Origin of the sequence: Variovorax sp. J22G73, from assembly GCF_030317035.1 — a bacterium.
GTDB lineage: Bacteria > Pseudomonadota > Gammaproteobacteria > Burkholderiales > Burkholderiaceae_C > Variovorax.
Window position 1 is genome coordinate 1 of record NZ_JASZYK010000009.1, and the last position, 55081, is coordinate 55081.

The window sequence follows — 55081 nt, forward strand, 5'->3', positions numbered from 1 at the left end:
CAACCGCTTTTCGCAATCAGCCGCCGAAGTCATTTCAGCGAAGCCTTCGATTATGCACTGCTTTTTCAAACCGCGTCAACTTCGAAGGAAGTTTTTTTACCCGACTCACTCGCAGTCAATTCCGAAGAACTCACCGCGACTCACTTTGCAGTGGCTGTCAGTCGAGCCCTCGATTATGCACAGTTTTCGAGGGAATGGTCAACGAAGGCGAAGATTTTCACCAAAGAGTCACTTGCAGCCCGCCAGGCTGGCCACTGGGTCCGGCAGCTCACGACTCACACTACTAATAGAGACGGAGACCCCCCAGGCAAGCGGACAACAAAAAAGCCGCCCGAAGGCGGCTCTTGCATCCAGCGGTTCGCTGCTTAGTAATAGCGCGAGCTGTTCATGCGGCGCATCGCTTCATACAGCGTAGGCATGCGCGCTTCTTGCGAACGCACCGTCATGCGGGCGACAGCGTCGATCTTGGCGACGTCGGCTGCAGCCACCGTGCCTTGCGACTGTTGGCGCCACATGGCGGCTTGCAGTTCCTGCATCACGCGCGGATCGCTCTTGGCGGTTTCCAGGAAGCGGGCATCGGCACGGGCCGCGGCGCGGCGTTGTGCTGCGGCGCGCCAGGCGCCGGCGACGCTGCTCTGGCGAACCGAGCCGGCGAACAGTGCGAACAAGCCGATGGCTGCAAGGCAAAACACGGTCCAGACAGCCAACACGCTGCCTTCGTTCCAGTTCGACACGAGCGAGTCGGTCACCACCAGCACGGCCGCCGCGATGGCGACGATCAGCAGGGCGATGAGCGGGCGGGCGCCGTTGGCACCGGCGCGGGCGGCCTGGATCTGGCCGAACAGGACTTCGGCGCGACGCACGCCGGGGTGGACAGTAGGTTGGTCAACGTGGACGAAGCTGGTCATGATGCATCCCTCCTTGGGGACAGTGGAAATCAGTGGTGGCGAACAAGGCCGATGCAGTGATATTAGGGCTTACCCTAGTGCGTTTCCACTTTATCTTTCTGATGTTTATCATTCACATCACTGATGGACGTCAACTTTCGCACACTCGATCTCAACCTGCTCCGCGTCTTCGACGAGGTGATGGCAGAGCGCAACCTCACGCGCGCGGCCCGCAACCTCTCGATCACACAGCCTGCGGTGAGCAACGCGCTGCGACGCCTGCGCGAGGTGCTGGGCGACGAGTTGGTGCGCCGCTCGGGCGCGGGCGTGGAGCCCACGCCCCGTGCGCTGGCCCTGTGGCCGACGGTGCGCGACGCCTTGCGCCAGCTGCAGCACACGCTGGCGCCCGGCGAGTTCGATGCCGGCACCGCCGACACGACCTTCCTGTTGGCAATGGCCGACGCCACCGCGGCCGAACTCATTCCAGGCCTGGTGCAGATCGCTGAAAAAGAAGCGCCCGCCATCTCGCTGCGCGTGCTGCCGCTGACCACGCGCGACCCGCGCCGCATGCTGGAGCAGGAAGAGGTCGACATGGCCGTCGGCTATTTCCCGGCGGTGATCGCCAGCCTCGCGGCGCGCGGGCAGTCGGGCGTGGGGGTGGCGTTCGAGACCCAGCGGCTCTACCTGGGCCAATATGTGTGCGTGATGCGGCGCGGCCATCCGCTGGCGAATGCGCCGCTGACGCTGGACGACTATTGCGCCGCGCGCCACCTGCTGGTGAGCTTTTCGGGGCGGCCGTACGGCTTCATCGACCAGACGCTGGGCGCCATGGGGCGCGAACGGCGCATCGTGGTCACGGTCAACCAGTTCTTCACGGCGGGCCGGGTGGTCGCCAATTCAGACCTGCTGACGGTGCTGCCCCGTCACTTCGTGACCGTGACGGGCATCGACGACCAGCTGGTGCTGCGCGACCTGCCCTTCGACCAGCCGCCGGTGCATGTGGATGCCGTGTGGCACCGGCGCGCCCAGCACGGGCATGCGCACGAGTGGCTGCGCACCGCGCTGTTGCGCGCCGCAGCCGCGGCCTTCGCCGGATCGGTCCTCGGACAGAAGGTGCCCGGCTGACCGGTGTGGCTCAGCGGACGACGCTGAGCCAGGCGCTGGCGGCAGCGCGCAGTTCCTGCGCGTCGTGAGCGCCGCGGCCGGCTCGCATGTCGGCGCTTTCCATCAGGTTGGCGGCGTGGCTGGCCGGCGCGTTGACGGTGGAGGAACGGAAGAAACGTGCCACTTGGGCGATGAGGCTGAACATGGTGTTGCGCGGCTTCTGGCCGTGCTCTGAGTTGCTGATGCTCCAAGATTAAGGGTTATCCCTAGTAAAACAAGCTCGACCTTATGCACTTCACGCATGGGGCAATTCACCTAGACTGCCCCGACGATGAAGCTGCAACTGCTCTCCGACCTGCACCTGGAGTCCCATCCCCGCTTCCAGGCCGAGCCCGTGCCGGGCGCCGACTTGCTGATATTGGCGGGCGACATCGGCTCCTACCAGCAGGGTTCCCGCCTGACGGACACCGACTTCGGCCTGGGCCGCTTCTCGCCGCGCAACGGCTGGCCGACGCCCGTCGTCTATGTGCCGGGCAACCACGAGTACGACAACCTCGACTTCGACGACACCCACGCTAGGCTGCGCGCGCTCTGCGAAGAGCTCGACATCCTCTGGCTGGAGCGCGAGACCCGCGTGATCGGCGGCATCCGCTTCGTCGGCACCACGCTCTGGGCCGACTTCGACGCACTCGCCTTGCCCACCGACAGCCTGGGCGAGGCGCTGAAAAAGCGCGGCAAGGCAATGCGCGCCGCGGACTTCTACCTCGAAAAAGCGGCCACCATCCGCAACGGCGCGCTGTTCCTCGCCGAGCAGTTGCGGGAACAGGCGCTGGCCTGCCAGACCTGGCTGGCGCAAGCGCTGGACGAGCCGTTCGACGGCACCACCGTGGCCATCACCCACTTCGCGCCAAGTCTCGAGAGCGGCGATCCGCGCTACGGCCTCACGCCCGGCACGGCGGGTTTCTGCAACGGGCTGGACGAACTGCTTCCGCACGCCAGGCTGTGGCTGCACGGCCATCTGCACTGCCCCTCCGACTACGTGAAGAACGGCTGCCGCGTGGTGGCCAACCCGCTGGGCTATGCGCGCAACGGCGAACAGGAAGGCTTCAAGCCCCACCTGCTGATCGAGGTGCGCTGAAACCCGGCGCGGCGGCATGCACGCCCGGTAACGCACCTACAGCGCCCGCTGTGTAGACTGGCCCGAGACCATCTCACCGGTGGAGAGGAGAGCGCCATGACGCAGCAAGAACAAGGACGACGAGGCTTCCTGAAACAGGCCGCCGGCACCGCCGCGGTCCTCGGGCTGCCGGGCATAGGGCGCCAAGCCTTCGCCCAACGACCCGACAGCGTGGGCAGCGGCAGCAGCACCGCCAAGGCCATGGGCCAGCTGTCCATCGCCGAGCTGTCGCGGCGCCTGGCCGCCGGCACCCTCAGCAGCAGCCAGCTGGTGGAAGAAGCGCTCGCCGCCATCCAGAACCCTGCCGGTGAAGGCGCGCGCAGCTTCATCCGCGTGCACGCCGAGTCGGCCCGCGCCACCGCCGCGCGGCTGGACACCGAGCGCAAGGCCGGCCGGGCGGCCGCTTCGCCGCTTTCCGGCATCCCGATTTCGCTGAAAGACCTGTTCGACGAAGCCGGCGTCACCACGCTCGGCGGCTCGACCGTGCTTGCCGGGCAGCCGCCGGCCGCGCGCGACGCACTCGTGGTCGAGCGCTTGCGGCGCGCGGGCGCGATCATCGTCGGGCGCACCAACACGGTCGAGTTCGCCTACACGGGCCTGGGCATCAACCCGCACTACGGCACGCCGAAGAACGTCTACGACCGCGCGACCGGCCGCATCCCCGGCGGCTCCACCTCGGGCGGCGCCATCTCGGTGGCCGACGGCATGGCGGCGGGCGCCATCGGCACCGACACCGGCGGCTCGCTGCGCATTCCAGCCGCGCTCAACGGCCTGGTGGGCTTCAAGCCAACGCAGCGGCGCATTCCGCTGGACGGCGTGCTGCCGCTGTCGACCTCTTTCGACTCGGCCGGCCCGATGGGCTGGACGGTCGAAGACTGCGCCCTGCTCGACGCCGTGCTGGCCGCCGAGCTGTCGCGCCCCTTGCGCGTGCTGCCCCTGCGCGGACTGCGTTTCGCGGTGCCCAAGACCTTCTTCCAGGACGAGCTGTCGCCGCCCGTGGCGGCGGCGTTCGCGTCGGCGCTGGCCAAGCTGTCGGCGGCGGGTGCCACGGTCACCGAACTGCCGATGACCGAGTTCGCCAAGGCCCCGACCATCAACCCGCGCGGCATGATCACCGCCGCCGAGGCCTTCACCTGGCACCGCGAGTTCATCAAGACCGGCGCCGCCAGGTACGACCCGCGCGTGCTGGCGCGCATCAGGACCGGCGAGGCCATCACCGCGCCCGACTACCTGCAGCTGCAGGCGCTGCGCCGCCAGTTCATCCGTTCGGTGAACACCGCCGCCGCCGGCTACGACGCCATGCTGATGCCCACCACGCCCGACATCGCGCCGCCCATCGCCGAGGTGCTGAAGGACGACGAGACCTACTACCGCATCAACGCCCGCATGCTGCGCAACCCGTCGGTGGTGAACCTGTTCGACGGCTGCGCGCTCTCGGTGCCCTGCCACGACGCGGGCACCGCGCCGGTCGGCCTGATGGTGGCGGGCATCGGCAACACCGACCACCGGCTGCTGGCCGTGGGCGCAGCGGTGGAGGCCGTGGTCACGCCGCGGCGCGCGCTCAGCAGCTGAGGCGCCGACGGTGGTGGTGGCGGTGGCGCCGCCGGTTCAGCGCGCGGCGATGCCTTCGAAGCAGGTCGCGAGCACCAGCTCGACGATCTGCTCGTCGGTCTGCAACCCGCCCGCCTTCAGGAAGCCGAGCACCGGATCGCAGGCGCGCGCATACAAGGTGTACAGCACGGCAATCGCGGGCAGCTTCGGGTTGAGCGAGCCGTCGGCCTGCGCAGCCTGGATCCAGCCGCCGAGCGTGTCGCTCAGGGTCACCAGGCGGTTGAGGTAGCCGCGGTTGTTCATCAGCGCGGCGCGCAGCGTGGAGTTCTGGTGCGGCAGCGAGGGCATTTCGCCGGCCAGCTGCACCTGCATCGACCAGCGCACCACGGCGCGCAGCCTGTCGACGGGCTTGTCGCCGGCCGGCACCGCCGCCACGAAGTCGAGCGTGCGCTGCATGATGCGCACCATGGCCGCGGCGGCCAGGTCTTCCTTGCTGGGAAAGTGCTTGTACAGGCTGGCCTTGGCGATGCCGACGGTGGCGGCCACCTCGTCGACCGTCATCGACTCGAAGCCCTTTTCGGCCAGCAGGCGGTTGGCGGTCTGCACGATGGCCTCCTCGCGGGCCTGCAGCATCTGTTCCTTGAACGAGGTCTTGGCGGGGACGGTGGCACTCATGCCCGAAATTCTAGTCTTGCGCGTCGCCGACCAGACGACATGCCCGCCGAAATACCGTCCAGTCTTTTACAGACTGGGCAGTTGCACACGCCTTTTCAGCTGCTGCGGCCCTTGGACACCAGCCGAATGCCCGGCATCAGCTCGGCCGCCAGCTCGGGGCGTTCCAGCGCGTAGTCGAGGTTCATGCGCGCGATTTCGACGTGCTCCTCGCCCAGCGCCTGCGCCCGCGAGCCTTGGCCGCGCTCGATGGCCTGCACCATCGCGTGGTGCGTGCGGTGCGCCTGGCGCATCCACTGCTGGCCCTCTTCCATCGACGACTGCATCGGCAGCATCGCGCTCGGTGCGGCGAAGGGCTGGCCGCCCAGCATGTCCATCACGCGCTTGAGCGCGAGGTTGCCGCAGCCTTCGAGGATCAGCTTGTGGAAGCGGTCGTTCATCTCGACGTACGCCGCGTAGTCGTCGATTTCCATGCTCGGCTTGTTCACGGCGCGGTCGCCGTCGTCCAGGCATTCCTTCAGGTCGCGCAGCAGCTGCCGCGAGGCGCCGTCCTCGGCCAGCAGCCGAGCGGCAAAGCCTTCGATCACGCCGCGCACGCGAATGGCGTCGGCCACCTCCTGCGAGGTGAAGCGGCGCATCTGATAGCCGCCGCTGGGCGACTGCTCGATGAGACCTTCGTGCTCCAGGCTGGCCAGCGCCAGCCGCACGGGGGTGCGCGAGGCCTCGAGCTTCTCGGCGAGCGGGATCTCGGCCAGCCGCTCTCCGGGCACGAATTCGCCCTTGAGGATCAGGTCGCGCAGTTGCACGAGCACGCGGGATTGTTGGGAGTCCATCGGCGGATTCTAGGAGACGCCGCCGCCATTGCACGCAGCAGATTTACCCTGGCTCGGTTGTTGCATGCACTGTTAGATATCAAGTGTCAAAAACTAACGGAAGCCTGAGTATTTACCCTGATTTTGGGCGTTCAACGCCCCGATTCAGGGCAAAAACAGCCCCGCAAGTTTGACCGGAGCCGACGATCACCAAGACAATGCATACAGTTGCATGCAATGGCGATTCAAACTTCTTTTGACCGCACCCACGATGGAGCCCGCACGATGATCAGCGCAGAGCAGAACGATTTCATCACCCGCGTCGGACCCGGCGCCCCCGCCGGCAAGCTGCTGCGCCGCTACTGGCAGCCGGTCGCCCTGGCCGACGAGCTGGCCGGCCCGCGCCCGGTCAAGCCGGTGAAGCTCATGGGGCAGGACTTTGTCCTGTTCCGCGACGAGAGCGGCCAGCTCGGCATGCTCGACCGCGACTGCCCGCACCGCGGCGCCGACCTGGCCTTCGGCCGGCTGGAAAACGGCGGCATCCGCTGCGCCTTCCACGGCTGGCTGTTCGACGCCAAGGGCAACTGCCTCGAAACCCCGGCCGAACCCGCCACCAGCAAGCTGTGCAGCCGCATCAAGCAGTCGGCGTATCCGGTGGTCGAGAAGGCCGGCATGGTGTTCGCGTACATCGGCGAGGGCGAGCCCCCCGCCTTTCCTGATTTCGACTGCTTCGTTGCCCCCGACAGCCACACCTTCGCGTTCAAGGGCCTGTTCGAGTGCAACTGGCTGCAGGCGCTCGAAGTGGGCATCGACCCCGCGCACGCCTCGTACCTGCACCGCTTCTTCGAGGACGAGGACACGTCCGAAAGCTACGGCAAGCAGTTCCGCGGCGCCTCGGCCGACTCCGACATGCCCATCACCAAGGTGCTGCGCGAATACGACCGCCCCGACATCAGCGTGGAGCCCACCGACTACGGCTTTCGCCTGAAGGCGCTGCGCAAGCTCGGCGAAGACACCACCCACGTGCGCGTGACCAACGTGGTGTTCCCGCAAGCCTTCGTGATCCCCATGAGCGCGGAGATGACCATCTCGCAATGGCACGTGCCCGTGGACGACACGCACTGCTACTGGTACGCCGTGTTCACCAGCTTCACCGGCCCGGTGGACAAGCAGCAGATGCGCGACCAGCGCCTGAAGCTCTACGAGCTGCCCGACTACACCTCGCGCAAGAACAAGCGCAACAACTACGGCTACAGCATCGACGAGCAGCTGACCGAAACCTACACCGGCATGGGCGACGACATCAACGTGCACGACCAGTGGGCGGTGGAGTCGCAGGGCGCCATTCAGGACCGCACGCGCGAGCACCTGGGCAGCACCGACAAGGGCATCATTGCCTACCGCCGCGTGCTGGTGAAGGCCATCGAGGCCACGCTGGCCGGCGAGACCGCGCCGATGCTCATCGACGCCGCGCAGGCCAGCGCCATGACCGGGCCGCCCTCCATCGACGGCATCGGCCGCAACGTGAGCGACGAGGCGTCCACCGAGGCCTACTGGCAGGACGCCGACCGCGCGCGGCGCGAGAAGTCCGACTGGGCCTCTGCACGCCTTTCACGGCTTGTTGCCTGAAGCACCATGAGCAGCAAGAGCCACACATTCGTCGACCGCTTCGGTCTCTGGTCCGACGACCAGCATGCGCAGGCGCGCGAACTCGTGCGCCGCATCGACAGCGGCGAGGTCGACCTCGTGCGCTTCGCCTGGCCCGACCAGCACGGCATCCTGCGCGGCAAGACGCTGGTGGCCACCGAGGCCCGCTCGGCCCTGTGGGAGGGCGTGAACCTCACCTCCACCCTGCTGGCCAAGGACACCTCGCACAAGACCGTGTTCCCGGTGTTCAGTGCCAACGGCGGTTTCGCCATCGAGGGCCTGCAGGGCGGCGCCGACTTCACCGTGGTGGCCGACCCCGCCACCTTCAAGGTGCTGCCATGGTCGCCGCGCACCGGCTGGGTGCTGTGCGACGCCTACATGGCCGACGGCGCGCCCTGCCCCTTCGCCACGCGGCAAATACTGCAGCGCGCGGTGCGCCAGCTCGACGAACTGGGGCTGGACTTCATCGCCGGGCTGGAGGTGGAGTTCCACGTCTTCAAGCTCGACGACGCGCGCATGGGCCTGGGCGATTCGGGCCAGCCCGGCGAACCGCCGCGCGTGTCGCTGCTGTCGCACGGCCACCAGTACCTGACCGAGCTGCGCTACGACCGCGTCGACACGCTGATGGAGCTGCTGCGCTCGCAGCTCGTCGCGCTGGGCCTGCCGCTGCGCTCGCTCGAAATCGAGTTCGGCCCCAGCCAGTTCGAGCTGACCTTCGGCCCCACCGCCGGCGTGATGCCCGCGGACACCATGGTGCTGCTGCGCAGCGCCATCAAGCAGATCTGCCAGCGCGCCGGGCTGCACGCCACCTTCATGTGCCGCCCGAAGATCCCGAACGTGATGTCCAGCGGCTGGCACCTGCACCAGTCGCTGCGGCGCAAGAGCGACGGCGTGAACGCGTTCATGCCCGAGGCCGAGGGCCGGCACCTGAGCGACATCGGCATGCACTACCTCGGCGGGCTGAAGGCGCACGCCTGCGGCGCGGCCGCGCTGGCGAGCCCCACCATCAACGGCTACCGGCGCTACCGCCCGTTCTCGCTCGCGCCCGACCGCGCGATCTGGGCCAAGGACAACCGCGGCGCCATGCTGCGCGTGCTGGGAGGCGTGGGGCAGAACGCCTCGCGCATCGAGAACCGCGTGGGCGAGCCGACGGCCAACCCGTACCTGTACCTGGCCTCGCAGCTGTTCTCGGGCCTGGACGGCATCAGGAACCGCATCGACCCCGGCCCTTCGGCCGACGCGCCGTACGAAACGCCGGCCGAGCAACTGCCGCGCTCGCTGGGCGACGCCCTCGCCTGCCTGCGCAAGGACGAGATGCTCAACGCGCAGATGGGCAAGACCTTCGTCGACTACCTGTGCCACATCAAGGAAGCGGAAATCGCCCGCTTCAACCTCGAAGTCAGCGAGTGGGAACACCGCGAGTACTTCGACATGTTCTGAACGAGCCCCCACAAGAATGCCCACGATTCACTACATCCTCAAGGACGGCACCACGCGCGACGTCGACGCCAAGCTCGGCGCGAGCGTGATGGAGACCGCCATCCGCGGCAACGTGCGCGGCATCGACGCCGAGTGCGGCGGCTGCTGCTCCTGCGCCACCTGCCACGTCTACGTGGAAGACGCCTTCCTCGCGCTGCTGCCGCCGCCCGACGACATGGAAAGCGCCTTGCTCGACGCGGTGGCCTCCGAGCGCCGGCCCGGCTCGCGCCTGAGCTGCCAGCTCACCGTGACCGCGGCCTTCGAAGGCCTCACGGTGCGCGTGCCCGAAACGCAGATCTGACGCGTGGCTCGGGCATCATCGCCCGCTGCCCACATCCGGTTACACGACAGCGGCGCCCGAGCGGGCGCATTGATTCATTCCACCTGAAAGGCCTTTCCAAATGACGCCGATGAAGCCAATGAAGATGACCAAGAGAACCCTGCTCTCGACCTTGATGCTGGCCGGCTTCGGCCTGCTGGGCGCCACGGCGCACGCCGCCGACGAGCCGCTGCGCATCGGCCTCATCGCCACCTACTCGGGCCCCTACGCCGACTACGGCCGCCAGTTCGACGCCGGCATCGCCCTGTACCTGAAGGAGCACGGCGGCAAGGTGGGCGGGCGCGCCGTCGAGATCATCAAGAAGGACACCGCCGGCCCCGCGCCCGACGCCGCCAAGCGCATTGCGCAGGAACTCATCGTGCGCGACAAGGTGAGCATCCTCACCGGGCTGGACTTCAGCCCCAACGCCTACGCCGTGGGCGCCATCGCCACGCAGGCCAAGATCCCGACCATCGTGATGAACGCGGCCTCCTCGGCCATCACCACCAGCTCGCCGTACGTGGCGCGCCTGTCGTTCACCGTGCAGCAGGTCACCGACCCGATGGCGCGCTACATGCTCAAGGAAGGCGTGAAGGACGCGTACACCGTGGTGGCCGACTACGCCTCGGGCGTCGACGCCGAAACCGCCTTCAAGAAGACCTTCACCGCCGGCGGCGGCAAGGTGTCGGGCGAAGTGCGCACGCCCATGAACAACCCCGACTTCTCGGCCTACGTGCAACGCATCAAGGACGCCAAGCCCCAGGCCGTGTTCTTCTTCTTCCCCTCGGGCGTGATGCCGCCGGCCTTCCTGAAGGTGTGGAAGGAGCGCGGCATGGAGCAGGCCGGCATCAAGCTGTACGCCACCGGCGAAGCCACCGACGACAGCTACCTCGACGCCACCGGCGACGTGGCGCTGGGCCTGGTCACCAGCCACCACTATTCGTTCGCGCACCCCTCGCCCAAGAACCAGAAGTTCGTGAAAGACTTCGCCGCCGACAACGGCGCCAAGCTGCGCCCGAGCTACTTCGCCGTGACGGCGTACGACGCCATGGCCGCCATCGACCTGGCGCTGGCCAAGACCAAGGGCGACGCCGGCGGCGACAAGTTCATGGACGCGCTGAAGGGCCTGAGCTTCGAGAGCCCGCGCGGCCCCATCGAGATCGACCCGGTCACGCGCGACATCGTGCAGACCGTGTACATCCGCAAGACCGAGCGCGTGAACGGCCAGCTGGTGAACGTGGAGTTCGACAAGTTCGACCGCGTGAAGGACCCGGCCAAGGAAGGCGCAGCCGCAGCCAAGTAAAGGGACCGACGACCGGCAACCCCGGTCGTCCCCCCACCCGCCAGCCAGCACGCAGCAAGCAGGAAATTCATGGGCATCGTGATCTTCGATGGAGTGGCCTACGGCATGCTCCTGTTCCTCATCGGCGTGGGCCTGTCCATCACGATGGGGCTCATGAATTTCGTCAACCTCGCGCACGGCAGTTTCGCGATGGTGGGCGGCTACGCCGCAAGCGTGCTCATGAACCACTTCGGCCTGGGCTTCGGCCTGTCGCTCGCGGCGGCGTTCGTGGCTGCCGCCGTGGTGGGCGCGGCGCTGGAGCTGGTGTTCTACCGGCGGCTGTACCGCGCGCACCCGCTGGACCAGGTGCTGCTGTCGATCGGCGTGGTGTTCGTGTCGATTGCCGCGTTCACCTACTTCTTCGGCCCGACCATGCAGCCCTTCACGCTGCCGCCTGCGCTCGACGGCCAGGTGTCGCTGCTGGGGCTGGAGGTGGGCCGCTACCGGCTGTTCCTCATCGTGTGCGGCGTGGCGGTGCTGGTCGCGCTGCTGCTGGGCCTGGGCAAGACGCGCTACGGCGCGATGGTGCGCGCGGCGGTGGACAACCAGCGCGTGGCGGGCGGCACCGGCATCCATGTGCAGCGCCTGTTCTTCCTGACCTTCTCGCTGGGCTGCGGCCTGGCGGGCCTGGGCGGCGCGCTGAGCCTGGGCATGCTCGGGCTGGAGCCCTCGTTCCCGCTGAAGTACCTCGTGTACTTCCTGATGGTGGTGTGCGTGGGCGGCGCCGGCACCGTAACCGGGCCCTTCATCGCGGCGCTGCTGGTCGGCATCGTCGACGTGGCGGGCAAGTACTACTGGCCTGAAGCGGGCGCCTTTCTCATCTATGTCTTCATGATCGTCATGTTGCTCGCGCGGCCCCACGGCATCGTCGCCAAGAAGGGGGTCGCATGAAGGCCTTGAGCGTTTCCCCCGCGCAGCTGCGCATCGCCGAAATCGCCTTCTGGCTCGCGCTCGCATCCAGCTTCTTCCTGCTGCCCGACAAGCTCACGCTCATGAGCCAGATCATGATCTTCGGCCTGTTCGCCGTGTCGCTCGACATGGCGCTGGGCTACGCCGGCATCCTCACCGTGGGCCATGCCGCCTTCTTCGGCGCCGGTGCGTACGCCGCCGGCCTGCTCGCCAAGTACGGCTGGAGCGAGCCCTTCACCGGCCTGGTGTTCGCGCTGGTGGTGAGCGGGCTGCTGGGCTATGCGCTGAGCTACCTCGTGGTGCGCGGTGCCGACCTCACGCGGCTGATGATCACCATCGGCGTGTGCGTGCTGCTGTTCGAGGTGGCCAACCGGCTCTCGGGCATCACCGGCGGCACCGACGGCCTGCAGGGCGTGGTCATCGCGCCGGTGCTCGGCTTCTTCGACTTCGACCTCTACGGCAAGACCGCGTTCTGCTATGCCTTCGGCGTGGTGCTGGCCATGTTCCTGCTCGTGCGGCTGGTGCTGCGCTCGCCCTTCGGCCTGGCGCTGCGCGGCATCCACGACAGCCGCAAGCGCATGCTGGCCATCGGCTCGCCGGTGGAAGCCCGCCTGCGCATGGCCTATGCGTTCTCGGCCGCGGTGGCCGGCGTGGCCGGCGCGCTGCTGGCGCAAACCACGCAGTTCGTGGGCATCGAATCGATCGGCTTCAACCGCTCGGCCGAGGTGCTCATCATCCTCGTGCTCGGCGGCACCGGGCGGCTGTACGGCGGCATGATCGGCGCCATCGTCTACATGCTGATGCACGACATGTTCGCCGACATGAACCCGCAGTACTGGATGTTCTGGCTCGGCATCTTCCTGATCGCGGCCGTCATGCTCGGGCGCGGCGGCATCATGGGGGCGCTGTCGCGCTTCGTTCGCACGGGAAAGGCGCGATGAACAGTTCGACCACCCACACCCTGCGCACGCAGAACCTGGGCATCCGCTTCGGCGCCTTCCAGGCGGTGAGCGAAGTCAACCTCTCGCTGGAGCCCGGCGCGCGGCAAGCGCTCATCGGCCCGAACGGCGCGGGCAAGACCACGCTCATCAACCTGCTCACCGGCGTGTTCAAGCCCACGAGCGGAAGCATCCACATGGGCGATCGCGACATCACGCGCCTGCCCTGCGACAAGCGCGCCCGCATGGGCCTGGCGCGCACCTTCCAGATCAACACGCTGTTTCCCAGCCTCACGCCGCTGCTGTCGGTGGTGCTGGCCATCAGCGAGCGCGAAGGGCTGGGCGCCACCTGGTGGCGGCCGCTGAAAGGCTGCACGGCCGTGTTCGACGAGGCGCATGCGCTGCTCGGCACGCTCAAGCTCGACAGCCTGGCCGACGTGCCCGTGGCCGAGCTGCCCTACGGCAAGCAGCGCCTGCTCGAGATTGCGCTGGCGCTGGCCGCCAGGCCCCGCATCCTGCTGCTCGACGAGCCGGCCGCGGGCGTGCCGGAAGACGAGAGCGGCGAGCTGTTCGAAGCCATTGCGGCGCTGCCCGACGACATCAGCGTGCTGTTCATCGAGCACGACATGAAGCTGGTGTTCCGCTTCTCGCGCCGCATCTCGGTGCTGGTGGGCGGTCGCATCCTCACCGAAGGCACGCCGGGCGAAATCGGCGCCGACCCGCGCGTGCGCGAGGTCTACCTGGGAAGTTCTCATCACCATGCCTGAAGCACCCGCACCCGCACCCGCACTCTCGTTCGAGCGGCTCACGGCCGGCTACGGCAACGCCGTGGTCCTCGACCGCCTCGACTTCTCATTGCAGCAGGGCGAAAGCCTCGCCATCCTCGGGCGCAACGGCGTGGGCAAGACCACGCTGCTGGAAACGCTCATGGGCAACACCCGCGTGATGCAGGGCACCATCCGCTGGCAGGGCGAGGACATCACGCGCTGGCCCTCGCACCAGCGCGTGCGCGCGGGGCTGGGCTGGGTGCCGCAGGAGCGCGAGGTGTTCCCCTCGCTCACCGTGGAAGAAAACCTCACCGTCATCGCGCGCTTCGGCGCCTGGAACCTGAAGCGCGTGTACGACTTCTTCCCGCGCCTGCGCGAGCGCCGCGGCAACTACGGCAACCAGCTCTCGGGCGGCGAGCAGCAGATGCTGGCCATCGGCCGCGCGCTCATGACCAACCCGAAGCTGCTGCTGCTCGACGAGCCCATGGAAGGGCTGGCGCCGATCATCGTGGAGGAACTGGCCGCGGCGATCCGGCGGCTGTGCGAGTCGGAAGGGCTGGCGTCCATCGTGGTCGAGCAGCACCCGGTGCTGGCCCTGGAGATGACGCACAAGGCCATCGTGCTGGAGCGCGGCACCGTGGTGCACGCGGGAACCAGCGCGGCGCTGGCGGCGGACCGCGGCCTGCTCGAAGGCCTGCTCGGCGTGGGCATCGCCGAGGACGTGGCCGCCTGAGGTGCAAGCCGATGCGGCCGCTTGGAGCGCCGCCCCGGTTTCAGCCCACCGCCTGTTCGCGGCAGCGCCGGGCGCACACGCTGAAGCGCCACGCGGCGAGGCACGCGAGCGCGAAGGCCACGGCCCACGAGATCCACAGGCACGCGAACACGATGAAGGTCACGCCGATGTCCGCCAGGTGCGTCCAGAACGAGGGAGCGCCGTCGCGCAGGCCCGCAAGGCCCTGCAGGTAGGTGCCCACGCACCACCACACGGCCGGCGGCACCACGGCCACGCACAGCGCGTAGCCAAGGCCGGCCTCCAATGCGCCGATGCGCCCTTGCGCAACCGGCCGCCGCCATGCGAAGAAAGCGGCCAGCGCGAGCGCCGCGCAGGTCACGAAGCCGAGCAGCAAAAGGCCGTTCAGCAGCAGGAAGTCATCGTCCATGGGCGCCAGGCTCCGGCAGTGCAGGTGGCTTGCACTGTAGCGGCGCCATTTCCGAACCACGCGCTGGCGGAGTGGAAGTAGCCGCAGGCGCTACCCGCGGGAGCGCGGGTTCGGCTCAGCTCAACATCTGCCCGCGGCTGCCGATCACCGCCACGTCCACGAACTGGCCGCCTTCGCGGTTGGTGCGCCCGTAGTTGATCTTCACGCCGCCCATGTCGAAGTTCTCGATGCTGGCCAGCCCCGACATCACCGAGGCGCGCGTGAGCGAGCCGCCGGCGCGGCGCATGCCCTCGGCCAGCACGGCGGCGTTGATGTAGCCCTCCAGGCTCGTCAGCGAGAAGTCCTTCACGCCGCTGGCCACCATGTCGGCCTGGTAGCGGCGCACGATCTCGAAGCGGGTCGAGTACGGCGAAGGCACCACGATCACGAAGCCCAGGCCCTTGGCCAGGTCGCCCATGGCCGCGAGCGCGCTGGCCGTGATCGACAGGCCGTACGCCGAGCTGCTGTTGCCCGCCTCGCGCAGCGCCTTCAGGAACACCGGCGCCGTGCCGGCCAGGCCCACCACGATCACCTGCGGCTTGGCCTTGGCGATGGCGGCGGCCGCGGGGCCCACTTCCATGCTGGTGGTGTTGGGCGTGGTCGCGATGACCGCGGGTTCCAGCTTGGCCTTGGCCAGCGCGTTCTTGAAAGCCGCCAGCACCGACTGGCCCAGCGGGTCTTCGGAGTGCACGAGCCCGATGCGGCTCTGGCCCAGCACGGCGGCCGTGCTCACGAGCTTGTCGACTTCCTGGTCGTAGTTGGCGCGCACCCAGAAGGTGTTGGGCGAGGTCTTCTTGCGCAGCGAGATGGTGCCGGTGATGGGGCCGACCACGGCCATGCCGGGCACCGCGTCCATCACCTCGGCGGTCTGGCGCGTGCCCAGCGGGTGCAGCAGCGCGAGCACCGAGCTGTCTTTTTCGAAGGCCAGCGCGTTGGCCTTGGCCACGTCGGGCTTGAAGGTGTCGTCGGCCATCACCAGCTCGACCTTGGTGCCGTTGATGCCGCCGGCCTTGTTCAGCGCCGCGAAGAAGGCGCTCGACCCCTGGAACAGCCCCTGCCCGTTGGCCTTCTCGACGCTGCTGTTGTCGAAGGTGGTGCCGATGCGCACCGCGCGGCCCTGCGCGAACGCCGGGAACCCCAGGCCTGCGGCAGCGCTGGCCGCGGTGGCGGCCAGGCCCGTCAGCGCTCGGCGACGGCTGGTGGAAAGCGGCGCAATCGACTCGCGCGGCAAGGGATCGGTCATGGTCGAAGTCTCCGGAATGCGGTCACAAAAGTTCACATTTCTACTAGAAATGTAACGCAACCGACCGTTTTGGAGATGACAAATCGGCGCGCGCCGACCCGTACTTACAACAGTTCTTCGCCCACGATGGGCAGCAGGAGCCAGTTCTTGAAGCGCAACCACAGGAACTCGCCCGGCTCGTCCTCGTGCACGATGTCGCCGCCCGCATCGTCGTATTCGAGCCACTGCACGCGCCGCCCGTCGGGCCCCAGGCGCAGCCGGTAGCCGAGGTTGACGCGCTCGCCGCTGATGAGCTTGTCGTAGTCCTTCACCAGCTCGGGGCTGTCGATGAGCAGCCCCATCTCGGTGTTGACGGCGGCCGAGCGGTGGTCGAGGTTCATCGAGCCGACGAAGAAGCGGTCGTCGTCGATCACCGCGAGCTTGGCGTGCAGCCGGCTGATCGACTTGCCGAAGTCGCCGAACCGGCCCGAGCGCCCGGTGAGCGTGGGCGCGATCTCGTAGATGGTGACGCCGATCTTCAGCATGTCGGCGCGGTAGCGCTCGTAGCCCGCATAGGCCAGCGGCTCGTCGGTGGCGCCCAGCGAATTGGTGACCACGGTGACGCGCCCGCCGTTCTCGATGGCCTTCTTCATCATCGCCATGCCGTGCGCGCCCGGAATGAAGTACGGCGAGCCGATCTTCACCTCGCGCTTCGCCGAATTGATGGCGCCCAGCGCCCCCTCGGTCACGCTGCCTTCGTAGGCCGCGTCGGCCTTGCGCGTGATCTTCTCGGGCGAGTCGACGAACAGCGTCGACGGCGCCCAGTAGCGCTCCACGTTGCCGGTGATCAGCTCCTGCCCCACCGGCGGCTTGTTGAGCACGTCGCGCTGGTGCATGGCCACGTCGGGCACGGCCGTGCGCGCGATGGCGTCGAAGCGCTTCTGCGCCTCTTCCACCGGCATGCGCAGCGGCGCGATCTGCTCGATGGGGCGCACGTGCTCGCTGTTCCAGTAGCGGTCGAAGCCCTCGGACATCTGGCGCACCACGGGGCCGCTGGACAGCACGTCCATGTCGATGAAGTTCGCCGCCGTGCTGCGCATGAAGTACTCGTTGGCGATGTTGCGCCCGCCCGAGACCGCGAAGCTGTTGTCGGCCACCAGCAGCTTGTTGTGCATGCGGTGGTTGATGCGCCCGAAGTCGGTGAGCGACAGCAGCAGCCGCGCCGACAGCGAACCCGCGCGCGACGGCAGCGGGTTGAACAGGCGCACCTCCACGTTGGGGAACGCCGACAGCGTGCCGAACACCTCGTCTTCGCCGGCCGTGTACAGGTCGTCCACCAGCAGGCGCACGCGCACGCCGCGCGCGGCGGCCTCGCGCAGTTCCTTCAGGAACAGCAGGCCGACGTCGTCCTTCTGGATCAGGTAGTACTGCACGTCGAGCGACTTCTCGGCGTGTCGCGCCAGCGAAATGCGCGCGTCGAAGGCAAAGGCCGCCTCCGGCAGCAGCCTGAAGCCCGACAGCGTGGTGGAGCCGCCCGGCGTGCCCTTGGCCGCGAGCTGCGCCAGCTCGGTCTGTGACACTTCCGTGTCGGAGTAGGCCTTGACCAGCGGCATCGGCTTGCCGGGCGGCAGGCTCACGCAGCCGGCGAGCCAGAGCGTGGCCGCGCCCAGTGCCAGGCTGGCAAGTCGACGGAGGGTGGCGGCGCGCATGGCCCGAACTGTAGCTCGCGGCGCGGGGGAATGCGTGAAGGATTGCGCAGGCGAATGCGCAGGGGATTGCGCAGGCGAATGCCATGGGTGGCCAGCCTATGATCGCGCACCAAAAAGGGAAAAGAAGCGTGCTCAACGGCTTGTGGCTGGGTTTCTTCGCGATGGCGGCGCTGGCCGCGCTGGGGCGGTGGCTCGTCGGGGGCGACCCGACGGTGTTCGCGGCCATCGTCGAGAGCCTGTTCACCATGGCGCGGCTGGCGGTCGAGGTGATGGTGCTGCTGTTCGGCACGCTCACGCTGTGGCTGGGCTTCCTGCGCATCGCCGAGGCGGCGGGGCTGGTCGGCTGGCTGGCGCGGCTGCTGGGGCCGCTGTTCAGCCGCCTGATGCCGGGCGTGCCGGCGGGGCACCCGGCGCTGGGGCTCATCACCATGAACTTCGCGGCCAACGCGCTGGGCCTGGACAACGCCGCCACGCCCATCGGCCTGAAGGCCATGCGCGAGCTGCAGCGGCTCAACCCCGATCCGGTCACGGCCACCAACGCGCAGATCCTGTTCCTGGTGCTGAACGCTTCGTCGCTGACGTTGCTGCCCGTCACCATCTTCATGTACCGCGCGCAACAGGGCGCGGCCGACCCGACCATGGTGTTCCTGCCGATCCTGCTGGCCACCAGTGCCTCGACGCTGGTCGGGCTGCTGTCGGTGGCGCTGGTGCAGCGCCTGCGGCTGTGGGACCCGGTGGTGCTGGCCTACCTGGTGCCGGGCGCGCTGCTGCTGGGTGGCTTCATGGCGCTGCTGGGCACGCTGTCGGCGGTGGCCATCGCCTCGCTGTCGTCGCTGCTGGGCAACCTGGCGCTGTTCGGCGTGATCCTGGTGTTCCTGCTGGCGGGTGCCGTGCGGCGCATCAAGGTCTACGAATGCTTCATCGAGGGCGCGAAGGAAGGCTTCGACATCGCGAAGAACCTGCTGCCCTACCTGGTGGCGATGCTGTGCGCGGTCGGCGTGCTGCGCGCCTCGGGTGCGCTCGACTTCGTGCTGGGCGGCCTGCGCTGGCTGGTGACCGCGGGCGGCTTCGACGCGCGCTTCGTCGACGCCATGCCCACCGCGCTGGTCAAGCCCTTCTCGGGCAGCGCGGCCCGCGCGATGCTGATCGAGACCATGAAGACACAGGGCGTCGACAGCTTCCCCGCGCTGGTGGCCGCCACCATCCAGGGCAGCACCGAGACGACGTTCTATGTGCTGGCGGTGTACTTCGGCGCGGTTGGCATCCAGCGGGCGCGGCACTCGGTGGCGTGTGCGTTGCTGGCCGAGGTAGCCGGGGTGGTGGCCGCTGTCGCGGTCTGCTACTGGTTCTTCGGGTAAGCGCTTGCCCTGGGCAAGGCAACGCTACTTGCGCGGCTCGACCACGGGAAACATCAGCTCGAAGTTGTCCATCATCGACATCAGCTCCGCCAGCTTTCCGCGGTCGCCGTCGATCTTCACCTTGCCTGTGAGCACCGCGGCCGGAAAGCTCGTTTCCTTGAGCGTCACCGCATCGAGCGTGGCGCGCGCCAGCGTGATCGTGGCATCGGCGCCGGGTTGCTGGCCGGCAATGTGCGTGAGCGCGGAGTTTTCCAGCGTCAACACGAACTGCTGGTTCGAGTCCGTGAAGTTCCAGTTGATGACCATCTTCTTGCCCTCGGCCTTCGCCGCGTCGAGCCGCACGCCGAGGAAGTCGAAGAACAGGTCGTTGCTCACCGCCTTGAGCGTGTCCGCGTTGGCGCTGCTGCCGCCGGCGATCTTCGGCACGCCGTTGCGCAGCTCCATCGCGCCCACCAGGTAGGCGCTGCGCCAGGTGCCGGCTTCGGACTGGTAGCCCAGCTGCTCCAGCGCATCGGCGCCCAGTTCGCGCGCCGCGCGGTTCGACGGGTCGGCATACACCACCTGGCTCATCGCGCTGGCCACCCAGCGGAACTCGCCCTTGCCGAAGTCTTCGCGCGCACGGGCCAGCACCGCGTCGGCGCCTCCCATGTATTCGACCGTTTTCTTCGCGTAGGCCACCGGCGGCAACGGGTTCAGGTTGGCGGGGTTCGCGTCGTACCAGCCCAGGTACTTCTGGTACACCGCCTTGGCGTTGTGGCTCAGCGTGCCGTAGTAGCCGCGCGCCGACCATTCCTGCGCCAGGCTCGCGGGCATGCGTAGCGTCTCGGCGATGTCGGCCGCGGTGTAGCCCTGGTTGAGCAGGCGCAGCGTCTGGTCGTTGATGAACTTGTACATGTCGCGCTGCTTCTTCAGCAGGTCGACGATGCGCTCGCGCCCGGTGGTGGGCCAGTGGTGCTGGGCGATGAGCACGTCGGCCCTGTCGCCGAAGGCCACGCGCGCCTCGTCGATGTACTTCGACCACAGGTTGCCGTCGCGCACCTCGGCACCGCGAATGGTGTACAGGTTGTGCATGGTGTGCGTCACGTCTTCCGCCATGTTCAGCACGCGAAACTGCGGCAGGTACAGCAGCATTTCCGACGGCGCCTCCGAGCCCGGCACCAGCCGGAACACGAACTGCACGCCGTCGATGGTGCGCTCCTCGGTGGGCTTGTCGATGGTGGAGGTCGGCGCCACCAGCGTGATGCTGCCGCGCGCCAGCGCCTTGCCCAGGCCCGTGTCGACCTGGCCGCGCACGCCCGGCGGCAGCAGCGAGCCGAACTGGTACTGCGAGCGCCGGTTCATCGCGTTGCCCGCGAGGATGTTCTCGGCCACCGCCGTTTCCATGAAGGCCGCGGGCGCGATCACCTGCACCTTGCCCGCGGCCACGTCGGCCTCGCTCAGCACACCCTTCACGCCGCCGAAGTGGTCGGCGTGGCCGTGCGTGTAGATCACCGTGCCCACCGGCTTGCGCGGGCGGTGCTGGTAGTACAGCTCGAGCGAGGCGCGCGCGGTCTCGGCGGTGAGCAGCGGGTCGATGACGATCAGCGTGCCGTCGCCTTCCACGATGGTCATGTTCGCCAGGTCGAAGCCGCGCACCTGGTACACGCGCTCGGTCACCTGGAACAGGCCGTGGATGGCGTTCAGCTGCGCCTGGCGCCACAGGCTGGGGTTGACGGTGTCGGCCGGCGTGTCGGTCTTCAGGAAGTCGTAGGGCTTCATGCTCCACACCGGGCGCGGGCCGGTGCCCGGCACCAGCGCGTCGGGCACGGTGGCGATGAAGCCGCGCATCGCGTCCTCGAAGTCGCGCCGGTCGGCGAAGGGCAGCGTCTTCGCCATGTCGGCGTTGGCCTTCAGCGTGGAGGGCTCGGGCGGCTTGGGCACGGTCTGCGCGAGGGCCGAGCCGGTGGCGAGCGCGCAGGCGAACGTGCAGGCCGTTGCAATGCGCGCGCGGGAGAAACGGGGGAGCGTCATGGGGTGTCTCGTTCTTCTGCGGTCTTGGGAAAGGGGCCGGCACCGATTCTCGGAAGCCGCAGATGCATTGGCAAATGCAAAATACGCGCTTGCTTTTCAAGTAAAACGCAAAATGCAGCTGCGCCAGCTCCAGCATCTCGTCGCCCTCGCGGACCAGGGCAGCTTCGGCCGCGCGGCCCAGGCCGTGCACCTGTCGCAGCCCGCGCTCTCGCGCAGCATCGACAACCTCGAAGAAGGCCTGCAGGCCCGGCTGATCGACCGCGCCTACGGCACCGTGCGCTTCACCCAGGCCGGCGAGCTGGTGCTGGCACGCGCCCGCGAGCTGCTGGCCGACGCGCAGCAGATCGCGCGCGACGTGCTGGAGCTCGAAGGCCTGGCCATCGGCAGCCTCGCGGTCGGCCTCGGGCCGTTCGCCGCCGGCACGCTGGGCCGGCTGGCCCTGTCGCTCATGACGCAGCGCCACCCGCAGCTGCAGATGCGCATGGAAGTGGCCGACACCGCCAGCCTGTGCGAGCGCCTGCACCGCCGCCAGCTCGACCTGTTCATCGCCGACACGCGCGACCTGGAGAAGCAGCCCGGGCTGAAGCTCTCGCGGCTGCCCAACGTGCCGGTGTCCTTCTTCGTGCGGCCGCGGCATCCGCTGCTCAAGCTGAAGCAGGCCACGCTGGAAGACCTCATGGCCTATCCCGTGGCCGGCCCGCGGCTGCCGGCCGAGGTGGCGGCGCAGTTCGAGCGGCAACCGCGGCGCAGCGAACGCAGCGTGTTCAACGTCACCTGCGACGACGCGGGCACGCTGCGCCACCTGGCGCTCACGGCGCACGCGGTCATCCTGGCGCCGCTGGCCCCGGCGCCGGGGCACGAGACCGGCGCGCTGGTGCCGTTGCCGGTGGCGGGCTTCGCGCGCATGCAGACGCATTACAGCCTCGTGACCCTCGCAGGGCGTACCCTCTCGGCTGCGGCCACCGCCTATTCCCGGTTGGTGACCGAGTTGATGAGCCCCGCCAAGCAGCCCCCCGGGCGCTGAGCCAAAATGGCCTTCTGCCCTTCAAGCCCTTGCCGCCCTTGCCGCCCTTGCAGCCTCCCCCAGTGACCACTCCCCGACGGGCCCAGCCGCCCTCCTTTTCGCCCGACGAGTTCCGTGACGCGCTCGGCATGTTCGCCACCGGCGTCACCATCGTCACCGCGCGCGCGGCCGACGGCACGCTGGTCGGCCTCACGGCCAACTCGTTCAACTCGGTGTCGCTGGCGCCGCCGCTGGTGCTGTGGAGCCTGGCGCGCGCGGCCGGCTCCATGCCCGCGCTGAGCACCGGCTCGCACTACACCGTGAACATCCTGGCGGCCAACCAGAAGGCACTGGCCGAACGCTTCGCCGCCAAGAACATCGACCGCTGGGCCGACGTGGTCTACACCGAAGGCCTGGGCGGCGCGCCGGTGCTGGCCGGCGCGGCGGCGAGCTTCGAGTGCTTCAACCGCAGCCGCTACGACGAAGGCGACCACGTGATCTTCGTGGGCGAGGTGGAGCGCTGCTCGCACGACGGCGGCGCCTCGCCGCTGCTGTTCCACGGCGGGCGCTTCTACACGGAACACCCCTTGTAGTGAAACACCCTGCGCTCATGCCCGTGCTGCTGCTGCTTGCGCAGACCGTCATGGCGCAGGAGGCCGCGGGGCCGCCGAAGCAGAACTGGTTCGACGACCCGTTCTTCCAGGTGTCGTCGGGCCTGCCGGCCTGCGCGGTGCCCGAGGGGCCGTTCTACACGGCCGAGGAGCGCCGCGTGCAGACCCACTCGCGGCTGGAGCGCGGCACCAGCTGCTGGCTGGCCGGCAAGTGCGCCGACAGCAACGCCTACCGCTACGACAAGCCCCTGGCGCCCAAGGTGCGTGCCGCGTTGCGCGCGGTGCCGGGCGTGCGCAAGGCCAGCGTGTGGGTCATGGTGCAGCGCCGCTGGGTGTACCTGCAGGGCTGCGTGCCGAACGCGGCGCTGGCGAAGCGGCTGGAGCGCGCGGCGCGCGCGCTGCCCGACGTGGAAGCCGTGGTGCCCGACCTGATGACCGGCACGCGGGGCAAGCCGCCCTACCCCGTGGCCGCGAAAAAATAGAGCGCCGGCGCTTTCAGCTTTCCAGCGCCGACTCGTGCCAGTGCCGCAGCAGCAGCCGGCCGATCGCGCTCACCGCCAGGAAGAACACGAAGCCCAGCAGCGTCGCGGCGATCACCTCGGCGAACAGCAGCGCGGTGTACATGCGCCCCTGCGCGAACACGATCTGCACGCCCAGCCCACCTTCGGCATTGCCCGAGCCGATGATGAATTCGCCCACGATGGCGCCGATGACCGACAGCCCCGCCGAAATGCGCAGCCCCGCGAAGATGTGCGGCAGCGCGCCCGGCAGCCGCAGCTTCCAGAACGACACCAGCCCGCTCGCGCGGTGCAGCGCGAACAGCTCGGCCAGGTTGCGCGAGGTGGAGCGCAGGCCCAGCATGGTGTTGTTGATGATGGGGAACAGCGACATGATGAAACTCACGATCACCACCGACAGCTCGTTGTAGCCGAACCAGAGCACGATGAGCGGCGCGATCGCCACCACCGGCACGGTCTGGAGCAGCACCGCGTACGGGTACAGGCTGCGCTCCAGCAGCCGCGACTGCGCCAGCACCGCCGCACCCGCGATGCCGAGCACGATGGCCAGCGCGTAGCCCAGCAGCGCCTCCTTCAGCGTGGACAGCGTCGCGCCCGCGAGCACGCCGGCGTTCTCCACGGTGGCCGCGGCCACTTCCTGCGGCGAGGGCAGCAGGTAGCCCTTGCCCTGGTAGACGGTGGCGCTCAGCAGCCACCAGAGGCCGATGGCGAGCAACGCGACCACCAGCACGGGGCCGGCGTTGCGCACCACGCCGGCGGCGGAAAAAGAAATGGAGCGGGTCATTGCCATGGCCTCCTCATGCCACCGCCTGGGCATGTCGCGCCGCTTGTGGCGTCGTGTGTTGCGCCCGCAGCACCGCCGTCACCCGGCCCGTGAGCGCCGCGAAGCCGGCGCTGGCGCGCAGCTCGGGCGCGCGCGGGAAATCGAAGGGCACGTCGATCACGTCCAGGATGCGCCCCGGCCGCGGCGACATCACCACCACCCGGTTCGACAGGTACACCGCCTCGTGCACGTTGTGCGTCACCAGCACGCCGGTGAAGCCGGCCTGGCGCCACAGCGAGGACAGCTCCTCCTGCAGCACGTCGCGCGTGAGCTCGTCGACCGCCGCCAGCGGCTCGTCGAGCAGCAGCAGCCCGGGCCGCAGCGCCAGCGCGCGCGCCAGCGACAGCCGCATGCGCATGCCGCCGGAGAGCTGGTGCGGGTACGACTTCTCGAAGCCCGCGAGCCCCACCAGCTTCAGCGCCTCGGCGGCGCGCGCCTTGCAGCTGGCGGGCGCATGGCCTTCGAGCTCCATCAGCAACTGCGCGTTGCGCTCCACGGTACGCCAGGGCAGCAGCGCCGCCTCCTGGAACACGAAGGCCGTCGCGACGCCCTCGGGCCGCGTGCAGCGCCCGGTGCTCGGCGCGACCAGCCCCGCCATGATGCGCAGCAGCGTCGACTTGCCGCAGCCCGAGGGCCCGACGATGGAGACGAACTCGCCCGGGCGCAGCGCGAAGTCGACGGTGTCCAGCGCCAGCAGGCCCCCGGCCTTGCCGCTGCCGAAGCGCTTCGACACGCCCGCCAGCCCGACGGCCGCGCCCGAAACTGCACCAGAGCCTGCACCCGCATCGAGCTGCCTCGCGCTCATGGGTTGCAGCCCGGCACCAGCGTGCGGTCGTAGCCCTGCTTCGCGTCGAAACCGGCCGGCAGGAAGTTGACGCTGCGCAGCTGGCCCGCCAGCTCGCTCCAGCGCGCGTCCGTCATGCAGCCGATGCGCCCGAGGTCGTGCGAGATCAGCGTCTCGATCATTTCCTTGTTCGCCGCGTCGTAGATCTCGGGCGTCATCTGCTTGTTCATGCCGGTGATCAGCGGCTTGAGCCCCTGTGGGTTGCGCACGTAGCTGGCCCAGCCCTTCTGCACCGCGGCCAGGGTGGCCTTCACCAGCGCCGGGTTCTTGCGGATCATGTCGTCGGTGGTGAAGAGCACGTCGTACGGCCGGTAGCCCAGCGACGCCAGCGTGACCTGCTGCACCTGCACGCCGGCCGCGGCCATGCGCGCGGGCAGGAACAGCGAATAGCCCTGCTGCACCATCTTCGGGTCGTTGCGGAACAGGCTCAGGTCGCCGCTCACCGGGATCTCGCGCGTGCCCGCGAGCTTGTACTGCTTCTTCGTCCACTCCCAATAGGCGTTGCCGATGTTCACCGCGAAGGTGCGGCCCTGCAGGTCGGCGATGGACTTCACGGCCGGGTCGGCGTGGTAGACCAGCGTGTAGGGCACGTAGTCGAGGTGCGCGAACACCGCGCGCACCGGCGCGCCGCGCAGGCGGGCCAGCAGCACGTCGTCGGCGTTGCCGATGCCGAACTCGGCCTGGCCCGAGGCCACCTGCGGAATGGTCTGGATCTTCGGGCCGCCCTGCAGCACGCTGATCTCGATGCCGGCCTCCTTGCCGAGCTTGTCCTGCTGGGCCTGCCAGTAGCCGGCCTGGTCGGGCTGGGCGAACCAGTTGCTCAGGATGCGCACGGGCTGCAAGGGCTTGGGCGCGTCGGCCGCCTGCGCCGCAAAGGGCAACGCCGCGGCCAGGGGCAACGCCGCGGCCAAGGGCAGTGCAAGACGGCGAAGGGTGGAAGAAACCATGCGAAAAGTCATGCGGACACCTTGAGCCAGGGAAGTTGCGCCGCCGTGTAGCGGAAGGTCTGGAACACGCTGTTCTGCCGGCCAGGCACGTACTTGCGCGCGGCCTCGTCGGGATATTCGGCGAACCAGGGAATCACGTACTCCCACACCACCTCGCCGGCCGGCGTGACCTCGAAGAGCCGCCCCGTGGCCGACTCGGTGACGTGCGTGTTGCCGTTGGGCAGGCGCTGCGCGCTGCCCATGTAGGCCGTGTAGAAGGCGTTGACCAGTTCGTCGGCGTACTGCCACACCACCTCGTGGGAGGTCGGGTCGATTTCGAGAACGCGCGAGAACGCCACATGCTTGCCGGTGCGGAAGTTGCCGTTGTCGAAAGCAAGAATGTTGCCGTTGTCCAGCGCCACGGGCGCGTGCTGGTGCGACAGCACGCCGGGCGGAATGTGCAGCTTCACGTCGCCGGTGGCCCGGTCGACGCCGACGATGCCCGAGGTGGTGCGCAGGCTCATCAGCACCAGGCCCTCGCGCGTCACGTCCAGCCCGTTCACCAGCGGCCAGTGGGTGCGGCCGAAGCCGGGGTGGATGGGAAAGTCTTCCGGCGCCAGGTGCTCCCAGGCCTTCCACTCCCACACCAGCTTGCCGTCGCGGTCGACCTCGCGGATCACGTCGGCGTACATCGTCTCGTCGGGCCCGTGGGCGGTGCCGCCCGGCACGCGCTCGGCAAAGCCGGCCGGCACCGGCGCGCAGCCGGCGTACAGCAGGTGGCCGTTGGCCAGCCAGCGGGCGTCGTGGTGGTGCGTCGGGTCCTGAAAGCGCCAGACGATGTCCCCGGCGGGCGTGGCCTCGTAGAAATCGCCGCCGTGCCACAGCGACCAGGCCGCGTAGATCTCGGGCGTGCCGGCGTGGTTGCCGTTGTAGCCCAGGTTGCCGTTGGGCAGGATCACGGCGGCGCGGCCCGGGCGCACCGGCATCTTCCACTGGTGCGCGACGCGGCCCTCGATGTCGACCAGGTAGACGTTGCCGTCGTCGGTCTGCGGCGCGATCAGGGTGTAGCCGCCGGCGCTGAGCGCCGGATCATGGGCGATCAGGCCGGTGCCGCGGCGGCGCTGGGTGATCTGGTCGACGGTGGTAGTCACAGGGGCGAACCTCGGGGAAATTGAAGGAATGCCGCGAATCTAGGCCGCATCGCCCGTCAGGAAAATCTGTTTGTTTCGTACGGTGCGTATAGAAAATCCATACACTCGCCGGCACCATGCGCGCCATTTCCCAGACCTTCCGGTGTTTCGACGAAGTGGCCCGCCGCGGCTCGGTGCGCAAGGCCGCCGAGGCGCTGCACCTCACGGCGGCGGCGGTGCACCAGCAGGTGCTCAATCTCGAGGAGCAGGTCGGCACGCCGCTGTTCGACCGGCTGCCGCGCGGCATGCAGCTGACCACCGCGGGCGAGATCATGGTGGCCGCCGTGCGGCGCGGGCAACGCGACTTCGACAACGCCATGGCCCAGGTGGAAGACCTGCGCTCGCTGCGGCGCGGGCACATCAACCTGGCGGTGTCGCATTCGTCGGCCGAGCAGCTGGTGCCCGAGGTGATCGAGGCCGCCATGAAGCACTACCCCGGCGTGACCTACAGCGTGCGCTCGGGCAGCGGCGAGAACATATTGAAGTGGGTGGCCAACGGCGAATCGGACATCGGCTTCTGCCTGCGCCGCAAGCCGCCGCCCGGCGTCGAGGAAATCCGCGCGTTCCCGCAGCACCTGGGGCTGGTCACGCCGCCGGGGCATCCGCTGGCGGCGCTGGGCAAGCTGCCGCGGCTGCGCGACTGCCTGGAGCACCCGCTGATCCTCATGACGCCCGACACCGAGCTGCGCGCCATGGTCGACCAGATCGACCACCGCGAGCACCGCAAGGTGCGCCCGCTGGTCGAGACCAGCTCGGTGGCCATGGTGCGCCGGCTGGTGGCCGGCGGCACGGGCATCGGCTTTCTCATTCCGGAGAACGTCGCCGAAGACGTGGACCGCGGCACGCTGGTGTGGACCGGCCTGGCCGACGCGGGCGCGCGATCGTTCAGCTGCCTGTACCAGCGCGCGGGCCAGACCACGGCGGTGGCCATGGGCATGTTCCTGCAGTTCCTGGAGGCCGCGCTGCTGGCCATCGAGCGGCGCTTCGAGCGGCAGGCGGCGCTGCCCGCGCTGGACGCGTTCGCGCAGTAGCGCAATAACGCAATAGCGCAACAAGGCAGTAACGCGGGCAAGGCCCCCGCGAAACGCGCTCGCGCGATACGATCATCGGATGAATTCGGCGCCCATCCGCGCGCCGAGCCACCGTCAGCGAGCCTTCATGATCCAGCGCAAGACCCACCTCGACAGCCTCGCCATCGGCCTGCTCATTGCCTGCTGCGCCTTCTGGGGGCTGCAGCAGATCATCATCAAGACCACCGTGGCCGAGGTGCCGCCGATGTGGCAGGCCTCCATTCGCATGGTCGGCGCCACCGCGTTGCTGTGGCTGTGGTGCGCCTCGCGCGGGGTGCGGCTCTTCGAGCGCGACGGCACGCTGTGGCCGGGGCTGCTGGCCGGCCTGCTGTTCTCGGGCGAGTTCGCGGGCATCTACCTGGGGCTGCAGCACACCAGCGCCTCGCGGCTCACGGTGTTTCTCTACACGGCGCCCTTCTGGGTGTCGCTGCTGCTGCCGCGCTGGGTGCCGGCCGAGCGGCTGCGCGGCTTCCAGTGGCTGGGGCTGTTCATTGCGTTCTCGGGCGTGGTGCTGGCCTTCAGCGAGGGTTTCGGCCACATGAGCTCGTCGCAGCTCATCGGCGACGCGCTGGGCCTGGCGGCCGGCATGCTGTGGGGCCTGACCACGCTCACGCTGCGCACCACCCGGCTGGCCACGGCCAGCGCGGAAAAAACGCTGTTCTACCAGGTGGCGGTCACGGCCGCGGTGTGCCCGGTGCTGTCGCTGGTGCTGGGCGAGCACTGGGGCTTTGCCTACTCGGCGGCGGCGTGGGGCTCCATCGGGCTGCAGACGGTGGTGGGCGCCTTCGCCAGCTACCTGGCGTGGATGTGGCTGCTGCGGCATTACCCGGCCACGCAGATGTCGTCCTTCACCTTTCTCACGCCGCTGTTCGCGCTGGTGTTCGGCGTGGTGCTGCTCAAAGAGCCGCTCACGGCGCAGCTGATCGTGGCGCTCGTCGGGGTGGCGCTGGGCATCGTGCTGGTCAACCGCCGGCCCGCGGTACAACGCACGGCATGAACCCCATGAAATTCCAGCCCGTGCTCGACGAGATCGTCGCCACGCTGCGCCCGCAGATCGCGCAGTGCGGCCAGGGCGAACACCACGGCAAGGTCGCCAGCTACATCCCCGCGCTGGCGCGTGTCGATGCCCGCCAGTTCGGCATTGCGCTGCGCACCTGCGAGGGCGAGGAAGCCGGCGCGGGCGACTTCGAAACGCCCTTCTCCATCCAGAGCGTGTCCAAGCTCTTCACGCTCACGCTCGCCATGCAGCGCATGGGCGACGCGCTGTGGGAGCGCATTGGCCGCGAGCCCTCGGGCAACCCGTTCAACTCGCTGGTGCAGCTGGAGAACGAACAGGGCAAGCCGCGCAACCCGTTCATCAATGCCGGCGCCATCGCGGTGGCCGACCGGCTGGTGAGCCAGGCGAAGGCCAGCGGCCCCGGCGCGGATGGTGGGAACGGCGGGAACGGCGCAAAGGACGATATCCTCGCGCTCATGGCCAGCCTGTGCGGCGAGCCCATCGCCTTCGACGACGAGGTGGCGCAGTCGGAGGCCGACACGGGTTTTCGCAACGTGGCGCTGGCCAACTTCATGAAGAGCTTCGGCAAGATCGACAACGACGTCGCGACCGTGCTCGACACCTACTTCCACCAGTGCGCGCTGCGCATGAGCTGCCGCCAGCTGGCGCGGGCCGCGGCCTTCCTGTGCCGCGACGGCGCGCACCCCATCGATGGCCAGCCCGATGTCACCGGCGAGCGGCAAACGCGGCGCATCAACGCGCTGATGCTCACCTGCGGCACCTACGACGCGGCGGGCGACGTGGCCTTTTCCATCGGCCTGCCCTGCAAGAGCGGCGTGGGCGGCGGCATCGTGGCGGTGGTGCCCGACACGCTCACGCTGTGCGTGTGGTCGCCCGCGCTGGACGCGACCGGCAATTCGCTGCTGGGCATGAAGGCGCTGGAGCTGTTCGTGGCGCGCACGGGGCTGTCGGTGTTCTGATCAGGCCGCGGCGCCCACCGGGGCGGCCGGCAGGTTGCCCATGCCGTCGAGCGTGGCCTCCACCGCTTCTTCCAGCGGCGTGTGCGGCTCGCGGCCCAGCACGGCGACCAGCCTGGTGTTGTCCATGCCCAGCGGGGTTTGCCACAGGTAGCGCATCTCGCGCATTTCCCGGAAGGTGACGACGAAGGGCGAGGCCAGCGCCAGCAGCCACCACGGAAAGGCCGAAACGCGCACCTCGGCGCCGGTGCGGCGGGCCGCCACCTTGCGGATGGCGCCGGTCATGCGCGTGCCGTCCGCGTCCCAATGGCCGGCCATGTGAAAGCGCGCGAAAGGTTCGAGCCGCTCGCGCCGCGCCAGCAGCTCGACCATGGTGTGCGCCACGTCGGGCAGGTACGACCACTGGTGGCCGATGCCGGCGCGGCCGGGGTAGCTCACGGTCTTCACGGCCTGCCCCGCCTTCACCAGCCCTTGCGAGAACCAGGTGTTGCCCGACCTGGGGCCGAAGAAATCGCCAGCGCGCACGATCAGCACGCGCGCGCCCTCGCGGCTCGCGGCTTCCAGGCGCTTTTCCATCTCCACGCGGATCGCGCCCTTGCGGGTGAGCGGGTGCTGCGGCGAGTCTTCCTTCAGCAGCGGAAAGGCGTCGGGCCCGAAGTTGTAGACCGTGCCCGGCAGCACGATGGTCGCGCCTTCGGCCTTGGCGGCGGCGATGGTGTTGTCGAGCATCGGCAGCACCACCTGCGCCCATCCGCGGTAACCCGGCGGGTTGACCGCGTGCACGATCACCGCGCAGCCCCTGGCCGCCTGCCGCACGGCCTGCGCGTCCATCGCGTCGCCGGCCAGCCAGGTGATGCCGTCGCGTTGCCCTGGCGCATCGGCCGGCAGCGCACCGCGCTTGAGCGCGCGCACCTCCCAGCCTGCATCGCGCAGCTGGCGGGCCACCTCGCCGCCGATGCCGCCCGTTGCGCCCAGAACCAGAACCGTGTCGTTGCGTGCCATGAAGAGCTCCAAAAGAAGGGTCGATGGAAGAATTCTGGGCCGACCCCGGTTCAATTGAAATTGCCGAACATGAGCCAGCAGCTATACATTTATGCATGACTCCAGACATCGGCTGGGAGCTGTACCGCTCCTTCCTCGGCGTGTTGCGCGAGGGTTCTCTTTCAGGCGCGGCGCGTGCGCTGGGCATCACGCAGCCCACGGCCGGGCGCCATGTGGCCGCGCTGGAAGCGGCGCTGGGCGTGGTGCTGTTCACGCGCTCGCAGGTCGGGCTGCTGCCGACCGACATCGCGCTGGCGCTGCGCACGCATGCGGAGGCCATGGAGAGCACCGCCGCGTCGCTGCGGCGCGTGGCCAGCAGCCAGGGGGACGGCAGCGGCAGCGGTACAGGCCAGGGCGTTCGGGGCGTGGTGCGCATCTCAGCCAGCGAGGTGGTCAGCGTCGAGGTGCTGCCGCCCATCGTGGCGCGCCTGCGCGAGGCGCACCCGCTGCTGAAGGTGGAGCTGGTGGCCACCAACCGCGTGCAGGACCTGCTGCGGCGCGAGGCCGACATCGCCGTGCGCATGGTGCGGCCCCAGCAGGAGCAGCTGGTGGCGCGGCGCATCGGCCACATCGCGCTCGGCTTCCACGCGCACCGCGACTACCTGGCGCGCCACGGCACGCCGCGCCGCATCGAGGACCTGGCCGGCCACGCCGTCATCGGCCATGACCAGCCCACGGCCTTCGTGCGCAGCGCGGGCAAGTCGTTCAAGTCGATCGAGGGCTACAGCCGCGAGGCCTTCTCGCTGCGCAGCGACAGCGACCTGACCCAGCTCGCGCTGATCCGCGCGGGCGCGGGCATCGGCGTGTGCCAGCTGGGGCTGGCGCGGCGCAGCGAGGCGCTGGTGCACCTGCTGCCGCGCGCCTTCTCGCTGAAGCTGGACACCTGGGTCACCATGCACGAAGACCTGCGCCACAGCCCGCACTGCCGCGCCGCCTTCGACGCGCTGGCCGACGGACTGCAACAGTACGTTGGCGGCGCCGAAGCACCCGCCGCGCAGGGGAAAATGACCCGCGCAAGAACACGAGCATCCCAATGACAGAACCGACCGACCCGACCCACGCCACCGACACCGCCGACGCCGACACCCTCCCCACGCAGGAACCCCGCCTCTGGCGCGACGGCGTCTGGACCGCCCGCGTGATCAAGAACGAGGAAGACGACGGCTGGGCCGTCGAAATGACCCGCCAGGGCGACCCCGAGCCCGCCCTCGTCGGCCCCTGGACCATGGGCCGCGACAAGAAGAACCCCAAGCCGCTGGACGGCCCCGCCTTCTCCACGCTGGTGAAGACCGCCGCCGAAGTCATCCGCCGCCACGAGCAGCAGCTGCACGCCACGCTCAACAAGAGCGTGACCGTCACCGCGCGCAACGACCAGCGCATTCGCGTGGCGCTGGCCATCGTGCCCGACGAGGACAACCCCTCGGCCACGCTCACCGCCTACGACGACACCGACGACGCCGAGCTCGCCAGCGTGAACGTGTCGCCCGCGTTCAAGCTCAGCGCGTCGAGCGCCACCGCGTGGATCGAATCCGACTACGCGCGACCACGCTGAAGCGCGCCGCCCGCACGGCCCCGCAATCAGCGAAATGACGTATGTGCAGCCTTCGGTGAGTTGAGAAAAATCGGCAGCGACGACACCAGGCCGTTGCACCGCATACCCCCCACAGAGGCCCGAACCGGTTGAACACCGGCCCGGGCCTTTTGTTTTTTCTCAACCCCCTCAGGAGCAGCGTCATGAGACATGGTGATATTTCGAGCAGCAACGATTGCGTGGGCGTCGCGGTCGTCAACTACAAGATGCCCCGCCTCCACACCAAGGCCGAGGTCCTGAACAACGCCCGCAAGATCGCGGAGACGCTGGTCGGCATGAAGCGCGGCCTGCCGGGCATGGACCTGGTGGTGTTCCCCGAATACTCCACGCACGGGATCATGTACGACGCCAAGGAGATGTACGACACCGCCGCCACCGTGCCCGGCGAGGAGACCGCCATCTTCGCCGACGCCTGCCGCCGCGCCAACGTGTGGGGCGTGTTCTCGCTGACCGGCGAGCGCCACGAGCAGCACCCGCGCAAGGCGCCGTACAACACGCTGATCCTCATGAACAACCAGGGCGAGATCGTGCAGAAGTACCGCAAGATCATGCCGTGGGTGCCCATCGAGGGCTGGTACCCGGGCGACCGCACCTACGTGAGCGACGGGCCCAAGGGCATGAAGATCAGCCTCATCGTCTGCGACGACGGCAACTACCCCGAGATCTGGCGCGACTGCGCCATGCGCGGGGCCGAGCTCATCGTGCGCTGCCAGGGCTACATGTACCCGGCCAAGGAGCAGCAGATCCTGGTGTCCAAGGCCATGGCCTTCATGAACAACACCTACGTGGCGGTGGCCAACGCGGCGGGCTTCGACGGCGTGTACTCGTACTTCGGCCACTCGGCGCTCATCGGCTTCGACGGGCGCACGCTGGGCGAATGCGGCGAGGAAGAAATGGGCATCAACTACGCGGAGCTGTCGATGGGCCTGATTCGCGACGCGCGCAGGAACGGCCAGTCGCAGAACCACCTGTTCAAGCTGATGCACCGCGGCTACACCGGCATCGTCAATTCGGGCGACGGCGACAAGGGCGTGGCGGCCTGCCCGTTCGACTTCTACAGCCGGTGGATCCACGACCCCGAGGGCGCGCGCGAACAGGTCGAGTCGTTCACGCGCAGCACGGTGGGCACGCCCGAATGCCCGATCGAAGGGCTGCCGAACGGCTCGTCGGCGCAACGCTGATCCACGCTGCTGAAAGCCCCCGGCTCAGGCCTGGCGAAACGTGTTCAGCACCTTCAGCACGCTCAGCGTGGCGCCGTCGAGCAGCGCATGCTGGCGGTGCGCGATGCCCACGCGGCGCGTGAGCTTCGGCGTGACCGGCAGGATCTTCATGCGCTCGTCGTCCTGCATGTCGGTGGACTTCTGCAGCGGCAGCAGCGCCGCGCCGTAGCCGGCCGCCACCAGGCTGCGCATGGCCGCGTCGTAGTTCAGCTCGATGCGCGCGCGCGGCGCGTGGCCGGCCGCGGCGAACCATTCCATGGTGAGCCGGTACATGTGCGTGGTCGCCTCGTTGAAGATCAGCGGCTGCGCCGCCAGCCATGCCGGCGTGACGCGCCGGGGCGCCTTCCAGCGCCGGGGCACGAAGGCCATCATGGGTTGCTCGCACCAGGGCGTGACCACGATGCCGCGCACCGGCGGTTGCGGCACCGCGACCAGGCCGATGTCGAGCGTGCCCGCCGCCAGCCGCTCCATGGCCTCGAAGGAGCCACGGATGCTCACCTCGACGTCGATGCCCGCGTGCGCCTCGCCCAGTGCCTCCAGCACCTGCGGCAGCAGGTCGACCAGCACGCCGGTCGAGGTGCCCAGCCGCACGCGGCCCACGCGGCCTTCGGTCTGGCGCTTGACGGCCTCCAGCGCGTCGTCGGTGTCGCGCAGCAGCTTGCGGCCGCGCTCCACCAGCGCCGCGCCGGCCGCCGTGGGCGTGACATGTCGGTTGCCGCGCACCACCAGCGGCGTGCCCAGGCGCGACTCCAGCTCGCTGATGTGCAGGCTCACCGTGGGCTGCGCCAGGTGCAGCGCCTTCGCCGCGGCCGAGAAGGTGCCCAGGTCGGCAATGGAGATGAGGGTGCGCAGCTGGTCGAGGTTGAGTTGGCGCATGGCGTGGTCTGGTGGGGAGCGGTGGGGAACGGCAAGGAGCGGTTTGGCGGAGGCCTGTGTATCAGGGAAGCTGATCGGCAGTGTCAGCATTCTCAACTTCCACAATAGCACCGGCGGCAAGAAGATGGGCGCACCCACCCCAAGGAGCCCACCGTGACCGCGCCGAAGCCAACGTCTTTTCATCAACGCCTGATGCATGCCCTGCGCGGCTGGCGCCGCCGCGTGGTGAACGGCCGACGCGCGCGCGCCGACCGGCGCCACCTGTGCGGCATGAACGACCACGAGCTGCGCGACCTGGGCATCGGGCGCAGCGAGGTGCCCGAGCTGCTGGACCGCCACCGGCACTGAGCGCAACCGCGCGCGGGCGCAACCGGCAAGCAGCGCTTCAGTTTTTCGCGCCCGTTTTGAGGTTCAATTCGGGGCGTGTCCAAGCCCGCCCCCAGCCCCGCCCCGCTCTCCATCGAACTCACCTCGCCGCAGACGGTCGACGGCCGGCGCGCGGCCTTCCAGTCGCTGTGGCTGCTGGTGCGCATGCGGCACGCGCACGATAGCGGTGGCGGCATGGTGCGGCTGGCCGACCTGCGCGGCGAGGTGTCCGACGCGAGCACGCTGCGCATGGTGGTGAGCCGCGCGTTCCGCGACTTCAAGGCCTGGGACATCGAGGTCGGATGGGGCGAGGACACGCAGCGCGAGCCGCGCTTCCTGAACGCCGAGCGGCGCAGCCAGGGCCCGTTCTGGCTGCCGGCCGCGCAGGCGAAGCGCGTGCGCGTGCTGGTAAACGGCCGGGCGGCCACGGCCACCGAGGTGGCGTCGTTTCTCGGCCTGCGCGCGCGCAAGGCACCGGCCGCCAACGCGCCGCCGCCCGACGCGGTGCACCTGCAGGACGCGGCCTTCTGGAAGCAGCTGGTCGCCTCGCAGCAGGCCGCGCGGCAGGGCCGGCTGATGGCGCCAGTGGCGGGTGTAGCGGGAGTGCTCGGCAGTGCGGGTGTGGCCGGCGGTGCGGGTGCGAGCACCAGCGGCAGCGCCCTCGAATCGATCCGCCTCGCCGGCACGCTGGCCGCCACCGACTTCCAGCGCGCGCTGGTCACGCTGAACGAAGCCATGCTGTGGCGCCGCCTGGGCGACAACGAGCAGGCGCGGCGCCGGCTTCAGGCATTGAAGAAGCAGCGGCTCGCGCACCACGTGGCGGGCAACGACTACCTGGGCGCGATGGAATGCATCGTCTCGGCCTGGTGCGCCTACACCGCGCGCGACCTGCCGCTGGCGCAGTCGCTGCTGGCCGGCATGGCCGAGGACGCGGCGCGCGGCCTGGTGCTGCGCCACCACCCCGACGTGCGCTTCGAGTGGTGCAACCTGTGGGCGCTGGCCTGCCGCTCGCGCGCGCTGGGGCTCGCGGCCGACGACAAGCCGGCCGCCGCCGCGCTCGCCGAAGAGTCGCTGCGCCGTTTCGGCGAGGCGCTGGCGGCGGCCTTCGAGTCGCACTCCTTCGACGCGGCCCAGCACGTGGCCGCCAACATGGGCATGGCCGCGTGGCTGTTCGACCGCGTGGGACTCTCAGACCTTCCCACGCTGGCGCACGACGGCAACGCCGACACCACGCGCCGCGCGGTGCAATGGATCGCCTTCAGCGAATGGTTGTGCGGCCACACCGACGGGCAGGGGCGCTCGGCGTGGAACGCGATCTACCTGATGCGCATCGCGCGCGGGCATTGTCATGGCAGGTCCGATGAATCCGCCGGGCACCCCACCCTCGCGCAGTTCCGCGCGCAGAAGCCGCTGGACCCGGCCGCCGTCTCCAGGCTGGCCGGTCCGCTGGCCGATGCCTTCGACGCCACGCACTGGCCTGCGCGCTGGGTCGACGTGGCGCAGGCGCGGCTGGCCGACCACCAGGCGGGACGCCGCCGCTACCCCGGCCTGCAGCATTGCAGCCTGCTGTTCGAGCACGCCTGGTACGCCGCGCACGCGGGCGAGTTGAAGGCCGCCGAGGCATCGCTCGGGCTGCTGCGCGAAGCGCTGCCGCAGCTGGTGCCCAGCGACCGCGCCTACTTCACCGAATCGTGGAACGACACGCTGCCGGCCGAGCTGGTGCTCGAAGCCAAGCCGCCGCGGCGGCCGGCCGCACGAAAAAAGGCCGCGCCGCGTGCGCGCTAGAACTGGTTCATTCCCATGCCCGAAAACGACGACCACAAAGACCACGCTGGCCCCGATGACCGCCCCCCGAAGCCCAACGCGCCCATCGACCTGGCCGCGCACCGCGAGCGCCGCGCCCGGCTGAAGAAGCTGCAGCAGCAGCGCGCCGTGGCGCAGGCACAGCGAAACGCCGATGCCAATGCCGATGCCCGCGCCGACGATGCCGCGCAGCCCGGCCCCGGCATGGGCCCGGGCGAGGTGCCCTGCGTGCGCTGCAAGCAGCCCGTGTTCGGCTACGCGCTGCGCTGCCCGCATTGCGGCGTGCATTTCAGCGGCCGCGCGGAGGCTTTCGCGCCCAAGGAAGGGCTGTCGCGGCGCACCAAGCTCATCGTGGCGCTGGTCGCCGTGGCGCTTCTGCTCGCGGGGCTGAGCGACGACATCGCCGCGTGGTGGTGACGCGCTGAGCTGAGCTGAACGGGCGACAAAGCAAGCGGGAGCCCCGCCGCCGCTCAGCGCCCACCGCCCGGCGTGCCCGTCGACTTGCGCACCACCAGCTCGGGCCGCAGCACCACGGTGGAGGCCGACATCGAGCGGCCGTCGATTTCGTCGAACAGCATTTCCGCCGCGCGCCAGCCCAGCTCGCGGTGCGGCAGGCGGATGGTGGTGAGCGGCGGGTCGACCATGTCGACCAGCGGCATGTCGTTGTGGCCGGTCACGGAAATGTCCGTGGGTACGCGCAGCCCCGCCTCGCGCAGCGCGTCGTAGGCGCCCAGCGCCACCAGGTCGTTGCAGCACACCACGGCCTGCGGCGGCGCGCCGGCTTCCAGCATCTGGCGCATCGCGACCGCGCCGGCCTCGCGGCTGTAGCTGGCGCACTCGACCACGCGAAACGGCTTCATGCGGTGGTCGCGCAGCGCCTGCTCCACGCCCAGCCGGCGGCCCACGCCGGTCGGGATGGTCTGCGGGCCGGCCAGGTGCGCGATGCGCTTGTGGCCCAGCCCCACGAGGTGGTCGACCGCCAGCTTCATCGCCAGCCGGTCGTCGCTCACCACGGCGGGCAGGCGCCCGGTTTCGTCGGCGCGGTTGACCAGCACGGCCGTCATGCCGGCCTTGGTGACGAAGTCGACCAGGGGGTCGTCGCGCGTGGCGGTGGCCATGACCACGCCGTCTACCCGCTGCGCCAGCATGCGCTCCAGCACCGGCCGCGCGAGCGCCGGGTCGACCACGTTGGTGACGAACACGAAGTAGCCGCGCGCCGCGGCGCTGGCCTCGATGCCCTGAAGGATGGGCGGGAACACCGCGTTGGTGATGTCGGGCACCAGCACGCCGATGGTGTGCGTGCGCCCGGTGCGCAGCGCCGAGGCCGCGCGGTTGGGCCGGTAGCCCAGGCGCTGGGCCGCCTCCTCCACCACGCGCAGCACCTCGTCGCTGATCAGCGAGCGCTTCTCGGGGCTGAGCGCGCGCGACACGGTGGACACATGCACGCCGGCGGCGCGGGCAACGTCGCGGATGGTGACGGGAGAGGAAGAAGAAGGCGGTTGGGTGCTCATTGGTGCAAACGATTGTCGCGCGGCCTGCGTGCCATTCAAGGCTTTCTTGCATTCGCGACCTGTGGAATGCCGCCATTTTACTTTTCGGAGATTTGGACTACTATCGTGCAAACGATTGCAAGACTTTCCACGAGACCTGCCATGAACATCGCCACCTCGCCCGGCTCCGTGCTGGGCTTCACCCTCGACGCCATGAACCGCACGCCCGACCCGCGGCTGCGCAGCGTGATGGCCTCGCTCACCCGCCACCTGCATGCCTTCGTGCAGGAGGTGAAACTCACCGAAGAAGAGTTCGAGCAGGCGCTCGAATTCATCGTCGCCATCGGCCACGCCACGGGCGAGACCAAGAACGAGGTGGTGCTGGCGGCCGACATCCTGGGCGTGTCGACCGTGGTGGCGCTGCAGAACAACCAGGACCCGCACGGCGAGTCCCCGGCCGCGCTGCTCGGGCCTTTCTGGCGCGCCAACGCGCCGGCCTGCGCGCTGGGCGACAACATCGCGCGCTCGGGCACGCCGGGCATTCCGCTCGAAGTGACGGGCACGGTGCGCGACCACCGCGGCCAGCCGGTGGCCGACGCCATGGTCGACGTGTGGCAGGCCTCGCCCGTGGGCCTGTACGAGAACCAGGACCCGGCCCAGGAAGACATGAACCTGCGCGGTCGCTTCCGCACCGACGCCGAGGGGCGCTTTCACTTCCGCAGCGTGCGCCCCGCCGGCTACCCGGTGCCCACCGACGGGCCCTGCGGCGTGCTGCTGCGCGCGCAGCAGCGCCACCCGAACCGACCCGCGCACCTGCACTTCATGGTGAGCAAGCCGGGGCACAAGGTGCTGATCACGCAGGTGTTCGCCGACGACGACGAGAACCTGGAAAGCGACCCGACCTTCGGCGTGACGCGGCGGCTGATCGGCCGCTTCGCGCTGGCGCCCGACGGCCGCAGCGCCTCGATGCACCACGACTTCGAGCTCGAGCCGGGCGAGATGAAGTTCCCCCGCCCTCCCATTCCGTGATTCACCCTGATTCAACACGAGACACCCACATGAGCTTCGACCCTGTATCCCGACTCGACGGCAAGCTGGCTGTCATCACCGGCGGCCTTGGCGCCATCGGCTACGCCACGGCCACGCGCCTTGCCGCGCTGGGCGCCACCTGCGTGCTGCTGCACCGCAAGGGCGACGATGCCGCGGCGCGCGCAGCCGCCCTGCCCGCGGCGCAGAACCAGCGCCACGCGGCGCTGCGCGCCGACATCGTGGACACGCCCAGCCTGGTTGCGGCCGCGGCCGAGGTGCAGGCCGCGTTCGGGCGCTGCGACATCCTGGTCAACAGCGCCGGCCACACGCAGCCGGTGCCGGCGGCGGACCTCGACGCGCTGACCGACGAACTCATCGACGACATCGTGCGCGCCAACTTCCGCGGCGTGTTCGCCACCATTCGCGCCTTCGCGCCGATGCTCAAGGCGAGCGGCGACGGGCTGGTGGTCAACATCTCGTCCATCGCGGGCTTCACGGGCGTGGGCAGCAACCTGGCGTACGTGGCGGCCAAGGCCGGGCTCGACGTGGTGGGCGACGCGCTGGCCAAGGCGCTGGCGCCGGCGGTGCGCGTGGTGTCGGTGTCGCCGGGCGCGGTGGAGTCGGGCTTCGTGCCCGGCCGCGGCGCGGAGTTCGCGAGCAAGATGGCCAGCACCACGCCGCTGGGGCGCATCGGCAAGCCCGACGACGTGGCCGCCACGGTCGAGGCGCTGGCCACCACGCTGCGCTTCGTGACGGGCACGCGCATCGTGGTCGACGGAGGGCGCCACCTGTGAGCACCAAGACACTCATCACCTGCGCGGTCACGGGCAACCTCGTGAAGCCCGAGCAGACGCCGCACCTGCCGATCACGCCGGTGCAGATCGCCGACGAATGCCTGGCCGCGGCCGAGGCCGGCGCGAGCCAGGTGCACATCCACGTGCGCGACCCCCTGACCGGCAAGCCGTCGATGGAGGTCGAGCTGTACCGCGAGGTGGTGGAGCGCATTCGCCGCGGCAACCGCGAGCTGATCGTCAATCTCACGACGGGCCCCGGCGGCCGCTTCATTCCGAGCGAGGACGACCCCAAGGTGGCGGCGCCCGGCACCACGCTGCTGCCGCCGGAGAAGCGGGTGGAACACATCGCGCTCATCCGGCCCGACGTGTGCTCGCTCGACCTGAACACCATGAACTCCGGCCCCGACGTGGTCATCAACACGCCGAAGAACGTGCGGCGCATGGCGAAGGTGATGCGCGAGGCGGGCGTGAAGCCCGAGCTCGAAATCTTCGACTCGGGCGACATCAACCTGGCGCTCGACCTGATTGCCGACGGCACGCTCGACGGCCCTGCCATGTGGACCTTCGTGCTCGGCGTGAAGTACGGCTTCGCGCCCACGCCCGAGACGCTGCTGTACGCACGCAACATGCTGCCGCGCGGCGCCTTCTGGAGCGCCTTCGGCATCGGCCGCATGGAGTTCCCGATCGTCGCGCAGGCATGGCTGCTGGGCGGCCATGTGCGCGTGGGAATGGAAGACAACATCTACCTCGAAAAGGGCGTGCTCGCGCAGAGCAATGCGCAGCTGGTTTCGAAGGCGCGCGACATCCTCCTGAGCCTTGGCGGTGAAGTGGCCAATCCGCGCGAGGCCCGGGCGATGTTGGGGTTGCCGGATGCGCGGGGGTAACGCTGTGACAGCAAGCAGGACCGAAGAGATGAACGCAGCAGCCATGCACACGACCCACACTTCCGACACTTCCCACCCTTCTCGCGCATTGCGTGTGAAAGAAAAGGCCGCCAACCTCGACGCACTGCACCTGGACGCGGTGGCGCAATCCGAACCCACGCCACCCCCCGGCCACGCCGTGGTGCGCATCGCGGCCGCCGCGGTGAACCCCAGCGATGCGAAGGCGACGCTGGGCATCATGCCGCAGGCCGTGTGGCCGCGCACGCCGGGGCGCGACTTCGCGGGCACCGTCGTGAGCGGGCCGACGGAATGGATCGGGCGCGAGGTGTACGGCTCCGGGGGCGACATCGGCATCACGCGCGACGGCTCGCATGCGCGCTTTCTGGTGCTGCCCGAACAGGCGCTGCGCGCCAAGCCCCAGGGCATCTCGATGGACGAAGCCGGCGCGGTGGGCGTGCCCTTCGTCACCGCGTACGAAGGCTTTCGCCGCAGCGGCATGCCGCAGGCGGGGCAGACGGTGTTGGTGCTCGGCGCCAACGGCAAGGTCGGGCAGGCGGCGGTGCAGCTGGCGTCGCAGGCCGGCGCGCGGGTGATCGCGGTGCAGCGGCACGCGGGGCCGTTCGAGGGCTTCGCGAGCGGGCCGGTGGACGTGATCGACGCGCGTCACCACACCGACGTGGCCGCGCGCGTGCGCGAGCTCACCGACGGGCGCGGCGCGCACATCGTCTACAACACCGTGGGCAGCGCCTACTTCGAGGCGGCCCACAAGGCGATGGCCAAGGGCGCGACGCAGATCTTCATCGCCACGCACGACCGGGCGGTGCCCTTCGACATCTTCGCGTTCTACCGCGGCATGCACACCTTCGTGGGCATCGACTCGCTCGCGATGGACTGCATTGCCAGCACCGCGCAGCTCGACGCCATGCGCGAAGGCTTCGAGCGCGGCACGCTGAAGCCCTTTCCGGTGGCGCGCAGCTTCACGCTCGACGAGGCGCTGGACGCCTACCGGCTGGTGCTGTCGGGCAGCACGGACCGCGTCGTGCTGCGGCCCTGACGCGGGGCTCTTCTTCTGCTCCGCTCTTCCTTTCTCCTGTCCTCTCCTTTCGGAACCCACGCCATGCACGTCACCCGCTTCGACGCGGCGCCGCACTACGAGGCGCCCAACCACTTCGACATGCGCTGCCTGCGCCTGCAGGGCAAGGAGGCCGGCCCGTCCACGCAGATGTGGATGGGCATGAGCCAGATCCTGCCGGGCGGCCACACCGGGCTGGACGGCTCGCCGATGGAAAAGCTCTACCTCGTGCTCGAAGGCCAGCTGCACGTGGTGGGCGAGCTCGAGGGTGCGCGCTGGGAAGAAGTGCTCGGCCCCTACGACAGCTGCCGCTTCGCGCCCGGTGAAAAGCGCCAGCTCGAAAACCGCGGCAACCGCCCGGTGCTGGTCGCGCTGGTGATGCCCCACGCGCCGCCGCCCTAGCCGCAGCCTCTTTTTTCAGTCATTCATCGCTCATCGAATAAATCAACGGAGACAAGACGCATGAAGAAGACATTCCAACCGGGCCGCAGGCAAGCGCTGGCGGCGGCTGCCGCATTCACGATGGCCGCGGCCTGCACGCTGGGCGGCGCGCACGCGCAGGGCAGCTGGCCGGGCACGCAGCCCATCAAGCTGGTGGTGCCCTTCACCGCGGGCAGCGGCACCGACATCGTCGCGCGGCTGGTGGCCGAGAAGCTGGGGCCCGCGCTGGGCACCAGCGTGATCGTCGACAACAAGCCCGGCGCGGGCGGCACGCTGGGCGCGGGGCTCACGGCCAAGGCGCCGGCCGACGGCTACACGCTGCTGGTGCACTCGGCCGGCCACCTGGTGAACCCGTGGATCTACAAGGGCCTGTCGTACGACACCATCAAGGACTTCGCGGGCGTCACGCCCATGGCCAGCCTGCCCAACGTGCTGGTCACGGCGCCCTCGCACTTCGCCGACGTGAAAGACCTGGTCGCCAAGGTCAAGGCCAAGCCGGGCAGCTTCAACTACGGCTCGGCGGGCAACGGCTCGGCCACGCACATGAACGCCGAGGTGTTCCGCCTCGCGGCCGGGCTGGACGCGCAGCACGTGCCCTTTCGCGGCACGCCCGAGGCCATGACCGAGGTGATGGCCGGGCGCGTGGACTGGTTCTTCGCGCCCATGGTGTCGGCGCTGCCGCTGATCCAGAGCGGCAAGCTGCAGGCGCTGGCGGTGGGCACGGGCAAGCGCTCGTCGGCGCTGCCCAATGCGCCGACCACGGTGGAGGCCGGCGTGCCGGGCTCGGAGTACCTGTTCTGGGTCGGGCTGTTCGCGCCCGCGAAGACGCCGCAGCCCGTGGTCGACCGGCTGCAGGCCGAGGTCGCGAAGATCATGGTGTCGCCGGAGCTGAAGGAGCGGCTGGAAAAGCTGGGCGCCGAGCCCTTCACCATGCCGTCCGCGCAGTTCAACAAGTTCATCGTCGACGAGACGGCCAAGGCCCAGCAGGTCGTGAAGGCCGCCAGTATCAAGGTGGACTGACATGGCACGCTCCACCGCCCTCAACTTCGTCACCGCGGCGGCGCTGGCCGCCGGCTTGCTGCTGCCAGTGGCCGGGCAGGCACAGGCGCAGGCGGCCGACCTCGTCGTCACCAACGCCAGGATCGCCACGCTCGACGCGGCCGGCAGCACCGCGCAGGCCATGGCCGTGCGCGACGGGCGCATCGTGGCCGTGGGCAGCGCCGCGCAGATGGGCGCGCTCTCGGGCCCGCTCACGCGCACCGTCGACGCGGGCGGCCGCACGGTGATTCCCGGGCTCATCGACTCGCACATGCACGCGGTGCGCGCCGCGCTGAGCTACTCCACCGAAGTCAACTGGATCGGCGCGGGCACCATCGCCGAGGCCATGGCGCGCATTCGCACCGCCGCTGCGCAGGCACGCCCCGGCGGCTGGCTGATCGTGGCGGGCGGGTGGACCGAGCAGCAGTTCGCCGAGCGCCGCCGGCCCACGCTGGCCGAGCTGCAGGAGGCCGCGCCGAACCACCCGGTGTACGTGCAGCTCTTCTACGAAGCGGTGGTGATGACGCCCAAGGCGCTCGAGGTGCTCGGCGTGCCGCCCGGCACGCTGCCCGCCAACATGAAGCCTTCGCCCGACGGCGCGCCGGGCTGGATGACCGGCGACATCGTCGGCATCTCGGCCCTGTTCGACAAGCTGCCCAAGCCCACCTACGACGACAACGTGGCGGGCACGCGCGCCTTCTTCACCGAGCTGAACCGCCTGGCCATCACCGGCCTGGTGGACCCGGGCGGCTTCAGCATCGCGCCTTCGCAGTACGCGGCGCTGTTCGAGCTGTGGCGCGAGAAGGCGCTGACGCTGCGCGTGGCCTACAGCGTGTTCGCGCAGAAGCCCGGCGCCGAGCTGCAGGAGTTTCGCGATCTCACGCAGATGCTGCCCATGGGCTTCGGCGACGACATGCTCAAGTTCAACGGCCTGGGCGAACGCGTGACGCTCGCGATGTACAACAACAACTTCCCCGACGAGGCGGTGAAGGCCAAGTTCTACGAGCTCGTCAAATGGGCCGCGCAGCGCAAGCTCGCCGTGACCATCCACTGGCAGGAGAACGGCTCGGTGGAACACCTGCTCGGGCTGTACGAGAAGCTGAACGCCGAGGTGCCGATCAACGGTCTGCGCTGGTCCATTGCCCACCTGGACGACGCCTCGCCCGAGACGCTCGCGCGCATGAAGGCGCTGGGCATCGGCTGGACCATGCAAGACGCCATGTACTTCCAGGGCGACCGCGCGCTCGCCGTGCGCGGCGAGGCGGCGCGGCGCATGCCGCCCATCGGCACCGCGCTGCGCGCCGGCGTGAACGTGGGCGCGGGCACCGACGCGCACCGCGTGGCCTCGTACAACCCCTTCGTGGCCCTGCAGTGGATGCTCGACGGCAAGACCGTGAGCGGCAAGGCGATGCGCGGGCCCGACGAAACGCCCACGCGCGAACAGGCGCTGCGGCTGTACACGGCGGGCAGCGCATGGTTCAGCTCCGACGAGGGCAAACGCGGCACGCTGGAAGTGGGAAAGCTCGCGGACTTCGCGGTGCTCGACCAGGATTTCTTCAGCGTGCCGGTGGAGCGCATCGGCAAGACGACCTCGCTGATGACGGTGGTGGGCGGGCGCGTGGTGTACGCGGCGCGGCCCTTCGCGGCGGCGACCGCCTCGGTGGCCTCCGCCCCTTAGTGGCAGGCGGCGATGCAGTCGATCTCGATGTCGAAGCGCCCCGGCCACGCGGGCACGCACACGAAGATGCGCGCGGGCGGGTCCTTCGGAAAGTAGCGCGCATAGATCGCGTTGACCGCCGCGAACTTCTCCACCGAGGTGCAGTACACGTTGCACTTGAGCACCTGCGCGAGCGAGGAGCCGGCGGCTTCCAGGCACTGCTGGAGCTGCGCGAGCACCAGCTCGGCCTGCCGCTCCAGCGTCGCATTCAGCACCACCTCACCGGTGGCCGGGTCGAACGGCGGCAGGCCCGACACGTAGACCGTGCCGGCATGCCGGGTGACGACCGACACCGGCGCCTTCCAGTTGTCCAGCCAGCTCGACAGGGGTTCGACGCGGATGACTTCTCGCTTCATGGGGAACGCAGCTTTCTTCAGGGAATGGCGTTCGATGGTGCCGGCGATGTGGCGGGCTCGCTTCGGCCTGCGACGAAACGTGGCGCCAGTGCCTGCCGCACCCGCTCGCGCAGCACCGGCAGCACCTCGCTCTCGAACCACGGGTGGTGCTTGAACCAGCCCGTGTTGCGCGGCGACGGATGCGGCAACGGAATGAAGCGCGGCGCGTAGTCCGCGAAAGCCTCGACCGTTTCCGTGACGCCGCCGCGCGCCCTGCTGCCCAGCAGGTGGCGCTGCGCGTACTGGCCGACCAGCAGCGTCAGCTCCACGTGCGGCATCTGCGCCAGCAGGCGCTGCTGCCACAGCGGGGCGCACTCCTTGCGCGGCGGCAGGTCGCCGCTGGTGCCGCGGCCGGGGTAGCAGTAACCCATGGGCACGAGCGCGATGCGCGTGGCGTCGTAGAAGGTGTCGCGCTCCACGCCGAGCCAGCGGCGCAGCTGGTCGCCGCTCTTGTCGTCCCAGGGCACGCCCGTCTGGTGCACGGTGAGGCTGGGCGCCTGGCCGACGATGAGCAGCCGCGCGCCCGCGCTGGCCTGCACCACGGGCCGCGGGCCCAGCGGCAGGTGCGCCGCGCAGGCGGTGCAGGCGCGGATTTCGGTGAGGAGCAGGTCCATCGAGCCCGTCGAACCCATCGAACCCATCAACCCGATGACGTCCGCCGGCCCCGCGGCCGGGCGCTTCGACGCCACGGCTATCCGGCGAACGGGCGGAAGAAGGCGTTCAGCTCGGCGCCCGGCGCCGCGTCCGCGAAGCCGTCGAAGCGGCCCTGGTCGGCCAGCGTGCGCGCCGCCTGCAGGAAGCCGCCCCATGCGGCGCGCGCCATGCCGCCGCCCACGCTCACGCGGCGCACGCCCAGCTCGGCGATGTCCACCATCGTCAGCTCGCTGGTGCCGCTCACCAGCAGGTTGACGGGCTTGCCGCCGGCCACGGCGACCACGGCGGCGATCTGCTCGCGTGTCTTGATGCCGGGCGCGTAGAGGCAGTCGGCGCCCGCGTCGGCATAGGCCTTCAGCCGCGCGAGGGTGTCGTCCAGGTCGGGCCGGCCGGCGAAGAAGTTCTCGGCGCGGCCGATGAGCATCACGTCGGCACCGCTCGCGTCGATGGCCTGGCGCGCGGCGCGCAGGCGCTCGACCGCCACGTCGATGGCAAAGAGCGGCTGCGCCGCGTTCCCGGTCGAGTCCTCGATGGACAGGCCCGCCACGCCGGTGTCGACGGCCAGCCGCACGCTCTCGGCGACGCCTTTGGCATCGGCGGCGAAACCGTTCTCGAAGTCGGCGTTCACCGGCAGGTTCGTGGCCTCAACCAGTTCGCGCAGGTGCGCGAGGATGAGCTCGCGCGACATCGCGCCGTCGGCCTGCCCGTGCGACCACGCGAAGCCCGAGCTGGTGGTGGCCAGCGCCTTGAAGCCAAGGCCCTCGAGGTAGCGCGCGCTGCCGGTGTCCCAGGGGTTCGGAATGACGAAGCAGCCTTGCTGGTGGAGCGCGCGGAAGTCGGCGCGCTTCTGGGCCACGGTGCGGGTCGCCTGGATCGGGCGGGGGGTGCTGGTGATGGGGCTGGTCGTGGGGCTGGTCATGGGGCTCTCGTCCTTCTGTGCGTTCTGTGCGGAAACGACAAGCCCCGCATTCTGGACCCACGCCCTGCGCCGGGGCCGCCTCGTCAGCACTCCACCACGTTCACCGCAAGGCCACCGAGCGAGGTTTCCTTGTACGTGGACTTCATGTCCTCGCCGGTCTGCTTCATGGTGCGGATCACGGCGTCGAGCGACACGTAGTGGCTGCCGTTGCCGCGCAGCGCCATGCGCGCCGCGTTGATGGCCTTCACTGCGCCCATGGCGTTGCGCTCCACGCAAGGGATCTGCACCATGCCGCCGACCGGGTCGCAGGTGAGGCCCAGGTTGTGCTCCATGCCGATCTCGGCCGCGTTCTCGACCTGCGCCGGCGTGGCGCCCAGCACCGCGGCCAGCGCGCCGGCGGCCATGGAGCAGGCCACGCCCACCTCGCCCTGGCAGCCGACCTCGGCGCCCGAGATGGAGGCGTTGGTCTTGTAGAGCATGCCGATGGCCGCGGCGGTGAGCAGGAAGTCGACGATGCCCCGGTCGCTCGCGCCCGGCACGAAGCGCTGGTAGTAGTGCATCACCGCGGGCACCACGCCCGCCGCGCCGTTGGTGGGCGCCGTCACCACGCGCCCGCCGGCGGCGTTCTCCTCGTTCACCGCCATGGCGAAGGCGTTGACCCAGTCCATGGCCGCGAGCGGGTCGGCCGCGCCGGCCTGCGCCAGCAGCTCGCGGTGCAGCTCGCTCGCGCGCCGCCGCATGCGCAGCGGGCCGGGCAGTGCGTGCGCGGCCAGCGGGTTGTCGATGCCGAAGCCGCGCTGCACGCACTGCTGCATCACGCCCCAGATGCGCAGCAGGCCGGCGCGCACCTCGGCCTCGGGCCGCCACGCGCATTCGTTTCGCATGACCAGCGCGGCCACCGACAGGCCGGTGGCCTCGCACTGCGCCATGAGTTCGTCGCCGGTGCCGAAGGGGTGCGGCACGGCGGCGGCCGCGGCCACCGTCTCGGCCACGGCCTGGCCGCCCTCGACGACAAAGCCGCCGCCGACCGAAAAGTACGTGCCCTCGGCCAGCGTGCTTCCGTCGGCCGCGAAGGCGGTGAAGCGCATCGCGTTGGGATGCTCGGGCAGCGATTCTTCACCGCGAAACGCGATGTCGCGCACGCGGTCGAAGGCGATGGGCGCGGTGCCCAGCAAGCTCAGCCGGCCGGTGCGGCGCAGCGCGTCGAGCCGCGGCTGCACGGTCTCGGGCCGCACGGTGTCGGGCGCGTCGCCGAGCAGGCCGAGGATCACGCCCTGGTCGGTCGCATGCCCGTGCCCCGTGGCGCCGAGCGAGCCGAACAGGTCCACGTGCACGCGCGCTGCCTGCGCCAGCACGCCGCGCCGTTCGAGCCCCTGCGCGAACAGCAGCGCGGCGCGCATCGGGCCCACGGTGTGCGAGCTCGACGGGCCGATGCCGATCTTGAAGATGTCGAAGGCGGAGAGCATCAGCGCGTCACGCTGGCTGCTGTACGGCCGACTGCTGCACAGGCAGTTGCTGCTTCACCAGCGCCACCCAGTACGCCGCCCCCAGCGGCAGGATGTTGTCGTTGAAGTCGTAGTACGGGTTGTGCACGTTCGGGTCGTTCGGGCCCTCGCCCGCGCCGATGCCGATGTAGGCGCCCGGGCGCTTCTGCAGCATGAAGGCGAAGTCTTCCGAGCCCATGGCCGGCGGAATGTCGGTGTGCACCTGCTCGCGCTCGACCAGGCTGGCCGCGGCGGCGATGGCGGCGTCGGTCTCGGCCGGCGTGTTGACCACGCCGGGGTAGCCGCGGCGGTAGTCCAGCGCCACCTTGGCGCCGTGCGTGGCGGCCACGCCGTCGCAGATCTGCTGCATGGCGGCCTGGGTCTTGTCCTGGATGGCCGCCTCCAGCGTGCGCACGGTGCCGCGCAGCACCACGGTCTCGGGAATCACGTTCCAGGTGTCGCCGCCATGGATCTGCGTGACGCTCACCACGGCCGAGTCGGTGGCGCCGGTGCGCCGGCTCACGATGGTCTGCAGCGCGTTGACGAGCTGGGCCGACACCACCACCGAGTCGATGCCGGTCTCGGGCATGGCGCCGTGGCTGCCCTTGCCGGTGACCACGATCTCGAAGGTGTCGAGAAAGGCCGTCATCGTGCCCTTGCGAATGGCGAACCTGCCGCGCGGCAGGCTCGGAAAGTTGTGCATGCCGTACACGGCGTCGGCCGGGAACTGGTCGAACAGCCCCTCCTCCACCATCACGCGGCCGCCGCCTTCGTTCTCCTCGGCCGGCTGGAACACGAAGTGCACCGTGCCCTTGAAGGGCTTGTGGCGCGACAGGTGCTCGGCCGCGCCCAGCAGCATGGCGGTGTGGCCGTCGTGGCCGCAGGCGTGCATCTTGCCCACGCACTTGGACGCATGCGCCTGCGTGCCCAGCTCCTGCATGTTGAGCGCGTCGAGGTCGGCGCGCAGCGCGATGCTCGGGCCCTCGCCGTTCTTCAGCGTGCCGACCACGCCGGTGCCGGCCAGGCCGCGGTGCACCGGCAGGCCCATGAGCATCAGCGCGTTGGCGACGACGTTGGCGGTGCGGTGTTCCTCGAAGGCGGTCTCGGGGTTGGCGTGGATGTCGCGGCGCCAGCTGAGCATGCGGGCGCGGGTGTCTTCGGCGATTTCGGGGTCGCGGTACATGGCGTGGGTCTCTCGTGGGTGGTTGTCAGTGGAAGAATTCGGCGATCAAGGTCGCGCCCAGGAAGGTGCCGGCGGTGGCGGTCAGCGACACCACCACGATGCGCCAGCCCAGCTGGCGGAACACCGGCAGGTCCTTCGCGACCGAGAAACCGGCCAGCGCCAGCACCGGCGTGGTGAAGGCCAGGAAGTTGAGCTTGGAGGTGATGCCGATCAGCGCGTCGGAGAACGGGAACAGGCCCGGAATGCCCACCACGGTGGCCACCACCGACAGCACCAGCACCATGGGCAGGCGCGGCGCGAGCCGCTTGATGCCCTCGACCACCAGCGCGATGAGCACCACCGCGGCCATGCCTTCGAGCGACACCAGCACCGGCACCTTGTAGGTCAGCGAGTTGCCGATGAGCACGCCGCAGCCCACCACCGCCCAGGCGATGAGCGTGTCGCGCAAGGGCAGCGCGCCGCCGTGCGCCACGCTCACCTGCGACATGGCGGCGGTGTCCGCGGCGTCCTGCGCGCCGCGCTTCGAAATGCGCCCCAGCACCGGCTCCAGCTTGCCGTACAGCCACGAGCACAGCGGCAGCGACAGGAACAGCGTGAAGTAGAAGCCGGCCACGGTGGTCAGCAGGTTCGAGGCGGCGGCAATGGCCGTGAGCTGCGGCAGCATGTCGGCCGGCTGCTGCGCGGCGATGGCGCCCAGCGCGGCGGCCATGAGGCTGCCCGAGCCCACGCCGGCGCCCATGGCCAGCGAGCGCGGATCGAAGATGTGCAGGCTGGCGATGAAGCCCGCCAGCACCGCGATGAACAGCGCCCCCAGCACCGTGCCGGTGATGTACTCGGCCAGCACGCCGCGGCCCTCGGGCGAGGCCATGCCGTACTTCTCGCCGATGATCACGAGGTTGCCCTCGCGGCCCACCGAGAAGGTGGCGCCCACCGCTTCCCGCTTGATGCCCAGCAGCAGCGCCAGCGGCAGGCCCAGCGCCAGGGTGCCCAGCGCATGGCCGAACTCCTGGAACAGCAGCGCCCAGCCGGCCTGCTTGATCTGCGGCAGCGCGGCGCCCACGGTCAGGCCCAGCTTCACGATGAACAGCAGCAGGCCCGCGTTGAGCAGGCCGCCCGCGAACGACTGCTCGGCCGTCGCCACGCGCACCACGCCGGGCACGCGCCGGTGCGCGATGCCCCACACCGCCGCGATCAGCAGCGCCCACAGCATGGGCAGCAGCGCCACCTTGCCGGGGCCCACGCTGAACTGCACCGGCCCGATGAGCTCGGCCGCGGCCACGATGGCCAGCGTGACGAGCGCGAGCTTGAGTTTTCCGGAGGCGCGGGCGGCGGGCGCGGCATCGGCAAGCGCCGAGTGGGCCGGTTGGACCGGGTGGGGAGGGTTGGCGGAGGCGGCAGAGGTCATGGGGTGTGGGCTTCTTCTGGCGGAATGCGGGCGAGTTTCTGTCGCCCGGGCTCTTGCATCAATGACCGTAAATCGGGATATTCGATGCATCAAATGCAACACTCGACGCGAACACCAGGAGACCGCGCCATGGACGACAAGCTCGACACGCGCCGCGTGCGCTACTTCATGCAGGTGCTGGACAGCGGCTCGGTGCGCGGCGCCGCCGACGTGCTCGACATGGACCCCTCGGCCGTGAGCCGCGCCATCGGCCTGCTCGAGCAGGAGTGCGGCGTGCCCCTGCTGGAGCGCCACGGGCGCGGCGTGGTGCCCACCGACGCCGGGCAGATGCTGGCCGGCTACGTGCGCCGCCAGAACAGCCAGAAGCAGCACCTGATGGCGCAGATGGACAGCATCCGCAAGATCGAGCGCGGCCACATCGACGTGGTGGCCGGCGAGGGTTATGTGGACTGGCTGATGCGCCACAGCCTGCGCGACTTCATGACCACGCACCCGAAGATCACCATCGACCTGGACGTGGCCAGCACCGACGAGATCGTGCAGCGCGTGGTCGAGGAGCGCGCCCACATCGGCATGCTGTTCCAGCCGCCGAAGGACGAGCGGCTCACCTCGCACCAGAGCCACCCGCAGCCCATCCAGGCGCTGGTGCTGGCCAGCCACCCGCTGGCGCGGCTGGGCCGCCCGCTGAAGCTCGCCGACCTGCTGCCCTACCCCGGCGCCACGCTGCACCGCAACTTCGGCGTGCGCCAGCACATCGAGGCGGCCGAGGTGAGCGAGGGCGTGCGGCTGCCCTCGCTGCTGACCACCACCTCGTTCAGCGCGCTGGGGCACTTCGTGTCGGCGGGGCTGGGGTATTCGCTGGGCACGCGCATTTCGCTCACGCCGAGCGCCACGCACCCGGAGCTGGTCGAGCTGCCCATGAAGAACCCGCTGCTGTCGCAGGGCCGCTCGCACATCGTGTCGCGCCACGGGCGCATGCTGTCGCCGGCCGCGGCGGAGCTGCTGCGCTGCGTGGTGGCCGACATGCGGCGCTACGCGGAGCTGACGACGCCGGGCCTGGAGAAGCGGCCGGCCCCGCGCCGGCGCAGCGTGGCCGCATGACGGGCGCGGGCGCTTCACGCGGAACCTTCATGCCGGCCCTTCATGCCGGCACGTTGCGCGCGCCGGCCCTTCGGTGTTCTGATCGGGCCCCATGTCCTACCTGATCCCGCTTTTCATCCACCTGCTGTGCGCCGCCTTCTGGGTCGGCGGCATGGCCACCATGCACTTCGCGGTGCGCCCCGCCGCCGTCGCCACGCTGGAGCCGCCGCTGCGCCTGCGCATGATGGCGGCCACGCTGCGGCGCTTCTTCGTGGGGGTGGACGCGTCGGTCACGCTGCTGTTCGTGACGGGCGTGACGATGATCCTGGCGACCGGCGGTTTTCGCGGCGTGCACTGGCGCGTGGAGGCCATGATGAGCATCGCCATCGTGATGGCGGCCATCTACGTGTACATCCGCGCCTCGGTGTTCAGGGCGCTGCGGCGCGCGGTGGAAGAAAGCGCGTGGCCCAAGGCGGCCTCGCTGCTGAACACGGTGCGCCAGCTGGTGGGCATGAACCTGGTGCTGGGCGTGGTGGTGTTCGGCGTGGCGATCATCGGGCGCGCGGGCTGACGCGCTTGCGCGCCCGACGCCGCTGAGCGCGGGCCCGGCCGTTGACCAGCGGGGCCCACGACAGGCCAAAGCCTCAGACCAGGTTCAACTCGACCTCGATGTTCCCGCGCGTGAGCTTGGAGTACGGGCAGGTCTGGTGCGCGGTGGCTACCACCTGGCGCGCGACCTCGCGATCGAGCCCCGGCAGGCTCACGTTCAGGCGGGCCTGCAGGAAGTACTGGCCGTCCTGGTTGGCGAGGTCGACCTCGGCATCCACCGCCAGGTCGGCCGGCAGCTTCACCTTCAGCTTGCCGGCGGCCAGGCCCATCGCGCCGATGAAGCAGGCCGACCAGCCCGCGGCGAACAGCTGCTCGGGGTTGGTGCCCGTGCCGTTGCCGCCGGGCGGCGAGAGCTGGATGTCGAGGTGGCCGTCGCTGCTGCGCGAGGCGCCCTGGCGGCCGCCGGTGGTGCGGGTCTTGCCGGTGTAGAGGACTTGCTTGTCGGACATGAGGGTTCCTTGGGTGAGATGAATGCGGGGGAATGAAGCGGCTCAGAGCGCGAGCCGGTCCACGCCGTGAGCGGCGGCGACGGCGTGGGCGCGCACGGTGGCGCGGTCCAGCGTGCTGGCGAAGCGCTCGTCGGGGCCTGCGCCCGCGCCGTCGGCGTAGATGTTTCCGGCGCGGGCGGCGGCAATGGCGTCGGCACGTGCCTGGGCACGGTCGCCCAGGCCGGCCACCACGGTGGGCGCGCCTGCGGATGCGCCTTCGGCATAGGCATCGGCGCTGTGGGCGGCGACGACAGCGCCGGCCTGCACGGCGGAGCGGCTGGCGTTCGACTGGAATTGCAGGACGCCCTGGTAGGTCTCTGCGCTGGCGCCCATGGCGAAGGCGCTGAGAGCGGCGGCGGCGATCAGGAGCTTGGTGGTTGGCATGGCAGTGTCTTTCGAAGATGAATGAGGTGACGATGAACGGGGCAAGTGCTGCTTGAGCACCATCGCCGCCTCTGTGGGGTGTCCGTCGGTGGCGATGAATGAATTACATCGACCGGCTGTATCTCCGATGTGTCGAGACCCCCGCCCCTTTGCATGCGCGTGTGTACGCCGCGCCACCCGGACACAGTGGCGTACAAATCTCTGGAGGGGGTTGCCGCGGCAAGGCGGCTGAGCGTGCCGGGTGTGCCGGGTGTGCAGGGCGTCAGGCGCCGCAGGCGGCGATGCGCCTCGCCGCGAGGGCGAGGCGCATCGAATTCGTGCTGGCCGCGCGGCCAGCGGCCGGGTCAGACGACGCCGGCTGAACGCAGGGAGTCGAAACGGGCTGCGTCGATGCCCATTTCAGCCAGCACTTCGCGCGTGTGCTGGCCCAGCGCCGGTGGCGCATGCCGCAGCACCGGCGGCGTGGCCGACAGGCGCAGCGGGCTCGCCACGCCGGTGATGCTGGCGATGCCGTCGCCCGCGTCGCGCGGCAGCGTCACCTTCAGGCCGCGCGCCTGCACCTGCGCGTCGTCGAAGGCCTGGGCGATGTCGTTGATCGGGCCGCAGGGCACGGCCTTGTCCTCGAGCAGCGTGACCCATGCAGCCGTCGTGCGGGTGCGCGTGAGCTCTTCCATCATGGGGATCAGCACCAGCCGGTGCTTCACGCGCAGCGTGTTGGTCGCAAAGCGCGCGTCGCTCGCCCATTCGGGGTGGCCGGCCGCTTCGCAGAAGCGCGCGAACTGGCCGTTGTTGCCGACGGCCAGCAGCATGGCGCCGTCCTGCGTCGGAAAGTCCTGGTACGGCGCCAGGCTGGGGTGCGTGTTGCCCTGGCGCCCGGGCGCCTTGCCGGTGTTGAGGAAGGCGCTGGCCTGGTTCGCGAGGATGGCCATGCCCACGTCGAGCAGCGCCATGTCGATGTGCTGGCCTTCGCCGGTGCGGTCGCGCACCTGCAGCGCCGCCAGGATGGCGGTGCTGGCGTACACGCCGGTGAACAGGTCGGTCAGCGCCACGCCCACGC

58 protein-coding genes (1 of these 58 cut by a window edge) are annotated in these 55081 nt (G+C 69.7%); 34 read left to right on the forward strand and 24 right to left on the reverse strand.

Features of this window, described 5'->3' with window-relative positions; translation table 11 throughout:
* The coding region (locus tag QTI51_RS27000; RefSeq protein ID WP_286516829.1) for a hypothetical protein at window positions 1–369 on the forward strand (369 nt) is incomplete at its 5' end.
* Here QTI51_RS27000 and QTI51_RS27005 read toward each other — a convergent pair.
* Window positions 366–908 carry a hypothetical protein gene (locus QTI51_RS27005; protein ID WP_116911881.1) on the reverse strand — a complete coding sequence of 181 codons (543 nt, stop codon included), beginning with the start codon at window positions 906–908 and terminating at the stop codon, window positions 366–368. The genes QTI51_RS27000 and QTI51_RS27005 overlap by 4 nt on opposite strands.
* A 123-nt stretch (window positions 909–1031) precedes the next feature.
* On the opposite strand from QTI51_RS27005, the gene QTI51_RS27010 reads away from it, so the two are divergent.
* Entirely contained in the window at window positions 1032–2012 is a 981-nt protein-coding gene (locus tag QTI51_RS27010) for a LysR family transcriptional regulator (protein ID WP_116911880.1), read from the forward strand.
* A 10-nt stretch (window positions 2013–2022) separates the two neighbouring features.
* On the opposite strand, the gene QTI51_RS27015 is transcribed toward QTI51_RS27010, so the two are convergent.
* The gene (locus QTI51_RS27015; RefSeq protein ID WP_165840421.1) at window positions 2023–2196 is read right to left on the reverse strand and encodes a hypothetical protein; all 174 of its coding nucleotides are present in this window, start codon (window positions 2194–2196) and stop codon (window positions 2023–2025) included.
* A 126-nt stretch (window positions 2197–2322) separates the two neighbouring features.
* Between QTI51_RS27015 and QTI51_RS27020 the strand changes: the two genes are divergently transcribed.
* Both QTI51_RS27020 and QTI51_RS27025 read left to right on the forward strand, forming a co-directional pair.
* On the forward strand, window positions 2323–3129 hold the full coding sequence (locus QTI51_RS27020) for a metallophosphoesterase (RefSeq protein ID WP_116911879.1): 807 nt from the start codon (window positions 2323–2325) through the stop codon (window positions 3127–3129).
* 96 nt (window positions 3130–3225) lie between these two features.
* Complete coding sequence (locus QTI51_RS27025; protein WP_116911878.1) at window positions 3226–4740, forward strand: amidase; 1515 nt, start codon at window positions 3226–3228, stop codon at window positions 4738–4740.
* A 36-nt stretch (window positions 4741–4776) separates the two neighbouring features.
* Here QTI51_RS27025 and QTI51_RS27030 read toward each other — a convergent pair whose 3' ends face one another.
* Window positions 4777–5394 carry a TetR/AcrR family transcriptional regulator gene (locus QTI51_RS27030; RefSeq protein WP_116911877.1) on the reverse strand — a complete coding sequence of 206 codons (618 nt, stop codon included), beginning with the start codon at window positions 5392–5394 and terminating at the stop codon, window positions 4777–4779.
* A gap of 95 nt (window positions 5395–5489) precedes the next feature.
* Entirely contained in the window at window positions 5490–6224 is a 735-nt protein-coding gene (locus QTI51_RS27035) for a GntR family transcriptional regulator (protein ID WP_116911876.1), read from the reverse strand.
* A gap of 264 nt (window positions 6225–6488) precedes the next feature.
* Here QTI51_RS27035 and QTI51_RS27040 point away from each other — a divergent pair, with 264 nt between their 5' ends.
* The 8 genes from QTI51_RS27040 (at window position 6489) to QTI51_RS27075 (ending at window position 14337) form a co-directional block, all read left to right on the forward strand.
* A complete protein-coding gene (locus QTI51_RS27040; RefSeq protein ID WP_116911875.1) occupies window positions 6489–7832 on the forward strand; it encodes an aromatic ring-hydroxylating dioxygenase subunit alpha in 1344 nt (447 codons plus the stop codon).
* Between the two features lie 6 nt (window positions 7833–7838).
* Complete coding sequence (locus tag QTI51_RS27045) at window positions 7839–9290, forward strand: glutamine synthetase family protein (RefSeq protein WP_116911874.1); 1452 nt, start codon at window positions 7839–7841, stop codon at window positions 9288–9290.
* 16 nt (window positions 9291–9306) lie between these two features.
* Window positions 9307–9630 (forward strand): 2Fe-2S iron-sulfur cluster-binding protein, encoded by a 324-nt coding sequence (locus QTI51_RS27050; protein ID WP_116911873.1) that lies wholly within the window; start codon window positions 9307–9309, stop codon window positions 9628–9630.
* A 118-nt stretch (window positions 9631–9748) separates the two neighbouring features.
* Window positions 9749–10951: an ABC transporter substrate-binding protein gene (locus tag QTI51_RS27055; RefSeq protein ID WP_116911914.1), complete on the forward strand. Its 1203-nt coding sequence runs from the start codon at window positions 9749–9751 to the stop codon at window positions 10949–10951.
* Between the two features lie 69 nt (window positions 10952–11020).
* Window positions 11021–11881, forward strand: a complete 861-nt coding sequence (locus QTI51_RS27060; protein ID WP_116911872.1) for a branched-chain amino acid ABC transporter permease — start codon at window positions 11021–11023, stop codon at window positions 11879–11881.
* Window positions 11878–12840 (forward strand): branched-chain amino acid ABC transporter permease, encoded by a 963-nt coding sequence (locus QTI51_RS27065; RefSeq protein ID WP_116911871.1) that lies wholly within the window; start codon window positions 11878–11880, stop codon window positions 12838–12840. The genes QTI51_RS27060 and QTI51_RS27065 overlap by 4 nt, the downstream gene beginning before the upstream one ends.
* Complete coding sequence (locus tag QTI51_RS27070) at window positions 12837–13604, forward strand: ABC transporter ATP-binding protein (RefSeq protein WP_116911870.1); 768 nt, start codon at window positions 12837–12839, stop codon at window positions 13602–13604. Before QTI51_RS27065 ends, QTI51_RS27070 begins: the two co-directional genes overlap by 4 nt.
* Window positions 13597–14337 (forward strand): ABC transporter ATP-binding protein, encoded by a 741-nt coding sequence (locus QTI51_RS27075; protein WP_116911869.1) that lies wholly within the window; start codon window positions 13597–13599, stop codon window positions 14335–14337. The genes QTI51_RS27070 and QTI51_RS27075 overlap by 8 nt, the downstream gene beginning before the upstream one ends.
* Before the next feature lie 40 nt (window positions 14338–14377).
* On the opposite strand, the gene QTI51_RS27080 is transcribed toward QTI51_RS27075, so the two are convergent.
* The 3 genes from QTI51_RS27080 to QTI51_RS27090 form a co-directional block, all read right to left on the reverse strand.
* Entirely contained in the window at window positions 14378–14764 is a 387-nt protein-coding gene (locus QTI51_RS27080; RefSeq protein WP_116911868.1) for a hypothetical protein, read from the reverse strand.
* A 115-nt stretch (window positions 14765–14879) separates the two neighbouring features.
* Window positions 14880–16046 carry an ABC transporter substrate-binding protein gene (locus tag QTI51_RS27085; protein WP_116911867.1) on the reverse strand — a complete coding sequence of 389 codons (1167 nt, stop codon included), beginning with the start codon at window positions 16044–16046 and terminating at the stop codon, window positions 14880–14882.
* Window positions 16047–16150: 104 nt separating this feature from the next.
* Window positions 16151–17734, reverse strand: coding sequence for a phospholipase D family protein (locus QTI51_RS27090; protein WP_116911866.1), 1584 nt, complete (start codon window positions 17732–17734; stop codon window positions 16151–16153).
* Between the two features lie 128 nt (window positions 17735–17862).
* Here QTI51_RS27090 and QTI51_RS27095 point away from each other — a divergent pair, with 128 nt between their 5' ends.
* Window positions 17863–19092, forward strand: coding sequence for a spore maturation protein (locus QTI51_RS27095; protein WP_116911913.1), 1230 nt, complete (start codon window positions 17863–17865; stop codon window positions 19090–19092).
* Between the two features lie 24 nt (window positions 19093–19116).
* On the opposite strand, the gene QTI51_RS27100 is transcribed toward QTI51_RS27095, so the two are convergent.
* Window positions 19117–21102 (reverse strand): alkyl/aryl-sulfatase, encoded by a 1986-nt coding sequence (locus QTI51_RS27100; RefSeq protein ID WP_116911865.1) that lies wholly within the window; start codon window positions 21100–21102, stop codon window positions 19117–19119.
* Window positions 21103–21214: 112 nt separating this feature from the next.
* On the opposite strand from QTI51_RS27100, the gene QTI51_RS27105 reads away from it, so the two are divergent.
* From QTI51_RS27105 to QTI51_RS27115, 3 genes are all read left to right on the forward strand, one after another.
* Window positions 21215–22126, forward strand: a complete 912-nt coding sequence (locus tag QTI51_RS27105; RefSeq protein ID WP_116911864.1) for a LysR family transcriptional regulator — start codon at window positions 21215–21217, stop codon at window positions 22124–22126.
* A 62-nt stretch (window positions 22127–22188) separates the two neighbouring features.
* Window positions 22189–22698 (forward strand): flavin reductase family protein, encoded by a 510-nt coding sequence (locus QTI51_RS27110; RefSeq protein ID WP_286516833.1) that lies wholly within the window; start codon window positions 22189–22191, stop codon window positions 22696–22698.
* Window positions 22698–23198: a BON domain-containing protein gene (locus tag QTI51_RS27115; protein ID WP_116911862.1), complete on the forward strand. Its 501-nt coding sequence runs from the start codon at window positions 22698–22700 to the stop codon at window positions 23196–23198. Before QTI51_RS27110 ends, QTI51_RS27115 begins: the two co-directional genes overlap by 1 nt.
* 13 nt (window positions 23199–23211) lie before the next feature.
* On the opposite strand, the gene QTI51_RS27120 is transcribed toward QTI51_RS27115, so the two are convergent.
* The 4 genes from QTI51_RS27120 to QTI51_RS27135 are packed head-to-tail and all read right to left on the reverse strand — an operon-like array spanning window position 23212 to window position 26978.
* Window positions 23212–24018 carry an ABC transporter permease gene (locus QTI51_RS27120; RefSeq protein ID WP_286516834.1) on the reverse strand — a complete coding sequence of 269 codons (807 nt, stop codon included), beginning with the start codon at window positions 24016–24018 and terminating at the stop codon, window positions 23212–23214.
* Window positions 24019–24031: 13 nt separating this feature from the next.
* A complete protein-coding gene (locus QTI51_RS27125; protein WP_116911860.1) occupies window positions 24032–24862 on the reverse strand; it encodes an ABC transporter ATP-binding protein in 831 nt (276 codons plus the stop codon).
* Complete coding sequence (locus QTI51_RS27130) at window positions 24859–25848, reverse strand: ABC transporter substrate-binding protein (protein WP_286516835.1); 990 nt, start codon at window positions 25846–25848, stop codon at window positions 24859–24861. Before QTI51_RS27130 ends, QTI51_RS27125 begins: the two co-directional genes overlap by 4 nt.
* A gap of 8 nt (window positions 25849–25856) precedes the next feature.
* The gene (locus QTI51_RS27135; RefSeq protein ID WP_116911858.1) at window positions 25857–26978 is read right to left on the reverse strand and encodes an aryl-sulfate sulfotransferase; all 1122 of its coding nucleotides are present in this window, start codon (window positions 26976–26978) and stop codon (window positions 25857–25859) included.
* 116 nt (window positions 26979–27094) lie between these two features.
* On the opposite strand from QTI51_RS27135, the gene QTI51_RS27140 reads away from it, so the two are divergent.
* The 3 genes from QTI51_RS27140 (at window position 27095) to QTI51_RS27150 (ending at window position 30064) form a co-directional block, all read left to right on the forward strand.
* A complete protein-coding gene (locus QTI51_RS27140; protein ID WP_116911857.1) occupies window positions 27095–28048 on the forward strand; it encodes a LysR family transcriptional regulator in 954 nt (317 codons plus the stop codon).
* Window positions 28049–28175: 127 nt separating this feature from the next.
* A complete protein-coding gene (locus tag QTI51_RS27145; RefSeq protein ID WP_116911856.1) occupies window positions 28176–29084 on the forward strand; it encodes a DMT family transporter in 909 nt (302 codons plus the stop codon).
* Complete coding sequence (locus QTI51_RS27150; protein ID WP_503011546.1) at window positions 29081–30064, forward strand: glutaminase; 984 nt, start codon at window positions 29081–29083, stop codon at window positions 30062–30064. The genes QTI51_RS27145 and QTI51_RS27150 overlap by 4 nt, the downstream gene beginning before the upstream one ends.
* On the opposite strand, the gene QTI51_RS27155 is transcribed toward QTI51_RS27150, so the two are convergent.
* Window positions 30065–31063: an NAD-dependent epimerase/dehydratase family protein gene (locus tag QTI51_RS27155; protein ID WP_116911911.1), complete on the reverse strand. Its 999-nt coding sequence runs from the start codon at window positions 31061–31063 to the stop codon at window positions 30065–30067.
* Between the two features lie 95 nt (window positions 31064–31158).
* Here QTI51_RS27155 and QTI51_RS27160 point away from each other — a divergent pair, with 95 nt between their 5' ends.
* From QTI51_RS27160 to QTI51_RS27170, 3 genes are all read left to right on the forward strand, one after another.
* Window positions 31159–32139 (forward strand): LysR family transcriptional regulator, encoded by a 981-nt coding sequence (locus tag QTI51_RS27160; RefSeq protein ID WP_116911855.1) that lies wholly within the window; start codon window positions 31159–31161, stop codon window positions 32137–32139.
* On the forward strand, window positions 32136–32654 hold the full coding sequence (locus QTI51_RS27165) for a hypothetical protein (RefSeq protein ID WP_116911854.1): 519 nt from the start codon (window positions 32136–32138) through the stop codon (window positions 32652–32654). Before QTI51_RS27160 ends, QTI51_RS27165 begins: the two co-directional genes overlap by 4 nt.
* Window positions 32655–32836: 182 nt before the next feature.
* Window positions 32837–33874: an aliphatic amidase gene (locus QTI51_RS27170; RefSeq protein WP_116911853.1), complete on the forward strand. Its 1038-nt coding sequence runs from the start codon at window positions 32837–32839 to the stop codon at window positions 33872–33874.
* A 24-nt stretch (window positions 33875–33898) separates the two neighbouring features.
* Here QTI51_RS27170 and QTI51_RS27175 read toward each other — a convergent pair whose 3' ends face one another.
* A complete protein-coding gene (locus QTI51_RS27175) occupies window positions 33899–34789 on the reverse strand; it encodes a LysR family transcriptional regulator (protein ID WP_116911852.1) in 891 nt (296 codons plus the stop codon).
* Window positions 34790–34942: 153 nt separating this feature from the next.
* Between QTI51_RS27175 and QTI51_RS27180 the strand changes: the two genes are divergently transcribed.
* From QTI51_RS27180 to QTI51_RS27190, 3 genes are all read left to right on the forward strand, one after another.
* A complete protein-coding gene (locus tag QTI51_RS27180) occupies window positions 34943–35137 on the forward strand; it encodes a YjiS-like domain-containing protein (RefSeq protein WP_116911851.1) in 195 nt (64 codons plus the stop codon).
* 75 nt (window positions 35138–35212) lie between these two features.
* Window positions 35213–36940 carry a hypothetical protein gene (locus QTI51_RS27185; protein WP_286516837.1) on the forward strand — a complete coding sequence of 576 codons (1728 nt, stop codon included), beginning with the start codon at window positions 35213–35215 and terminating at the stop codon, window positions 36938–36940.
* A 15-nt stretch (window positions 36941–36955) separates the two neighbouring features.
* Entirely contained in the window at window positions 36956–37375 is a 420-nt protein-coding gene (locus QTI51_RS27190) for a hypothetical protein (protein ID WP_116911849.1), read from the forward strand.
* A gap of 53 nt (window positions 37376–37428) precedes the next feature.
* Here QTI51_RS27190 and QTI51_RS27195 read toward each other — a convergent pair whose 3' ends face one another.
* Complete coding sequence (locus QTI51_RS27195; protein ID WP_116911848.1) at window positions 37429–38469, reverse strand: LacI family DNA-binding transcriptional regulator; 1041 nt, start codon at window positions 38467–38469, stop codon at window positions 37429–37431.
* A 141-nt stretch (window positions 38470–38610) separates the two neighbouring features.
* On the opposite strand from QTI51_RS27195, the gene QTI51_RS27200 reads away from it, so the two are divergent.
* From QTI51_RS27200 to QTI51_RS27230, 7 genes are all read left to right on the forward strand, one after another.
* Complete coding sequence (locus QTI51_RS27200) at window positions 38611–39477, forward strand: dioxygenase family protein (RefSeq protein ID WP_116911847.1); 867 nt, start codon at window positions 38611–38613, stop codon at window positions 39475–39477.
* Between the two features lie 29 nt (window positions 39478–39506).
* Entirely contained in the window at window positions 39507–40271 is a 765-nt protein-coding gene (locus QTI51_RS27205; RefSeq protein WP_116911846.1) for an SDR family NAD(P)-dependent oxidoreductase, read from the forward strand.
* A complete protein-coding gene (locus tag QTI51_RS27210) occupies window positions 40268–41155 on the forward strand; it encodes a beta-keto acid cleavage family enzyme (protein WP_116911845.1) in 888 nt (295 codons plus the stop codon). The genes QTI51_RS27205 and QTI51_RS27210 overlap by 4 nt, the downstream gene beginning before the upstream one ends.
* Window positions 41156–41183: 28 nt before the next feature.
* Window positions 41184–42209 (forward strand): quinone oxidoreductase family protein, encoded by a 1026-nt coding sequence (locus QTI51_RS27215; protein WP_207786771.1) that lies wholly within the window; start codon window positions 41184–41186, stop codon window positions 42207–42209.
* A 63-nt stretch (window positions 42210–42272) separates the two neighbouring features.
* Window positions 42273–42629, forward strand: a complete 357-nt coding sequence (locus QTI51_RS27220; protein ID WP_116911843.1) for a cupin domain-containing protein — start codon at window positions 42273–42275, stop codon at window positions 42627–42629.
* A 60-nt stretch (window positions 42630–42689) separates the two neighbouring features.
* Entirely contained in the window at window positions 42690–43688 is a 999-nt protein-coding gene (locus QTI51_RS27225; RefSeq protein ID WP_116911842.1) for a tripartite tricarboxylate transporter substrate binding protein, read from the forward strand.
* A gap of 1 nt (window position 43689) precedes the next feature.
* Window positions 43690–45384, forward strand: coding sequence for an amidohydrolase (locus QTI51_RS27230; RefSeq protein WP_116911841.1), 1695 nt, complete (start codon window positions 43690–43692; stop codon window positions 45382–45384).
* On the opposite strand, the gene QTI51_RS27235 is transcribed toward QTI51_RS27230, so the two are convergent.
* The 6 genes from QTI51_RS27235 to QTI51_RS27260 form a co-directional block, all read right to left on the reverse strand.
* Window positions 45381–45779 (reverse strand): RidA family protein, encoded by a 399-nt coding sequence (locus tag QTI51_RS27235; RefSeq protein WP_116911840.1) that lies wholly within the window; start codon window positions 45777–45779, stop codon window positions 45381–45383. The genes QTI51_RS27230 and QTI51_RS27235 overlap by 4 nt on opposite strands.
* Before the next feature lie 17 nt (window positions 45780–45796).
* The gene (locus QTI51_RS27240) at window positions 45797–46432 is read right to left on the reverse strand and encodes a uracil-DNA glycosylase family protein (RefSeq protein WP_116911910.1); all 636 of its coding nucleotides are present in this window, start codon (window positions 46430–46432) and stop codon (window positions 45797–45799) included.
* Between the two features lie 77 nt (window positions 46433–46509).
* A complete protein-coding gene (locus QTI51_RS27245) occupies window positions 46510–47391 on the reverse strand; it encodes an isocitrate lyase/PEP mutase family protein (protein ID WP_116911839.1) in 882 nt (293 codons plus the stop codon).
* 83 nt (window positions 47392–47474) lie between these two features.
* Window positions 47475–48860 (reverse strand): L-serine ammonia-lyase, encoded by a 1386-nt coding sequence (locus tag QTI51_RS27250; RefSeq protein ID WP_165840422.1) that lies wholly within the window; start codon window positions 48858–48860, stop codon window positions 47475–47477.
* Window positions 48861–48864: 4 nt separating this feature from the next.
* Window positions 48865–50058, reverse strand: a complete 1194-nt coding sequence (locus QTI51_RS27255; protein ID WP_116911837.1) for a M20 aminoacylase family protein — start codon at window positions 50056–50058, stop codon at window positions 48865–48867.
* 25 nt (window positions 50059–50083) lie between these two features.
* Window positions 50084–51463: a DUF3100 domain-containing protein gene (locus QTI51_RS27260; protein ID WP_116911836.1), complete on the reverse strand. Its 1380-nt coding sequence runs from the start codon at window positions 51461–51463 to the stop codon at window positions 50084–50086.
* Between the two features lie 129 nt (window positions 51464–51592).
* Here QTI51_RS27260 and QTI51_RS27265 point away from each other — a divergent pair, with 129 nt between their 5' ends.
* Both QTI51_RS27265 and QTI51_RS27270 read left to right on the forward strand, forming a co-directional pair.
* Window positions 51593–52564 carry a LysR family transcriptional regulator gene (locus QTI51_RS27265; protein WP_116911835.1) on the forward strand — a complete coding sequence of 324 codons (972 nt, stop codon included), beginning with the start codon at window positions 51593–51595 and terminating at the stop codon, window positions 52562–52564.
* A gap of 91 nt (window positions 52565–52655) precedes the next feature.
* Entirely contained in the window at window positions 52656–53114 is a 459-nt protein-coding gene (locus tag QTI51_RS27270; RefSeq protein WP_116911834.1) for a CopD family protein, read from the forward strand.
* Window positions 53115–53187: 73 nt separating this feature from the next.
* On the opposite strand, the gene QTI51_RS27275 is transcribed toward QTI51_RS27270, so the two are convergent.
* From QTI51_RS27275 to QTI51_RS27285, 3 genes are all read right to left on the reverse strand, one after another.
* On the reverse strand, window positions 53188–53601 hold the full coding sequence (locus tag QTI51_RS27275) for an organic hydroperoxide resistance protein (protein ID WP_116911833.1): 414 nt from the start codon (window positions 53599–53601) through the stop codon (window positions 53188–53190).
* Window positions 53602–53643: 42 nt separating this feature from the next.
* Complete coding sequence (locus QTI51_RS27280) at window positions 53644–54024, reverse strand: helicase SNF2 (RefSeq protein ID WP_116911832.1); 381 nt, start codon at window positions 54022–54024, stop codon at window positions 53644–53646.
* Window positions 54025–54368: 344 nt separating this feature from the next.
* On the reverse strand, window positions 54369–55081 hold the 3' portion of the coding sequence (locus QTI51_RS27285) for a CaiB/BaiF CoA transferase family protein (RefSeq protein WP_116911831.1). Its footprint extends 526 nt past the window's final position; only the last 713 of its 1239 coding nucleotides appear in the window; its start codon lies off the right edge, out of view — the gene reads right to left on this strand; the stop codon is at window positions 54369–54371.

Coding starts and splice junctions, on each gene's coding strand:
- QTI51_RS27080 (WP_116911868.1), bottom strand. CDS start 14,764: ATGGACGATGACTTCCTGCTGCTGAACGGCCTTTTGCTGCTCGGCTTC.
- QTI51_RS27020 (WP_116911879.1), top strand. CDS start 2,323: ATGAAGCTGCAACTGCTCTCCGACCTGCACCTGGAGTCCCATCCCCGC.
- QTI51_RS27260 (WP_116911836.1), bottom strand. CDS start 51,463: ATGACCTCTGCCGCCTCCGCCAACCCTCCCCACCCGGTCCAACCGGCC.
- QTI51_RS27045 (WP_116911874.1), top strand. CDS start 7,839: ATGAGCAGCAAGAGCCACACATTCGTCGACCGCTTCGGTCTCTGGTCC.
- QTI51_RS27265 (WP_116911835.1), top strand. CDS start 51,593: ATGGACGACAAGCTCGACACGCGCCGCGTGCGCTACTTCATGCAGGTG.
- QTI51_RS27010 (WP_116911880.1), top strand. CDS start 1,032: ATGGACGTCAACTTTCGCACACTCGATCTCAACCTGCTCCGCGTCTTC.
- QTI51_RS27245 (WP_116911839.1), bottom strand. CDS start 47,391: ATGACCAGCCCCACGACCAGCCCCATCACCAGCACCCCCCGCCCGATC.
- QTI51_RS27175 (WP_116911852.1), bottom strand. CDS start 34,789: ATGCGCCAACTCAACCTCGACCAGCTGCGCACCCTCATCTCCATTGCC.
- QTI51_RS27215 (WP_207786771.1), top strand. CDS start 41,184: ATGAACGCAGCAGCCATGCACACGACCCACACTTCCGACACTTCCCAC.
- QTI51_RS27085 (WP_116911867.1), bottom strand. CDS start 16,046: ATGACCGATCCCTTGCCGCGCGAGTCGATTGCGCCGCTTTCCACCAGC.
- QTI51_RS27230 (WP_116911841.1), top strand. CDS start 43,690: ATGGCACGCTCCACCGCCCTCAACTTCGTCACCGCGGCGGCGCTGGCC.
- QTI51_RS27200 (WP_116911847.1), top strand. CDS start 38,611: ATGAACATCGCCACCTCGCCCGGCTCCGTGCTGGGCTTCACCCTCGAC.
- QTI51_RS27240 (WP_116911910.1), bottom strand. CDS start 46,432: ATGGACCTGCTCCTCACCGAAATCCGCGCCTGCACCGCCTGCGCGGCG.
- QTI51_RS27145 (WP_116911856.1), top strand. CDS start 28,176: ATGATCCAGCGCAAGACCCACCTCGACAGCCTCGCCATCGGCCTGCTC.
- QTI51_RS27150 (WP_503011546.1), top strand. CDS start 29,081: ATGAACCCCATGAAATTCCAGCCCGTGCTCGACGAGATCGTCGCCACG.
- QTI51_RS27190 (WP_116911849.1), top strand. CDS start 36,956: ATGCCCGAAAACGACGACCACAAAGACCACGCTGGCCCCGATGACCGC.
- QTI51_RS27120 (WP_286516834.1), bottom strand. CDS start 24,018: ATGACCCGCTCCATTTCTTTTTCCGCCGCCGGCGTGGTGCGCAACGCC.
- QTI51_RS27005 (WP_116911881.1), bottom strand. CDS start 908: ATGACCAGCTTCGTCCACGTTGACCAACCTACTGTCCACCCCGGCGTG.
- QTI51_RS27280 (WP_116911832.1), bottom strand. CDS start 54,024: ATGCCAACCACCAAGCTCCTGATCGCCGCCGCCGCTCTCAGCGCCTTC.
- QTI51_RS27125 (WP_116911860.1), bottom strand. CDS start 24,862: ATGAGCGCGAGGCAGCTCGATGCGGGTGCAGGCTCTGGTGCAGTTTCG.
- QTI51_RS27100 (WP_116911865.1), bottom strand. CDS start 21,102: ATGACGCTCCCCCGTTTCTCCCGCGCGCGCATTGCAACGGCCTGCACG.
- QTI51_RS27225 (WP_116911842.1), top strand. CDS start 42,690: ATGAAGAAGACATTCCAACCGGGCCGCAGGCAAGCGCTGGCGGCGGCT.
- QTI51_RS27015 (WP_165840421.1), bottom strand. CDS start 2,196: ATGTTCAGCCTCATCGCCCAAGTGGCACGTTTCTTCCGTTCCTCCACC.
- QTI51_RS27105 (WP_116911864.1), top strand. CDS start 21,215: ATGCAGCTGCGCCAGCTCCAGCATCTCGTCGCCCTCGCGGACCAGGGC.
- QTI51_RS27035 (WP_116911876.1), bottom strand. CDS start 6,224: ATGGACTCCCAACAATCCCGCGTGCTCGTGCAACTGCGCGACCTGATC.
- QTI51_RS27025 (WP_116911878.1), top strand. CDS start 3,226: ATGACGCAGCAAGAACAAGGACGACGAGGCTTCCTGAAACAGGCCGCC.
- QTI51_RS27070 (WP_116911870.1), top strand. CDS start 12,837: ATGAACAGTTCGACCACCCACACCCTGCGCACGCAGAACCTGGGCATC.
- QTI51_RS27170 (WP_116911853.1), top strand. CDS start 32,837: ATGAGACATGGTGATATTTCGAGCAGCAACGATTGCGTGGGCGTCGCG.
- QTI51_RS27275 (WP_116911833.1), bottom strand. CDS start 53,601: ATGTCCGACAAGCAAGTCCTCTACACCGGCAAGACCCGCACCACCGGC.
- QTI51_RS27075 (WP_116911869.1), top strand. CDS start 13,597: ATGCCTGAAGCACCCGCACCCGCACCCGCACTCTCGTTCGAGCGGCTC.
- QTI51_RS27195 (WP_116911848.1), bottom strand. CDS start 38,469: ATGAGCACCCAACCGCCTTCTTCTTCCTCTCCCGTCACCATCCGCGAC.
- QTI51_RS27140 (WP_116911857.1), top strand. CDS start 27,095: ATGCGCGCCATTTCCCAGACCTTCCGGTGTTTCGACGAAGTGGCCCGC.
- QTI51_RS27050 (WP_116911873.1), top strand. CDS start 9,307: ATGCCCACGATTCACTACATCCTCAAGGACGGCACCACGCGCGACGTC.
- QTI51_RS27165 (WP_116911854.1), top strand. CDS start 32,136: ATGACAGAACCGACCGACCCGACCCACGCCACCGACACCGCCGACGCC.
- QTI51_RS27130 (WP_286516835.1), bottom strand. CDS start 25,848: ATGGTTTCTTCCACCCTTCGCCGTCTTGCACTGCCCTTGGCCGCGGCG.
- QTI51_RS27255 (WP_116911837.1), bottom strand. CDS start 50,058: ATGTACCGCGACCCCGAAATCGCCGAAGACACCCGCGCCCGCATGCTC.
- QTI51_RS27090 (WP_116911866.1), bottom strand. CDS start 17,734: ATGCGCGCCGCCACCCTCCGTCGACTTGCCAGCCTGGCACTGGGCGCG.
- QTI51_RS27160 (WP_116911855.1), top strand. CDS start 31,159: ATGACTCCAGACATCGGCTGGGAGCTGTACCGCTCCTTCCTCGGCGTG.
- QTI51_RS27205 (WP_116911846.1), top strand. CDS start 39,507: ATGAGCTTCGACCCTGTATCCCGACTCGACGGCAAGCTGGCTGTCATC.
- QTI51_RS27065 (WP_116911871.1), top strand. CDS start 11,878: ATGAAGGCCTTGAGCGTTTCCCCCGCGCAGCTGCGCATCGCCGAAATC.
- QTI51_RS27155 (WP_116911911.1), bottom strand. CDS start 31,063: ATGGCACGCAACGACACGGTTCTGGTTCTGGGCGCAACGGGCGGCATC.
- QTI51_RS27270 (WP_116911834.1), top strand. CDS start 52,656: ATGTCCTACCTGATCCCGCTTTTCATCCACCTGCTGTGCGCCGCCTTC.
- QTI51_RS27060 (WP_116911872.1), top strand. CDS start 11,021: ATGGGCATCGTGATCTTCGATGGAGTGGCCTACGGCATGCTCCTGTTC.
- QTI51_RS27055 (WP_116911914.1), top strand. CDS start 9,749: ATGAAGATGACCAAGAGAACCCTGCTCTCGACCTTGATGCTGGCCGGC.
- QTI51_RS27220 (WP_116911843.1), top strand. CDS start 42,273: ATGCACGTCACCCGCTTCGACGCGGCGCCGCACTACGAGGCGCCCAAC.
- QTI51_RS27235 (WP_116911840.1), bottom strand. CDS start 45,779: ATGAAGCGAGAAGTCATCCGCGTCGAACCCCTGTCGAGCTGGCTGGAC.
- QTI51_RS27040 (WP_116911875.1), top strand. CDS start 6,489: ATGATCAGCGCAGAGCAGAACGATTTCATCACCCGCGTCGGACCCGGC.
- QTI51_RS27030 (WP_116911877.1), bottom strand. CDS start 5,394: ATGAGTGCCACCGTCCCCGCCAAGACCTCGTTCAAGGAACAGATGCTG.